The organism is Bacillus horti, from assembly GCF_030813115.1.
GTDB classification, from domain to species: Bacteria; Bacillota; Bacilli; order Caldalkalibacillales; family JCM-10596; genus Bacillus_CH; species Bacillus_CH horti.
The window spans coordinates 57,672-115,342 of sequence record NZ_JAUSTY010000014.1; the positions used below are offsets into that span (position 1 = coordinate 57,672).

Genomic DNA, 57,671 nt, shown 5'->3' on the forward strand with positions numbered 1-57,671 from the left:
GTGTATTTGAAAGCTAGGGGGAGAGCAGATGTCTCATTTAGATTTAAAGCTGAGTGATTTACATAAGCAGCTTAAGGATGAAGATTTAACCGTTACACAGCTAGTTGAAGAAGCGATAGCTCAAATAAGGCAAGTCGATGGACAGGTACAGGCTTTTCTTACTATAGATGAGCAAGGGGCTTTAGCGAAGGCAGCTGAGCTGGACAAGCAATTAAATGATACTGAAGCTACTCTTGATGAGCAGGGCATTTTGTTCGGTCTACCAGCAGGCATTAAAGATAATATTTCGACTAAAGGGCTCAAAACAACATGTGCTAGTAAGCTGTTAGAGAATTTTGTCCCTGTCTACAACGCAACCGTTGTGGATAAGCTTGACCAAGCTCAATCTGTTACAGTTGGTAAGCTGAATATGGATGAGTTTGCGATGGGTTCTTCCAACGAGAATTCAGGCTATGCGGTTACAAGGAATCCATGGAATCTAGATTATGTACCTGGAGGATCAAGTGGTGGAGCCGCAGCCGCTGTTGCTGCTCGTGAGGTCTATTTTGCGTTAGGCTCTGATACCGGAGGGTCTATTCGCCAGCCTGCTGCTTTTTGTGGTGTGGTAGGATTAAAGCCTACGTATGGCTTAGTTTCACGTTTTGGCTTAGTGGCGTTTGCTTCTTCATTAGATCAGATCGGACCAGTAACAAAGAACGTAGAGGATGCCGCGTATGTCCTACAAGCGATTGCAGGTCATGATAAACAGGATTCTACATCAGCTGAGGTGGAGATTCCAGACTACCTTTCTGCGCTAACGGGTGATGTGCAAGGGCTACGTATTGCTGTACCTAAAGAATATATCGGTGAAGGTGTCCAACCTGAAGTGAAAGAGAAGGTAATAGAAGCGTTAAAGGTTCTAGAAAAGCTTGGAGCAACATGGGAAGAGGTGTCACTCCCGCATTCTGAGTATGCTGTACCAACATATTATATACTTTCATCCTCTGAAGCGTCCTCCAACCTTGCTCGCTTTGATGGTGTGAGGTATGGTGTGAGAGCTGAGAACGCAGAGAATCTGATTGATCTATATAAAAAGACGAGAAGCCAAGGCTTTGGTGAGGAGGTCAAACGGAGAATCATGTTAGGCACGTATGCCTTAAGCTCAGGCTATTATGACGCGTACTATTTAAAGGCGCAAAAGGTTAGAACGTTAATTAAACAGGATTTTGAGCAGCTATTTGAAAGCTATGATGTCATTATTGGACCAACAGCGCCAACAACGGCGTTTAAAATAGGGGAAAAGATTGATGATCCACTGACGATGTATGTGGAGGATATTTTAACGATTCCTGTCAACCTAGCAGGCGTTCCGGCTATTAGCGTGCCATGTGGCTTGGCATCTAATGGACTACCAGTTGGCTTACAAATTATCGGTAAGGCGTTTGATGAAGAGACAGTTTTACGAGTAGCCCATGCTTTTGAACAGGAAACAGAGCACCATCAATTACGTCCAGAGCTAGTGGGAAAGGGGGAATGAGGAATGAGCTTTGAAACAGTTATTGGCTTAGAGGTTCACTCAGAGCTATCCACAAACTCAAAGATTTTCTGTAGCTGCTCTACCGAATTTGGTGCACCTCCTAACACACACACATGTCCCATTTGTCTAGGTCATCCTGGGGTACTACCTGTTCTAAATCAACAGGCTTTAGAGTTTGCTGTTAAAGCGGCTTTAGCATTGAATTGTGAGATTTCCATCGATACGAAGTTTGATCGTAAAAACTACTTTTACCCTGACCTGACAAAGGCGTATCAAATTTCACAGTATGACCAGCCAGTAGGGAAAAATGGTTGGATTGATATCGAAGTGAACGGTGAAAAGAAACGGATTGGGATTACTCGCTTGCATTTAGAGGAGGATGCTGGAAAGCTCACTCACGTAGATGGTCAGAACCATTCCTTAGTGGACTATAATCGTGTAGGTACCCCACTAGTAGAAATTGTTTCTGAGCCAGATATTCGCACCCCTGAAGAAGCGTATGCGTATCTAGAAAAGCTCAAAGCTATTCTACAATATACAGAGGTTTCGGATTGTAAAATGGAGGAGGGCTCCCTGCGCTGTGACGCCAACATTTCGATTCGCCCATTTGGACAAGAGAAGCTAGGAACACGCACAGAGCTTAAGAATATGAACACATTCAAAGGGGTTCAGCGGGGCTTAGAGCATGAAGAAAAGCGTCAGGCTGACGTCCTGCTAGCTGGTGGAGAGGTTATTCAAGAAACGCGCCGATGGGATGAAGGCAAGGGAGAAACAATTGTGATGCGTGGGAAGGAAGAGGCTCATGACTATCGCTACTTTCCAGATCCGGATTTAGTAAAGATACACATTGATCAAGCTATGCTAGAGCGGATTAAGGAGACGATCCCTGAGCTACCTGATGCCAAAAAAGCAAGATACATGGAGCAGTTTGGTTTATCCAGCTATGACGCAGGTGTACTAACAGCGTCTAAAAAGCTGGCTGACTTTTATGATCGAACGACAGAGTACTGTAAGGACGCTAAGCTTGTGGCTAACTGGGTGATGGGAGAGGTTTCAGCGTATCTTAACGCTAATGACAAGGAGCTTGATCAGGTTGCCTTAACTCCTGAGGCTCTAGGAAAGCTAGTTTCTCTCATTGAGCAAGGGACGATTAGTGGCAAAATTGCTAAAACGGTCTTTAAGGACCTTATGGAGCAAGGTGGCGATCCTGAACAGATTGTAAAGGATAAAGGGCTAGTTCAAATTAGTGATGAAGGAGAGCTGGCTAAAATCGTGAATGAGATTCTTGACTCGAATCAGGCGTCCATCGATGATTTTAAGGCGGGAAAAGAGAAGGCTATTGGGTTTCTAGTGGGCCAGGTGATGAAGGCTACGAAGGGGAAGGCGAACCCTCCACTTGTCAATAAGCTATTACTCTCAGAAATTCAAAAGCGTTAGAGTACTATTGGAAAGCTACTGAAAATAGAAGGCTTCTTTCTATAAATATGGTATACTTTACCTTATTTAGCGGAAAGGGCTTTTTTTTTTGACATACTGTTGGTGGCAGAACGCGTAACGAAGAGATAGTAACACTAGGTGATTGGGGGCTGTTAAGTTAATGAAACTGTATGAGTACGAAAATCAACTTAAAAGTGAAGTGGAGAACTATACTTTATCTGAAGAACAGCTGAAATATACGACAACACCGAGAGAGTGTATAAAATTATCAGAGGAAGATTTAGATAGACACTCTATACTAGCCATTGAAGATAATCAGCTTGTGACATTTTTTGTCCTTCATGAAAATGAAGGAGTAAAGCCATATTCAGAGAATGCAAAGGCGATTTTATTAAGAGCATTTTCAACTAATTATAATCATCAAGGTAAAGGCTATGCTACGAAGTCTTTATTGTTATTGCCGGAATTCGTACGCACAACATTTACTCAGAGCAATGAGATTATACTAGCCGTTAACGTAGAAAATATAGCAGCTCAATCACTTTATAAAAAGTGTGGATTCATTGACAACGGAGTTCGGCAAGAAGGAAAAAAAGGTCAGCTAATCATTATGAGCTTCTATTTACAAGATTAGAATTCACAAGCTCATAGGTAGAGCAAAAACATATAAGCTGAAAATCAATGGGAGAAATAATTTGTCCACTCTCATCATAGAATAAAGTGACAAGCTTTTCTTAAACATGTATGATAGGGGGGATAGTAACGAGAAAGGGACAACGGGTATTTCTGCAGCAGGAAGCCCTGTACATCTCATCAGGATACGTCAAAATCAAATAGGTGGTTATGGTGAAAAAGGCAAGAATCATATATAATCCCTCTGCAGGAAGAGAGGCTGTACGCAAAGCTCTTCCAGATCTGCTAGAACGACTTGAGCGGGCTGGCTATGAGACCTCCTCTCATGCGACAACAGGAGAAGGTGATGCCCAGCGAGCCGCTGAATACGCTGTCAAAAGGAAGTTCGATGTTGTTGTAGCAGCAGGAGGAGATGGTACTGTTTATGAGGTTATTAATGGTCTAGCTGAGCATCAGTACAGACCAGCTTTAGGTATCATTCCTGGTGGAACAACAAATGACTTTGCGCGGGCCCTTCAACTGCCGAAGGATATGGAGGAAGCGGCAAGTGTAATTGCCGGAGGATATAAGAAACCATTAGATATTGGAAAAGTAAATCAGAAGTATTTCATTAATATTGCTGGTGGAGGGACAATAACGGAGCTAACGTATGAGGTGCCGAGCAAATGGAAGACAATGCTTGGTCAGCTAGCCTATTATGCGAAAGGTCTTGAGAAGCTAGTATTTCTGAAACCCACAAGGATGAAAGTAGAGTCTAAGGAAATGACATTTGATGAAGAAATAATGCTTTTTCTTGTGGCCAATAGTCATTCCGTTGGTGGATTAAAGAAGATCGCACCAGACGCTGATCTGAGTGATGGTTACTTTGATGTCCTAGCTGTTAAGAAAACCTCTATTCCTGATTTTATTAAGATAGCCACACAAGCCCTGCGGGGGGAGCATCTTAAAGACCCGAGTGTCATTTATTTTCAAACAGCTGAGCTACAAGTGACGTCAGAGGAATCTGTACAGCTTAATTTAGACGGGGAATTAGGTGGAACATTGCCAGCTAGGTTTAGAGTTTTACATAAGCATCTTCAAATCTTTACCCCGCCAGATAAATGAATCCTGATCCACTTAGACAAAGCACCTAGACGAAGGTGCTTTTTTAAAAAGACAGAACGTATATGAACTCTACAAACGTATATGAACTCTACAGAACGTATTTAAACTCTGCACATCTAGCAAAGCAATAGAGGCATGGAGCTTATGTAACAGAGTCTCTATACTTTCTTTATGCAACTTTTTATCAATCTACTCGTTTAACATTATGGGGGTAAGGTTTAATTAAGAAAAAAGAGGCTATATTAGAGGAAGAGAGTGAAGCTATGTACAGCTATCACAGCCGTTATAGCACTCTATAGTCGTGTATGGCTATGTGTTTGTTAAAACAGGTTTAAACAATGAATCAGCTTTAAACTCTCATATGTACAGAAGCCAGAAATAAAAGAGTATTCTCGAATTCTTATAGAGGGTTATGAGAGTACAGAACCTATTACGTTTATGTAGGGTTATTATTTAGGAGGTTAAAAGTATGATATTTTTAAATAAAAGAGTAAAGAATACGATGATTTATTCCGCTCTCCTGAGTATGCTATTATTTGTTTTTCCTATCATGGTTTCGGCCGATGCGATTGAAGGGACAACGGTGGTTACGCTAGGGGAAAATCTAACACAGGAGCAGCAAAACCAGTTATTACGTGAGATGGGTGTCGCTGACGATGTTGAGATTATCTATGTATCCAATGCTGAGGAACACCAGTATCTTGGTAGCTATATTGACAGTGCAACCATAGGAACTAGAGCTATTTCCTCAGCAAAAATAACCCTTACCCCCGAAGGTGCAGGACTTAACGTCGACACGAATAATATTACTAGAATTACAGAAGCAATGTATCTAAATGCCTTGGTTACGGCAGGAGTTCAAGATGCAGATGTATATGTGACAGCTCCTTTTGGTGTGTCTGGTACAGCAGGTTTAACCGGTGTGATGAAGGCTTTTGAGGTAGCTACAGATACAACAATTAGCGAGGAGCAGAAGCAGGTTGCTAATGAAGAAATGGTTCGAACGTCTGAGCTAGGAGAGAAGTTTGGAACAGATAAAGCGACAGAGCTTATGACAAGACTTAAAGAAGAGCTTGGAGATACAAAGCTAGAGACGGATGAGGATTATCGAAATCTGATTCTACGTATTGCTGGCGAATTAAATATCAACCTTAACGATGATGATGTAAATGCTTTAGTTCACCTTTTAAAAAGATTAAAAGGCTTAAATATTGATTGGAATCAGGTTGGAAATCAGCTGAAAAATATCCGAGATAATATAGGTGAAATTTTAGATCGTGAGGAAACACGCAATTTCATTCGTCAATTTTTAGATTTCGTGATTCAAATAGTGGATTCCATTAAGTCTTGGTTTTCATCTTAAAACATATGGATAATAGTCGAGATAAAGCACGGAAGAACAAACCATCCTCTTACTACTAAGTTTGAGGATGGTTTTTATAGCATTATGAAGAAACAGACGGTTCAGTTGCTTGGGCTGGAGAGGTAAACAGCTTTTTACTATACCAAACTCCGACAAAAGCTAAGCATAAGATCATGCCTAAAATAGATAGAGAAATAGAGACTCCTGTATGTACAATCGTTTGTGTAAAAAAGCCAATCAAGCTAACCCGCATGCCCATACCAACCGCTTGAAAAAAGCTGTTTACTCTACCAATTAGCTCATTTGGAACGATTTCCATCATGATCGTATTTCTAGCAACTCTCGTGCCTGCGTTGCCCCAACCTAATGCGATTTTCATAGCTAGAAACAATGGTACAAGGGGAATCCAAGCGGTAATCAATAGACTAATGGTAAACAGTAGCATGGTGATTAATATCGTGACATAGTTTCCGAACTTCTTGATGATCAAAGGAATAGTCAATCCGGCTAAGACCGCACCTATCGCATAAATCATGTCTGACAGGCCCATGACGGAGGCGTTTGCCTGCAACGTTTTGGCGATGTACACAGGAAACAGATAGTTCCCAACCATAACAGCGATAAATGGTAGGAACGAGCATGTAAAAAAGAGGATAAGCAAAGGCTTGCTTTTAAAGTAACGAAAGCCTTCGATCATGTTTGACAAGATAGAAACCTTCTTCTTTGTGTGTTCGATTACAGTGGAATACGGAATCGTCAGGATCAAGAAAAAACCGATGATATAAGTAGATATATTAATACATAATAGAAGAAATAAATCGATTCTCTCGATCAGCAGGCTGGCTATCCCACCCGCGATCATAGAGGCAGCTTGCCCTTGGACCTCAATAATACTGTTAATCGACTTGAATTGTGATCTGTCAAAAAGCTCTTGGTTTAAGGCCATCTTTGTCGGGTAGTGCAAGGTATAGTAGAGTGATCCGCTAAAATAGAGGGCAATTAAATTCCATGTGGCAAATTCACCTGATACTAATCCCCAAAATGATAACACACTAACGAGGGTGAAGCCTAAAACCTCGCTCAGTAGCATCATTTTTTTCCTCGACATTCGATCGACGAGTACCCCAACATACGGAGAGACGATAAACAAAATCAGCGTCACTCCTAAGGCCACATATCCTAAAATTTGCTCCCCACCTTCCCGATTAACAAGCAGCCAGGGGATGGCAATCATCGTAATTCCGGATCCGATGGAAGATAGCATGTTAGCTGCCAATAAAGCGTGTAAGCGTCTGTCTTTATAGAGATGATTCATTTCTACTCTCTCCAATCATAAGTAAGTGTTAATTTAACTATAGCTATATTTCTACACATTGTAAACATTTTTATTTACAAAGTATAAAAATAGTATCATTGATACTGTTCTGCGGCAAAATATACTGAAGAGGAGGGACATGCAATCAAATGCTGTAATTGATATCTATTGAAAACTGCTTTTTTCTATAGATTGGACTTAGAAATGAATAAGATTTTTAAATTTCTTTAATATAAAGAGAAAACTTTTTACCGGATTAGCAGGTAGTTATAGAGAAGAAGGAAGGAGGATAGCAATGTGGAACAAAAGCTAATTGCCCAAATTCAGAAAGGAAATAGAGAAGCCTTTGAGCAGCTTTACCATAGATATGCAGAGTATGCACTCCGCGTGGCTACAGCGATTACCAAAAGCAGAACCTTTGCTGCTGATGCTGTGCAAGAAACGTTTATCCGCATCTATAAAAATATTCAGTCCTTTGATCGTAGTCGTCCTTTTAAGCCCTGGTTCTATCGTATTTTAATCAATGAATGTCACCGTTTTTTAGAGAAAAAAGGAAAGCTTATTCCCACTGATCATCATTGGGATAACGACCTGAATTTAGCTCAAGCGGATCAGCATGATTTTGAACAATACGAGGATTTATATCAGGCTATCGGCAGGCTTGGTGACTTATACCGAATCCCTATAATTCTTAAATATTTAAATGAATTCTCGGAAAAAGAGATTGCAGAGCTGTTGGAGCTGAATCAAAATACGGTGAAATCTAGATTGCTAAAGGGGCGGCAGATGCTTAGAGAAGAGATGGAGAGGCTTTCGGCAAAGGAGGGATTAAGCAATGGACGAGAAAAAATTTGATGATATGATCAGCAAGGGTCTTAAAAAGGGCACAGATTCTTTCTCAGGAATGAAGGATCAGGTATGGAGCAACATCGAACGCAAAATGATTGAGCATGACTATAAAGAACAGCAAGAGAAGGGAAGCGGAGTGAGCAGGATGAGTACGTATAAAAAGAAAAGAAAGAGCAAAGGAATGTTCGCTGTAGCTAGTGTGGCAGTCGTGCTAGTTGTTGCCCTTGTAACGTTTAATACAGAAACAGGGGAGGCTTTTATAAGTCAAATCAGGCAAATGTTTGAGCCGGAAAAACAGATCGTAGAAGAGATCGAAGGTATGGAAGAAGAGACAGATACACAGCTTCATGAAAATGAAACCCCGGAGGAGCGAGCTTCAGATTATGTGATTTATGTAGATGAGGAGCGCTATGCTGTAAGTAAAAATGGAGATATACAGCGTATAGAAGCGAAAATTGATGGAGATTATCCTGATGTATATATGGAGATATCACAAGAAGTAGATCGCAAGCCAGAGGATATTGTGGAGGAGCTACGTCAGAAGCTATCTCCTGATTATGATCGTGTAAGTGAGGTAACACCAGTAGAAGAGCCAGTTCATGGCTTTAGAATTTCTGCCCATGCAGGTCAAGAGTGGAATTCTGAGGTAATTGTGTACTATGTGTTCAGTAATGAGCTGGGGGGAAGCTTTGTAGCAAAGCAGGTTTACTTTTTTGAGGCTTCTGAGGGTCATGGTGTACGCATGGACAATATGCTTAAGCATTTTGAGATTGTTGGTGAATAGAAAGAAGAAATGAGAGCTGAATAAGTATATGAGGCTGAATGCGTTGCTAATAAGCAACGTATTTTTTTACAGTCTAAGAATTTATAAAATTTGATACAATGATTTCTTCAAGTTTTATAAATTCTGGCTGCATGTAAAAGCTTCCTCTAATGATGGACTAGACGACTTCTTCGAGAAGGCTTCGATAGAAGCTTTTCTTACTTTAGAGGAGACTTGTTGTATTTACATTTTTTTATAAAAGGTAAAATATTCAAAAAAGGTTGCTCCTAAAGATAGCAATATATTAGAATGAATAAAAGATAACTAGTGAAAAAGGGGAGTATTGTAAAAAGATAGATAATTTTAAAAAGAGAGATAATAATAAGTATCTAGAAGTGAAGCATTATTAAAAAGAGTGAAGGGCTGATAAAAATAGCTAACAGAAGGCTCTTCTAAAAGAGATTAAAAGGGGGTACAAATGAAACTTAAATGGCAATTGACCAGAATATTTTTGGTGAATTTATTTGCATTGGCCTTAATTATTATTGTAGTTCTTTATCCCAGGCATTTAAACATTACAGTGGATCAGTATATGAGACACACATATGATGCTACTTTAAATGTAGAATTGTACAAAAGTAATATTGTTGGTTTTTTTAATGGAATCGTAGAGAATAAAAGCTTAGGTACTACGAGATATGATCGAACGGTAGAAGAGGAGCTGCTTATTTATTTGCCCCGAAGCTTAGAGGTTATAGTTGCGGCACTTTTGCTAAGTACAATTCTCGGAATATTGAAAGGATTATTTGATTACAGGATGTCTAAGAAGAAAAAGGATTTTCTTGGAAACGGAACGACCTGGCTATTCCTATCCATACCTGATTTCCTGTTTATTCTGCTTGCTCTGTGGTTTATCGTTTTCCACTATCCATCTATTCCATTCTTTACTCGAGAGGGCTGGGATGCTTTTGTACTACCGACTCTCTTCGTTGCTATTTATCCAACGATGTATATTGCTAGGATTACTTCAGCTTCCTTGGCATCTCAGGACGGAAAGCTGTACATACAAGTAGCAAAAGCGAAGGGCTTAACAGATCAAGTAATTCTATACAAGCATATGTTTATGAATAGCATAAGTACAATTTTAACGCATTTACCTTCATTAATGCTGCTTATTATCTCAAACCTGCTATTAGTCGAGTTCTTTATGGATTATCAGGGTGTGGCTCAGCGACTATTTATGGCGATTAACTACAGTGTCAATTACGGTACTGGAAATGCATATGAACCAGAATTAATCATTGGTATTGCCTTCTGCTTCATTTTGATTATGTTTATCGTTCAGGTTATTAGTCAAATTGTTACAAGGGATAAAAGGGAGAAGACAATATGAAGATAAATTGGACGTTAAAAATTGGGTTGTATATGTTTGCATTCCTGTTGTTTATAGCTATCTTGGGACCATACCTTCCATTTATAGATGGAAAATTACAGCAGGATAAGTATCGTATTGATGAGGAGCGAAACATTACGCTTCCACCTTATGAGCGCTCATGGAAAAATCTATTAGGGTCTGACAGACAAGGTGTAGATCAATTAAGTAAAATTGTTGTAGGGGCAAAGGATACGATCTCGATTGTGTTTGCTATTGTCTTGGTTCGCTACGCGATTGCTGTACCGTTGGGATTGTTAGCCTATAAACGCAGAGGACCATTCCACTTACTTCTATCAGGTTGGAATCAGGTGTTTTCCAGCTTACCAACTATATTTGCGGCTGTTTTGCTAATGAATCTACCCTTTTTATTACTTAGAGACGATCGCCTAGCTTGGGTCATCTTCATCCTAGCTAGTATTGAGGTTGGCAGGGTAGCCTATATCGTACAGCAGCAAGCGGGGAAGCTATCGAACGAACCATTTGTAGAAGCTGGGACAGCATTAGGAAATAATCAATTTGGCCTTATCAAGCGCTACTATCTACCACATTTGTATCCAGAAATTGTAGTTAACTTTTGTATTGATTTGAGTAAAACCATGCTTTTGTTGGGGCAACTAGGTATCCTTAGCATATTCCTCACTCAGGAATGGGTTCAGCAGTTCGGTGGAGCCATGTTGTTAACAGATACGGGGAATAACTGGACAAACCTGTTAGCTCAGCATAGGGGGGATATTCTAAGAAACAATTTCTCCTTCATCTTTTACCCTGTCTATGCGATTATGTTTGTCATTCTTACGTTCAATATTTTAGGAGAGGGTTTAAAGAAGCATTACAATAAGAGGATAAATGCAAATTAGTGATTAGTAAAAGGGGATAAGCGTAGAAGCTATGAATGAATATTCTGAGGTCATAGCTCTCAGGCACCTCTCTTCTTTTTATGCTCTTACTTATGTAAAATCTCAAGGCATTAGCTATATGTTTGCCAGATATGATACAATGCGTTCAGAGCTAGTTGAATATGTAATTAGCGAACATGAAGCTTGAAAGTAGTGAGAATGAAATGGCAGAAGAACAAATTAGAATACTAGAAAAAAATGAATATGTAGACGTGTATATAGACGATTTAAGTCATGAAGGACTGGGTGTGGGCAAAGTAGATGGCTACACCCTTTTTATTAAAGATGCTTTGCCTGGAGAAAAAGTAAAAGCAAAGGTAACAAAAACAAAGAAGCGGTTTGGCTTTGCCCGGTTACTAGAAATCATAGAACATAGTCCCCATAGAGTAGAGCCTCCTTGTCCTATTTATGCTCAGTGTGGGGGCTGTCAGCTTCAGCATTTAGGCTATGAGGAGCAGCTTCGTCAGAAGGAGCAACAGGTACGTAGCCAGTTAACTAAAATAGGTGGCATAGATCTAGAACAGGTAAAGGTACATCCTACTTTAGGAATGTCTGAGCCTTGGCGATATCGGAATAAGGCACAGGTACCTATCGGTGAAAATGAAGGTGGGTTAATTGGTGGCTTCTATCGTCAGGGAACTCATGACATTATTGATATGCAAGAATGCTTGATTCAGCATGAAGCCAACGATGAGGTCATTCAAAAAACAAAGGATATTGCGCAGGAGTTAGGAATTAGAGCGTATGACGAGCAGAAGCATAGTGGCTTATTAAGGCATGTTGTCGTTAAGTACGGTTTTTATACGCAAGAGCTAATGATTGTTCTTATTACTAAGGAAGAGACAATTCCCCATAAGGAAATGTTTATTGAAAAGTTGAGAGAGAGCTTCCCTAACCTAAAAAGCATCATACGAAATGTAAACAAAGCTAAAACGAACGTTATATTTGGCGAGCAAACGAAGGTTCTTTGGGGTGAGGAGTATATCTATGATCAAATCGGAGATATTCGCTTTGCCATATCTGCACGCTCCTTTTACCAAGTGAATCCACAGCAGACAAAGGTATTGTATGATAAAGCGCTAGAGTATGCTCAGCTCCAAGGGCATGAAACGGTGATTGATGCGTATTGTGGAATAGGAACCATCTCACTTTTTTTAGCTCAGAAAGCAAAGAAAGTGCTTGGTGTGGAAGTCGTTCCTGAAGCGATTGCTGATGCGAAACGCAATGCTCGACTTAATCATATCGAGAACGCAGAATTTGCTGTTGGTGAAGCGGAGAAGGTGATTCCTTGGTGGAAGGCACAAGGGATTACAGCCGATGTGATTGTGGTAGATCCTCCCCGTAAGGGCTGTGATGAAGCACTTCTTGAAACGATTATCCAGATGAAGCCGGAGCGTGTGGTTTATGTATCCTGCAACCCGTCTACCCTAGCCCGTGATTTAAAGTTTCTAGAGGACGGTGGCTTCAAGACTGTTGAGGTTCAGCCTGTTGATATGTTTCCGCATACTAGTCATGTGGAGTGTGTAGTGTTGCTACAAAGACAATAAGTCTAGAAATTCTTCATTTCAAGCACTTTTATAAGCATGTTGTGTTTGTATCGAAAGGTGATAAACTCAGAAATAAGGAGTTAAGAAATCATATCAATGTTTCAGTAGTTACCGATCTAGAGTATAGGAACACAAGAGAATAATGAATTAAAAAACATACTAACATTGAAACCTAATGTTAGTATGTTTTTTATTAGAGAACTTTCAAGATAAATAAAGACAGATTATTCGTTCTATTTATTTGATTTCCTAAGTATTCTATAACGATGTTAAGAATAGGAAAATGGTAGCGTAAAATATCTTGTGTAAATGAATAGATAGAAAAAGGAAGACCTTTTCTAGTAGAATTAAGTCACCACAACAAATTCACAGAAAAGAGGTCTTCCCTATGAACCAGTTTACAACAGATATCATTCAAGCTCTAGTTTATTGCACCGATTCAAATAGAAGGTATGTTTGCGGACTTCTAAAGGGATACAACAACCTTTAGACGATTTACAAAGTTAGAAGTATATGCTGGGGCAGTTTTGCGAGCAAAGATTAAATACTTACAGGAACAAATAGCGATATTTATCCGGAAGCCGTAGAATATTTTATGTTTTACTTCAACAATATTATTAGGAATAAAGTAGCGCATGGTAGCTACAAGAACATCTTTAAAGATAAAATGCAGGCAGAGATATTTGCTACAGAAATAATTTTAGATATGAGCATGTTGGTTTATATGCTTCCTAGGAAAAGCGAAACAGAAAAAATGTATCGGTTTATAAACGGGTATCAAAAGTACTATACAAAGATGATTAAGTCTGAGCATCCCTGTTTTGGGCATTGTTAAATGATATGATAGGTGACAAAATTTATTCAAATTATGATTCTATTGAAAAGTATCGTCCTATCCAAGTTGCATATTGGCTCGTGAACATAATTCAAACAGGATATGATTATAGAAGAATTAATATGGAATTTATTTCTATAGTAAACGGCCTCTTTTGATGCAATGTTACAGATGAAGTTAAAGGGATTTTAGGACAAGTAAATGAAGCACTTCAACGAATTAAGGTTATGGATAAAAAGCATGTTGTAGGGTGATTCGAAAACAGTTGATATGTTCCTTAATACCTCGATTTCCGAAAAATCAGCCAAAAAACTATTGATATGTACCCGCGAACGTAAGGTCCAAAAAACAGCCAATGACATCAATGCTATCCTCTCAAGTCATGTGGAGTGTGTATCGCAGATCGTTTTAAAAGAAGAAGTAGGCTCCCGATAAGGGATCACCTGCTTCTATTCAGTTGTTTGGAGCGGAGAAGCGATAACGGATGATCGGTGTTCGATCTTCCTTCACTTCAATTCGATCGACTGTAAAGAGTACTTTATCATTACTTGGAAGAGTAAGACCACTGTCAATGAAGTGCAGACAAGGTCAAGTCAGCCAGACTGCCGGAGGCTTAAACGTTGATACCTGATGAAAGAAAAAGAACTATGGCTTCTCGCTCTCTCATGAGCTGAGTTTGCCTTCATTAGTTTGTGTTATAATCGACTTAAACTGATTTAGGACGGTGTGGCTTGTGGAACAAATCAAGGAATTACAGAAACTAATTAAGTTTACAGGCGATCGTGCAAGATTGGATGCAAAAGCGAACAACACTTACATTGTATATAAGACGGATGAAGGTCAGATCGTAAGAGAATATTCTGACGGACACATTGTTCCCGTTTCTGATTCCGAAGGTGAAAACACTCATTTCACTGATTTAAGTTGGCTTGGGTGACTATCACTTGAATATTGAAAGAGTAGCGAATCGCCTAGGTAAGTTTTTTGAGTCTCGGCCACCTCATCACCCTTCATCAGCGTAAGCTGGAGCACTTGCAAAAACAGAAGAAAGCACGCAACAAAAAGGTTTGTTTGACGGGAGGATTAAGTTATGGCTTTAGAAAACAAGTTAGGGATTACCGATTCTTCGGAGCTTGCTCGTGTTGAGGAAAAAATCAGCAAGAAAAAAGCTCTTGAAATGTTTGAATTGGGTTTGTTAGATACATTAGAGGTCGGAACATTTAAGGCATTATCCGAAATTCACAAGTGTCTGTTCGGAGAAATTTATGACTTCGCTGGAAAAATACGTGATGTAAATATTGCAAAGGGCGGTTTTCGTTTTATCCCCGTTATGTATCTTGAGGTTGCACTTGAAAATATCGCAAAAATGCCGCAATCAACGTTTGATGAAATCATAGAAAAATATGTTGAGATGAATGTGGCTCATCCCTTCAGAGAAGGCAACGGAAGAAGTGCAAGAATATGGCTTGACACCATATTAAAAAGGGAAGTGAGGCAAGTTGTTGATTGGAGCAAGGTTGATAAAGAAGATTACATTCTTGCAATGGAAAGAAGTCCCATTAAGGACGTCGAAATCAAGGTTCTTCTTAAAGCAGCTCTTACAGATAAGATCAATGACCGTGAAGTTTATATGAAAGGTATCGACGCAAGCTATCATTATGAGGGTTATTACGTATATAAGACGGAAAATCTTGGAAATGAGCAGTAAATTGGGCGGTTTTAAGTGGGTTCACACTCATTCTTCATCATAACAATAGAATAACGGTTTGCCAGCATCCAAGCAAGACATGGTATCAGCGCTAAAATGGGTTTACCCACATATCGGGAGGATTGATTAAGGGGGGATATTTATGGCTAGAATCGAGCTTTACAGACAGTATAGGCAAGTACAAGTAGGGTTGCATACAAAAATATTGAATGATTACGTTCATGAAAATGAATTCAAACAAGCTGCTGAGCTGCTTGGTATACTAGACAAACAAAATCGGGTTGTTATTGAATCAGATGCGGATAAAGATGCACTCTATGACTTTAATATTTATGGAAAAATCCGTGATGGGAAGAGTACTTTATCACTTTTCGCAGATAACTATTCCTCAATAAATCAGTTGGAAAATGAATTGCTAACGGCAATGCTACAATCAGAGGCATCCTTATATGAGGTCATAGATATCGATAAGAAGGAAGGGATGATCATACTGAATGATATTTTTAGCAATAAGAACCAACCTATTAAGCTTATCGATCTCAGTTTGAGTAATAGCACAAAGCAGAGTACCTTGATCTATACCCGATTACACCATTTGAAAGAGTTTAGTATTACATCTGGATTAGGTTTCATATTTTCTGAAAATCATAGAGACTATATTTTGAACAGGAGCCGAAAAATGCTTAAGAAAATGAAAACCGGTGATACCTCGAATGACAGATTCATTGTGTTCTTTCAATTAAATCGTTCAGATGGTCTACCGATATTGTTTGAAAAAGTCAAATAGAGCCCGTTTTCATAGCGATATGAGAGGATGATTGTATTGTTGACTCCTATTAAAATCAAACGCAAGCTAAGTGAATGCTCGAAAGATGAGCTTATTGAACTGTTGTATGAGGCAGTCAAAGCCAATAAAGATACTCAGGCATATGTTTCTGTCAAACTAGAAGGAGAACCGGTCTTACTCGAAATTGTTGATGCATCTAAAGAGCGAATTTACAAGGAGTTTTATCCAACTCGTGGATTCCCCAAGCTAAGGGTATCGAAGATTGAACAAGTTCTCTCTGAAATAAAAACGATTGGGAAGGGTACGATTTGGCCTTTTGAATTAAGGGTTTACTTCTGTGAAGTGGCCGTCCAGTATATCCATGAGCAGGCTGATATTTTCGAAGATATGGGAGATTGTTTCACTGAAACTTATGAAGAAGTAGTTCAGATACTGAATAAAGAGAAAAAGCCTGATCTATATGAGAAGTATAAAGACCGCCTGAAGGCTATTGTTCATACACCTGGTTGTGAATGCTGGGGAATTCATGACTCGTTAGAAGGGTCATATTCTGATCTCAAATGGGTAGATCACGATGAGGAAGAAGACGATCTTGACCATGCCTCGAGTGTCATTTCCTATGCAGCAATGAGCAAGTGGCTCAAAGTACCAGAGGACGCACGTCAAAAATACATCAGTAATGTCTGGTGTGGAAGATGCTTGGGCACAACAACCATCAGAGATTTCTCGATACAATTGGATACGTACGGCATTATTCTTCAAGGAAGTTGCTCCAACTGCGGGCATCAGGTAGCCAGAGTTATAGAATAATAAGCATTCATTTATATGGCACTAATTAAAAGAATCAGGGCTGATCAAGTTTATTACGTTTTTCCCGGTGGAGGTATTGAAGAGGGTGAAACACCGGCGGAGGCTGCGAAAAGAGAAGCATTTGAAGAGCTTGGTGTTAAAGTTAACATTTATAATTGCTTAGCCATAATAGATTTTAATGGTACCCAATATTATTTTCTAGCTGAAATTGTTGAAGGGGAGTTCGGTACAGGACAAGGTGAAGAGTACTCAGATCCTGGCAGAGAAAGAGGTACATATGTACCAATGTGGACATACATTAATAAACTATCAACTCTGGATGTTAGACCTAGAGAAATAGCTCTCAAAGTACAGTCTTTTTCAAGTAGTCCATATAATCTTCATTGAGTTATAGGGACAAAACTGAAAAACTGCAGTAAAGCACTGTTCTATCCATCCTATTTCCATAGACAAGATGATTTGTTTGCAATGTGATATGGTATAATAAATGTATTAAATGGAAAGGTGTGACGGACGTGAGTGTAGATCGTGAAAAATTAAAAAGAATGATAGACTACATTTCCGAACAAGAGGCTATCGAGGTTCTCGATTTTATTGGTTATTTGAATATGAAAAGGGAACGTGAATCTTTAAAAAATCTTGAACACGCCAGTATAACGAGTATGGACTTCTGGGATAATCCAGAGGATGATAAGGCATGGAATGATGTATAAACAAGGAGATATTTTGCTTATACCATTTCCTAATACTGATCTTTCAAGTACTAAGCAACGTCCTGTCTTAGTACTTTTTAACTCTAATTATAATGAATCTAATCAAGATATTGTTGTAGCAGCCATTACTTCAAATCTAACCAAAAAGAAATATTCAGTTTTGATTTCAAATAAGGATTTGATTGAGGGGCAATTGAAGGTGAATTCAATGATTAGGTCAGATAAGATATACACTTTTTCAAATCAGATTATCCTTAAAAAGTTTGGTCATTTAAAATCTGAAGTTTTAGAAAAAGTAACGGAACAAATAAAGAGGTTAATTTGTTAGGTACCTTCACACCAAGATAAGGTGGCGTTAGAGACAATGACGGATGTATCCTTACGGGAAATAAAAAAAGCTAGGTCCAAAATAGCATTGTATGAAGCTACTTTATCTTTGATGGGAGATAAGATGCTACATGAAGTAATGCTTGAAGATATATGTAAAAAAGCTGAGGTATCACGCGTCACTTTCTTTAAGTTTTTTCCACAAAAGGATGATGTACTGATTTACTTTATGAGGATTTGGTTAACGGAAAGAAAGATTGAGATTGAACAGCAGCAAATGCAGGGATTTAAGGCGATAAGACATATCCTGCATAAGGTGGCAGAGCAAGCTGAAAAAAGCCCAGGAGTTATGACTAGCCTCATATCTTTCTTAGCTCAAATGAAAATGCACCCTACTATGCCTGAGCTGAGTGAGGCAGAAATACAGCTGCTGTTTCCGGATCATGTAAACCTTAGCCGTAGAGCACCAAGCTTATATGATATATTTTACCTAAGCATGACTGAGGCTAATCAATCTGGAGCGCTAAAAGCAGAAGTTCCAATCGATCATGCTGTAAAGGCCTTATTTACTATTTTTTATGGGGCTTTTTTAACGGCGCAGCAGTTTGAATCAGAAGAAATAGCTATGTTTTACGATATTCATCTCCAGCTTTTAGAGAGTTAGCTATTTATGTAGTGTGCTATAATGTATATCGATTTAAAGCGTGAAAATGAATAAATGTGAAGATCTATGTTTCTATAACAGGCAGTCTAGCTACTGTCTGTTTTTTTGTTTGCTTTTCAAGAAATCTAGAGAATAAAATTAACTTAAGTAAATATATTTACTTAAGTTAATTTAAGGAGTATAATCTGCAGTATATACAATCTTTTGAATAAGGAGTTGGCTTTGATGAAAAGTGAGGAATTGCATGTGGTCATTGGAACAGGTCCTCTAGGAATGGCTGTCATGGAACAATTAGATGCGCAAGGTAAACATGTACGTATGGTTAACCGAAGCGGAACGGCTGATGCTCCCAATCATATAAAGGTTGTCAAAGGTGATGCAACAGACGAAGGAAGCTTTTCTCAAGCCTGTCATGGAGCAACGATAATCTATAACTGTACAAAAGCACCATACACTGAATGGCCAGAGAAGTTCCCGCCTATTATGGATGGAATAATTAAAGCTGCTACACAAGAGGGAGCCAAAGTTGTATACGCAGATAATCTTTACATGTATGGTTATTCCAAGGATAGCCTAGCAGAAGAAATGCCAAACGCAACAACAGGTCGGAAAGGAATAACACGGGCAAAAATGGCGGACCAACTCCTAGATGCCCATCATAAAGGGTTAATTAGGGCTACTATTGGTCGTGCTCCAGATTTTTATGGTCCGCGTGTACTAGATTCTGCTTTAGGTGAAAGGGTTTTTGGAGCTGCTTTGAGTGATAAACCGGCGGAGGTTCTAGGAGATATAGACACTCCCCACGCCTATATTTACATTCGAGATTTTGCTAAAGGCCTAGTGAGGCTAGGAGAGCATAAGGAGGCGCTAGGTCAAATATGGCATATTCCTTTTTCAGATGTGTTAACAACAAGGCAAATGATAAATAACATTTATCGACTAGTAGAACATGAGCCAAAATTCCGGATTGCCCCAAAATTATTCGTATCCGTATTGTCATTGTTTAATGCAAATATGAGAGAAATTAAAGAAATGTTATACCTATTTGAAGAACCTTTTCTTGTGGATACTAGTAAATATGAAAAAGTGTTTGGTAGAGATGTGACCCCACACGAGGTTGCTATTAAAGAGACAATGGAATGGTTCAAGCATCACCAACGCTGATACTTTTGAATATTAATGACCTAGTTATATGAAATATAATTTAATACCATTGTATGTAATAGATTCTATATAAGAGAATCTACTATGAATAGCCCTCTTATGCTATACTAATCTGGTAATATTTATATATTTTAATAGTTGAAGGGAGCTTGTGTAGTGCGAAAGTATCTAGTTTGTGCCTTTACCCTTATATTGTTCTTCTCTATTCCTTTTTCTGGACAGGCAGAGGCGAAAACAACATTTCATGATGTGAAAAGTACGTTTTGGGCCGCCGATGAAATTAATGCGATGGCACAATTAGGAGTGGTGAGCGGTTATGAGGATCACTCATTCAAGCCGAATAATCCTGTAACTCGCGAGGAATTTGCTTCTTTACTTTCAAAAGCATTTAACTTAACTCAAACGGGTTCTGCTCCAAAGTTTACCGATGTGCCAGTTGAACGCTGGTCATATACAGCTATTGAATCAGTAAAAGATTATTTTCCTGGCTATTCCCTTGAGTCAGGTGCTACAAATTTTGATCCAGTAGGGATGGCGACAAGAGAAGATGTGGCAGCTGCGCTTGTTCGTGCACTTGGTCACTCAGAGGAATTGCAGACTGAAGTTTTATTAAAGGGATTTCGTGATGCTGCGGATATTTCACCGAACGTGAGAGCTGAAGTGGCGATGGCCGTTAATAAAGGGCTTTTAAACGGATATGAGAATGGCACGTTTCGCCCTAAGTCAACGCTGACTCGAGCGGAAGCTGCCGCTATCTTGTACCGAGCTGTGCATGGAGCACTCGCAAATGATTCTTCAAATTCTGTGTCTAATGGCTCAACTTATGCTACCATTACAGATTTTTCGTTAGCTGTTGGTTGGTATGGAGCGGTTTCACAAACGACCGATCCGAATCGCGTACTAGAAGGTGAGTCATCGGTTTCTCTTACTACTACCACTGAAAACACCACAACAGGGGCTAGGCTTCAAGATCTCTCTCTTGATCTAAGTCAAGCTAGTAACCTCATGCTTCGCCTATATGTAGAGGATATTGAGAAACTATCAAAGTTCGAAGTTAGACTGTCGTCTGATCCGAGAATGAGCTCCTATCTTGGGTATGCCCATACAAGATGGCAGCTGGTCGAAGGCTGGAATGAAATTGTTATTCCTATGGAGAAATTTTCACTTGTAGGAAGCAGTGAATCGTTTAAAAATGTTATGACTACACTTCAGGTTTCGGTTACACAAAGAGGGGAGCTTCCCGTAACCGTTTTGTTTGATGCCCTTTATCGTGATTATGAAGGGAATGGAAAGGTCATTATTCAGTTTGATGATGGATGGGAGTCCGTATATACGAAGGCTTATCCGTTGATGAAGGAAAAAGGAATTGTCGGAAATATGGGTATCATTAGTAATTTAGTCGGTAATAGCAATTATGCGAGTGTTGATCAATTGAAGGAGATGTATGCGGGTGGATGGGACATATTTAATCACACGGCTAGTCATCCTCGTCTAACCACGCTGACTGATCAACAGATAGAAGCTGAAATCAGTTCAGCAAAAGCCTTTCTAATTGGTAATCAAATGACAAGAGCAGCAGATTTTCTGGCTTATCCATATGGTGATTTTAACGAAAGAGTGATGAGTATTGCCAGCAAATACAGCCAATTTGCCCGGACTGTCATGCCTGATTTCGAGGTTGGCACGCCAATTAATCCGTATCGCTTAAAAACGATTGATTTAGTCAACGATATTGAGCCAGCCGTTTATCAAGAGGCCATTCGTACAGCTGCAGAACACGGAACCACTGTTATCTTCCTCCTTCATCGCATTGAGGATACAGGTACCAGTTCTATTATCTACCGAACTAAAGACTTTCAAGCATTCCTAGACTATCTGTATTCATACAGGCAGGAGGTTGATGTTCTTTCAATCAGTGAATGGTACAAAACTTTCTTGGATTAAACTTAAAAAGTATGAGATGATCACTTTTGCCTAAGTATAGGAAAAGTGAGGTATAATAATGAGATAGCATTTGTAAGGAGGGAAGCTTGTGGATAAGTATAAGCAGGCCGTTACATTATGGCAATCATATGGTATCAATTCTATTGCCAGTTTGGACAAATACCTAGACAGCTTCCGTATCCTATTTGCCTATCATTCAGGCAGAATTGAGAACGAGGAAATTACCTACCACGATACAAGAGAGATTTTTGAAAATGGACAAGTATCTAACTATACGGGAAACCCACGTGCTCTATTTGAACAACATAATCAGAAACTTTGTTACGAGTTGCTAAAGGAAAGTATTATTCATCAAGTCCCGTTAAGCATAGAGCTCATTAAAGAAATCCATAAAGTTCTCACTAATGGCACCTACGATGAGAGAAGATACATCACGAATAAGGAGAGACCCGGAGAATTTAAGAAGCATGATTATGTAACTGGACTACATGAGGTCGGCTCTCCTGTTGAGCATGTAGAAGCTGATTTGGCTGAGTTGATTACTGAAGTAAATCATTACAAGGGCAAGGATCCTTTGAAAGTAGCGGCTTATCTTCACGCAAAGTTTGAGTATATCCATCCCTTTGCAGATGGTAACGGTCGTGTTGGTAGAACTGTTATGAACTACTATCTCATGATTAAGAACCATCCACCACTTATCATTTATGACGAAGATAAACGATTGTACTACGAATGCTTACAGAAGTATGATGAAGCAGAGGATTTAAAGCCTCTTTATGAATTTCTCAAATATGAAACAGAAAAAACTTGGGAAAAAGCAATGAAGCTAGCTGACAGCGCCAATCATGAACGAAAGGGCTTGTCCGATTTTTTGGAGCAATAACCTCTCTTTATAGAATACATCTATGGAAAAATAAAGACAAAATATCCAGCTTAATAGGAAATCCCTAGTCTCCTTCCACTTTATGTGTAGTGTTGAGACTAGGGATTTTTTACAGATTCACTTCCAGCAAGGTTGAAGATAATATCTCGATAAAAGAAAATGTAGCTTATTCTACTTCCTACTTAAAGCTTTTTTATCTGCTCTGTTAGCTCTCTAAATTTAAGGTCAAGCTCCTTATATTCAGGACTGCCAGGGGACATAAAGCTAAGCTTTCCTAATACCTCTTGCCTTTGGGTTTCAAGCTGTAATCTTCTCTCTCCCTTATCTGCAATGTTCGCATCAATATTATTCTTATTATGGTCATTGTTAAGGGCTTTGCTTTTGCCCCTATTCTTTTCCTTGTTATACTTCATAAATCCAATCTTCGAAGCTTCCTGATTCAATTGTTTACGAATTATTTGATTGAAGAGGAGCAGCTTTGTATCAGTGGTTTTTTCAACAAAATAACGATCATGAGATACAACCAATAATGTCCCTTTATAATGAGCCAACGTTTCCTCCAACTGTTCCCTTGAAGGCAAATCAAGATGATTGGTAGGTTCATCAAGGATTAGCACATCTTTCTCCTCTAAAATAAACTTCATTAGCTTGCACTTTACACGCTCGCCCATACTCATGTATTTCATTTGCTCTGTCCATTGTGCTGAAGTAAACCCTAAATGCTTCATCGCATTCTGCACATGCCCTCTTTGCCTGAAGTTCTCTGTATAAAAAAACTCCTCAGGTGTCTGCTCAAGAGGCAAATCAAAGACATCCTGCTTTAGATAGCCAATATTAGCTGACGGTGAAACCCAAACCTCTCCAGTAGCTGATTCTCCTCCAAGGATAATTTTTAATAATGTTGTTTTACCACTACCATTTGGACCGACAAGGGCTACTTTTTCTCCATGCTGGATGGTAAAGTGAGCTTCTTTAAAGAGGAGGGTTGAACCAAAGGATTTAGTTAAATTTTTCACCTCTAAAAAACGTCTTCCCACTTTGTTGTTCGTTTGCATTGTAAATTGTACAGTGTATTCAGGCTCCAGAGCTTTGGCTTCTAAGCTCTCAAGCTCTTTTTCTAGCCGTTTTTGCTTAGACTTAACCTGAGAATCCAAACGTTTGGCTTTCTTCCGATGATACTCTTTAATTCCCTCTTGCTTTGTGGATTGAGCATGGCCTTTTTTTGACCATGACTTCAGCTCGCTGATTTGACCTTCTACTTGACTAATCCGTTTTTGCTGCTGTTCATAGTCGTGTTGCTGTGCCTTCCTTTTTTGTTGGCGAAATTCCATGTAGTTTGAATAATTGCCTTTATAGGTAACCACCTTTTTATTTTCAATGGACCATATTTTGGTGACCACCTCATCAAGGAAGTATCGATCATGAGAAACAAGAATAACTGTTCCTTTATAGTTTTTTAATAGCTGGATGAGAAATTCTGTGCTTTGTTCGTCCAAGTGGTTCGTTGGCTCATCTAGTAACAATAGGTCAGATCCCTGAGCAATGCCGATCGCCAGCCGTGCTTTTAATTTTTCTCCACCACTTAAGCTAGAGAAATCATGAGTAGGAACGTTCCACTTTTCCAGTAGTGTTACTTCTTGGGACGTCATTTCCTCAAATGAATAGGACGTTGTTTCCTGCTCAACTGTCGTCATTTTTAGCTGTGGCTGGACTTTTTTGATTTTCCCTGAGGTAGGCGATAACTCCTCATTGAGTAGCTTCAGTAGTGTGGATTTCCCTGCCCCATTTTTACCGATAATCCCAATGATATCTCCACGCTGAATCGTTGTCTGTATATTTTCAAGGATTGATATTCCTTCTATTTCATAGTGCATGTTTTCTATTCTTAATAGTTCCTGCATATCCTTTTCCTCCTGACATAAAGGGAGGCTAGACGTGTGACTTCTAGAAGACTGCTACAAAACAGAGTGCTCTAAAAGCTCAATACGTACAGAAAAATCCTCCCAAATGAATTTGGAAGGATTAGTCGCATTTTACATGTGCCTAAAATAGCCATAGGAATGTACAGAAAAAAAGCTACTTCGTTCCCGGATTTTGTACAAACAATGACTACTAGTAATCGAGCAATGAGGTGAAAATGGCAGACTAATCCTAAGTTTATAATCTGAAATATTTACTATTTCAAACGTTAACATAGATTAGTTATCCATCGTCCACCCATCACCCTCTCCGTTTTTGTTATTAAGATTGTAGCATCTTTGTATTTTGTAAGCAAGGAGTCACTAAATATTACTAGAAGCAGCGATTTAGCATTCTCTAAGAAAATTCTATAAAACAGATGCAGAGTAGTTGATCCGATGAGCCACTTGGCTGATCTGTAGAAAAACATAACTAAGTAACTTTAGTTAGTATCTTTGTTAAATCAAATTTTATATACTTTTTCTTTATAAAAGAGTTATTAATTGTAATGAGGTGATTTATGGATTCTTTGTTTAAAAGAAAATGGTGGGTTGTAGGATTTTTAGTGTGTATGCTTGTGCTTGCAGGAGCTGTATTTGGAGTTCTGCTTCAGGAGGGGCATGCTAGTGCTATTCCAGATGGTGATCCGTTGGTGATAGATGTACATGTTGATATGGCTCCAAGCGTTAAACCGAATGGGGCTAGGATAGATTGTTATCCTGAATGTCCAACCATTCAATGGGGTGACTATACGTATTGGATTTATGGAGAGGTAAATAGCAATCAATATTTTTTTGTTACGGCCTATAATTCTGCTAATGAACTACTTGGTTATAAGATGTACCATGGTGATAGATATATCATAAGTGCATCAGTTGATACGGAACAAAGAACCATTTCATTACATGGGCAACGTACTTTAGATGGTATTAATCCTATTACCTTCCCGTGGGATGAGCTTATTCCTGTGATATCGTTCGATTTAGAAGTAGATTCCAACCCAATTTTTGACGAGGAGGCAGCATTAGTAACGGCAAAATTTAATGGAACAGGAGATTCTTCCATTAATGCCGTAGATTTTTATGTGGGGAATGCAAAGCAGAATGCTACTCCCATTCCTTTATCAGGAGGAGATGCTTCTTTTTCAATAACCGGACTTGGTAGGGACACTCATATAATAACAGCTCATCTATTAAGGAATAATAGTGAATTAGTGAGTGTCTCTAATCCGATCTTCCTAGAGGTTAGAGCAAGAACCGTAACGGTGAGCTTTGAATCTAATGGCGGTACGGCTGTACCCGATAGAGAAGTAGAGATAAATTCAAGAATTCAACCGGCACCTATTCCACCGTCTAGAAATGGTTATACGTTTCGTGGGTGGTTTAAGGAAGAAGCGCTTCAAGATGAATGGATATTTTTCACAGACACGGTACAATCAACAAACATGACCCTCTATGCTAAGTGGGAAGCAAATAATTATATGATTAGATTTAATGTAGATGGTCTGATAGATACGTGGATGTATGGTCAATATGGTACGCTTATATCCGCACCAGCTTCACCGACGAAGGTAGGCTATACATTTGGTGGCTGGTACAGGGATCCGCAGTATACAAACCAATGGGATTTTGCAATAGATACTGTACCAGCAACGGACATTACACTTTATGCCAAATGGGTAGTGAATGAGTATACGATTCGCTTCAATGTGGATGACGAAGAATATGAAACGAGTACAGGTGGGTATGGCACGCTAATATCTGAGCCAAATTCACCAGCAAAGACTGGCTATACGTTTAGAGGGTGGTACAAGGACGACCAGTTTGGAGATATTTGGGATTTTACAAGTGATACAGTTCCAGCCAGAGATATCATACTCTATGCAGGGTGGGAAGTAAACGAGTATACCATTACCTTTGAAGTAGATGGAAGTGAGTATACAACCATTACCGCAGATTATGGTACTCTTATTTCTCCACCAGCCTCTCCAACGAAGCAGGGGTATCTATTTAGAGGTTGGTACAAGGACGATCAGCTTACAGAGGAATGGGACATTGCCACAGACACTGTTCCAGCAATAGGCTTTACGCTGTACGGGAAATGGGAGGTTCGCCCTCCATCTGGTGGGAATGATGATCACTATGACAATCCTCAAGTGCCTATTCAATCAAGTAATGCAGAACTAAGTAAATTAACCTTTTCTCTTGGAGTATTGAAGCCTATTTTTTCAAGTAATATCTTTAACTACACCCTTGAAGTAGGCGATGATGTAGAGAGTATAATGATCAATCCATCACTTGCTCACCATAAAGCAAGTATGACTGTCAATGGAAAAGCTATTCCTAAGGAAGGCCTAGTTATAGATTTAAAGGCAGGAAAAAATACGATCAAAATTGTAATAAGATCTGAAAACAGTACTCAACAGACATACACCATCGAGGTTGTTAGAGAATCTAATCAAAAATGTGGCTCAGAGTCTCCTGCTTTTAGTGACTTAACTGATGGAACGGCTGCTATTATTCAGGATCTGGTTTGTGAGGGAATCCTTAAAGGCTACACAGATGGAACGTTTAAACCGAATCATCCAGTTACTCGGGCAGAGTTTACCGTTATGTTAGCCAATGCATTTCAATGGGAAAAAAGCACAAGAGAGCTTACGTTTACAGATTATCAATCTATTGGAGAATGGGCAAAGCTAGCTATTACGAGTGCTATGCAAAAAGGTATATTTTTTGGATATGAGGATGGAAGCTTTCGTCCTCATAATCAGGTAACTCGTGCTGAAATGGCTGTTATTATTATGAGAGCTCTTGATTTAACCTTAGAGGATAGTCGTGCAAGTTCATTTGAAGACGATGCTGATATACAAAATTGGGCTAAAGCAGCTGTAGAAGCCATTCGTAAGTATGAAATATGGAGTGAGGATAACGCTTATTTTAGACCAAAAGCACCATTAACACGAATGGAAGCAGCAATTGTTATTTCTAGGATACTAGAATTAGAATAAGGTGAACTTATCTATTAAAAGGAACAGGCATAACATGCAAGTGTTACTTGTATGAATGTGCCTGTTTCTGGTTTTGAAGGAAAAGCTGCTAAAAGCAATTTGCTGGACATAAAGGAAATAGCGCCATTTATGTGCCATGTCTTGTGCTATAATGAAAAAAATATTGCTCTAGCCTAGTTTTTGAATGGGTGAGAAGGATGTGAGTGTATTGTCCAACGCTAAACAACATGAAAATCTAGTTTTGAAAAGTAAGCTTTTTCGACCTCAACAGCCTGAACAAGCTATCCAGCGTCTAAGTCTAATCGCTCATTTAAATGAGGGACTTAAGCGAAAAGCAACCTTTGTGATCGCTCCTGCAGGCTACGGCAAGACAACGCTAATAAGCAATTGGACCAAGCAGCTTGATAGGTCGAACGGATGGCTGTCACTTGATTCAAGAGATAATGACATTGCTCGATTTTGGTTATATGTGTGTGCTGCTATACATCACGCTGAGCCTGACTTTTTAGAGGATACCCTAAGCAGTGATATGGTCTCTAGTTCACTTGTATCAGGTCATGTGGAGCCGTTTCTTGTCAGACTGCTTAATCAATTGGAGGAGATGTCAAGGCATATAGTCCTTGTGCTTGATGATTGGCATGTTATTGATGATCAAAGGATCGTTGACTCCATGTCTTTTTTTATTGAGTATCTACCATCAAACGTACATATTTGCTTCATTAGTCGAAAATCACCAGAAGGCTTAAAAGCCCGTTGGTTGAGCAGAGGGTGGGTGAACAAGCTAGAAGCAGATAGTTTGCGCTTTAATCTTCAGGAAGCTACAGCCTTTTTTCACAAGCATAATCTGGTAGAGCTTTCTCATGATCAAATTCAATCCTTGCTATACAAGACGGAAGGTTGGGTTACTGGATTAAAGCTTGCTGTAATCGCCATTAATGGAAAAGTGAAAGATCAACTCTTTCATGCATTAGAAGCTCCGCAAGTACATGCAGAGAACTTTTTAGCAGAAGAGGTTTTTGAATCTTTGTCCGAGTCGGAGCGTAAAATGCTAATGAAGCTGTCCCTATTGCAACGCTTTAATCATGAACTATGTGCATGGATGTCACAAAATGATTTAGAGGCTCCAAGCTTACAAAAATTAATAGATTCCAATCTGTTTCTTGTTTCATTGGATGATCACAATCAATGGTATCGACTTCATCACTGGTTCAAAGCTTTCCTACGACGTCAATTAATTGATTACGATCCGAGAGCAGAGACAAGTTTGTACGGGCTGGCTGGTGCCTGGTGTGAGCAGCAGGGATTAAAAGAGGACGCCGTTGAGTATTATTTAGCGGGAAAGCATTACGAGGAAGCGATCCGTTTACTTGAGGAAATGAAGTCCTTTATGATACGCAGACAATTTTCCACGCTTCGCAAATGGCTGTCCATGCTTCCTGAAGCCATTCTCCAATCTCATCATTATCTATACTTCTCTTTTGTTTTTTCCTTGCTTTGGGATAATAGACCAGATGTAGCGGAGGAGTATTTATTACGCGCGGAGAGAATTTTGGAGGAGGAGGCACATTCTTGGTCCTCTGCTGAAAGAAATCGCTATGCTGGAGATTTGTACTTTGTTCGCAATTTTAAATCTACTCAATTTGATATGGATATGGTAAAAGGTCTAGAGTATATTCGTCTCTCTTTAATGCATAGTCCTACTGGTACAGATTTAATTTTTGCTTCACCTTATCTCCCTCTAGCGCCATCTATATACCGGTCTTACAACGGTAAGAGAGGCAGACACCTACCTAGAGAAATCGCAGATACGTTTTTTCAAAGCATGATTGCCTTCATGAAACAGATGGGCATAGAGGAGGCTATTGAGGTTTGCTATGGGGAGTTATTGTATGAACGAAATGAATTGAAGAAAGCGGAGGAGTATTTGAAAAAAGGCTTAACGAAAAGCATACGAACTAGACATGAGCCAGAAAAGGTATTCGTGCCTGCACTTCTTTTTCTTTCACGAATTAGTGTGGCCAACCACAACGTAATAGCAGCTGTAAGATGGCTTGAAATGGCAAAAGAAAAAGTCCTTGAGAATTCAAGTGCAATGAAGGAGGCCCTTATTTTCATTGAAGCAGAGCTCGCCTTGCTTAAGCTTGATGAAGGTGATACTCTTCTTGCTCTGCAGTGGAAGAGCAAGTACCGTTTATCACACCAAGATGCAGTGTCTGTTGATCAGCTTTATAATTATCAAGCTCTAGCACGAATCCTGGTAGCATCCAATGAGCTTCGAGCGGCCTGGAATTTATTGAAAAGGTTATGGGAAATAGCCCTCAAGGATCATCGTCCAATGGATGCTTTAGCAATCCAAATCCTTCAAGCTGTGCTACAAAAAAGAATGGGTAATCACGAGGAGGCTATTCTCTTGATAGAAGGCGCTTTAATACATGCAGAGCCTGATGATTATATTCGTGTCTTTGTTGATCAAGGGCTATCTGTAGCGGAGCTCTTAGGGGAGTATATTCAAATGCGTCAAAAGGGCTTGTTAAGAGACCGGAGCATACCATCGCTTAGGTATGTAAGAAGAGTGCTATCTAGCTTTGCAGATCAGGGGATAACTCTTTCAGCTTCTGAAGATTCTTTGGACACTTTGGAGGTCCTGCTCACAAATCGAGAATTAAGCGTATACAGATGTATGGAGGAAGGCCTTGATAATCAAGCGATTACAGAGCGACTTGGAATTGGTATGGGGACATTAAAGTCTCATATCAATCATATTTACAGCAAACTTCAGGTATCTAGTCGAGTGGAAGCGATCCGGCGTGGTAGAGAGCTACGGGGTGTATAGGCATTATTACTATTACTCATAGCTAAGAATTTATAACTCTATAACTCTATCTATAACCCAGGTTAGATTTCAAACTCTCCTTGTCATAGTATAATGATTTGCTAAGAGGAAAAGACTTATATTGGCATGAAAGTGGAGGGTTTATAAGCGTGCGATTAGACAAATTAGCAAAAGTAGCATACAAAAATAAATTGGTAAATCGCTTCATTATTGGGCTTCTGATTAGTACCCTGATTTCTGGAATCATACCGATTGGCTCGACAGCGTATGCATCCGAACGTATGGTTTCGAGGGAAGGGCTGATGGATAACATCGGGGAAATTATGGATTTTATTATTTCGGATAACGGAACGATGACAATAGCAGAGACTAACCGCATTGTTCAATTTGATAAGGACTTCAGAATAATATGGGAGTCGGTAATTGAAGGGGGCATGATCAGAACTCTATATGAGACAGAGGATGGCAGCTTTTTATTTACGGGAGCTAATCAGCAATATAATGCTATTTACGGTAGCATAAGCCCAGATGGCAGCACATTGTGGACTAGGGATATAGAAGCTTACGAAAGTAGTTACGTGGCTGCTTTGCTTCCACATGACTCTAGTAGTTATATCGTTATAGGCCATGTCAGAGAGACTCTAGGCAATTCTGCAAGACCGATCATACAGCTTGTTACTCAGCATGGAGATATGATTGCTGAGAAGCTAATCCCTGTCGGCGATAGTTCTGAGAGCCAGATGATTTATGATGCGCTCCCAGAGGGTAACGGAGATTTTGTGCTCTTCGGGAATTCCCAGAACAACGCTCTGGTAGTAAAAGTGTCTGGATTGGAGGAGTCGCTTGGGGATATTATGTGGTCCCAGACGTATTCTGTAGGTAATTCCTCCAGTTTTCAGAGAGCATCAAAGGTCAGTTTTAGTGGAACATCCGGATTTGTCATTGGTGGAAATACACTCAATCCTTCCCAAAGGGCTACCTTAACATTGATTGATGAAGAGGGTAATATGCAGTGGTCCAAGGTGTACGAGCAGGCAGGCTCTGGTGGAATTGGCTTGGATGTAACGGAGACTCGCGACGGTGGTTATGTGTTGGTTGGAGGAGACAATGGATCGAATGGCTTTTTTCTAAAAGTTGATGAGCAAGGCAATGAGCAATGGAGAAAGGTTTGGCCGGGAACTGGAAATATACGCGGTATTGTGCAAAATAGCGATGGAAGCTATATGATGGCTGGGGGAGTTCACTCAGGAGAAGGGGTTGTCCGACAGATGTCTGTGGGTGAACCTACTGGGCTTTCTGTAGATTCATTATCAAAACGCATTTTGGGACTAAATGAAAAGATGGAGTATTCCATCGATGGAGGGCTTCATTATGAAGCATACAATTCTGCACAGGAGCCTGTCTTTAATGGGGCTGTTGATGTATATGTGAGGTATGCAAAGGATCTAGCAAATGGTTTTGAGGAAGGTCCACCGACCGTTTTAAGCTTCACGAAACAGCCAATTGATTTGGAAGAGGGACAGATATTTAACCAAAGTGGAAGAAGCTATAGTGGTGTTATTTCCTCTAGTCCATTAGGTAAAGATTTTGAAATGACGGCTTATGGGGATTGGCCAGTCGATTTTACTAAAGATGTTCAAGCTTTTTCAGGTGCTGTATTTGATGGGGAATACATCTGGATGATTCCATACAGAGCTGGTCAAGTCGTACGCTTCCATCCTGAAACAGGTCAAATGATTGCCTATGGAGGTTGGCCAGCAGGCTATGCTCCAGGACCGGATCACTTTGCTAATGGAGCATTTCACAGTGGTGTTTTTGATGGTGAGTCGATTTGGCTTATCCCTTATGATGCCAATATGGTTGTTCAACTCGATCCATTGACGGGTGAAATGCAGGGCTATGATGCTTGGCCAGATGATGTTGGAGAAAGTTATAAGTTTTCAGGAGGATATTTTGATGGTGAGTCGATCATTCTTGTCCCACATAATTCGAAGGTGCTTGTTGAACTAAATCCAGCTACTGGTGAAATGGAGGGTTATGATAGTTGGCCAGATGATTTTCAGTGGGGGCTAAACGGAGCAGCCTTTGCAGCAAGTGTATTTGACGGAGAAAACGTCTGGATGCTTCCTTATGAGGCAAATCAAATTGTGAAGTTTAGTACCCTGACAAAAGAAATGACAGGATATGCTGAAGGACCAATAGGTGTAAACTTGAGTGCTGATCGATTTATTGGTGGAGCTTATGATGGCGAACGTATTTGGATGGCACCAATAACAACGGAATATGCTCTAGCTATTCATACCTTAACAGGGGAACTGGAGAAATATGAGATCTGGCCTGAAGGAGAGCAGCCTACTGGTTCTTCTTATAATTCAATGTTCTATGATGGAGAGGCCGTTTGGCTTATTCCATACAATCAGAATGCCTTTATGCGTATTGATCCCCATACAGGTGAAACAACATTACACAGGAATTGGCCACTAGACTTCAACAAAGGTATTGCATCCTTTTATTCTAGTGTTTCTGATGGAGAAAATCTTTGGGCAATTCCTTATTATGCGGATCAAGTGATCAAGCTGAGCCCCACCACTCCTCCGGTAGTACCGACATATGTCGTAGCTTATGATGGAAATGGGGCGATTGAGGGTGATGTTCCAGTCGATACTGAACGATACGAGGAAGGCGAAGAGGTTACCGTTTTGGGTAATCTAGGTCAGCTTTCTCTACCAGATCATCGTTTTGCTGGATGGTCATTCTCTCAAAGCGTAACAGACAATGTGTATACGGCAGGAGATCGATTCACAATGGGTGGCGAGGATGTTACTTTGTATGCCGTATGGGAGGAAAGTACACCTGAGCAGCCAGCAACGTATCTAGTAAGGTATGATGGGAATGGAGCCACCTCTGGACACGTTCCTGTAGGTGAACGTGTCTATGAGACTGGTGAACAGATTACAATTGAGTTTAATTCGGGCGGATTGATCAGAAACGGGTATAGCTTTTCAGGCTGGAATACCAGGTCAGATGGTAGTGGTACAGGGTATGAGCCTGGGGATCAGCTAATGATTGAAGATGCGGATATTACGCTTTATGCAAGCTGGGCTCGGTTGCCTTCTATTCCTAATAATCCTCCTGCACCAGAGGAATCTGAGCTGATTCAGCAGCCTGAGACTAACTCTCGGGCGATTACGATCAAGTTAGATTCAGTAGAGCTGCCTCTTGAAGCTCTCATGTACCGAGTGCAAGGGAAAAACGGTCAGAAAATAGATGAGCTTAGATTGAATCATCAGCTTGTGCAACAGTTGAAATTGGCATTAAGTTCAAAGCAAGCTAACTCTATTAGATTTGTAATTAAAGAGGGTCACTCTAAAGTGGATGCAGATGAATTCTTGATCAGCCTTTCGCCCTCTGCCTTGCAGGAGTTAAGCCGCTTAGATGTGCAGCTAGAATTTGATTTTTATGATATTGCTCAGACACTTACGCATCAGCAGTTAACGAGCTTAAAGCAGTCCGCTCAAGCTGTTCAATTTCGTTTTGTTCTACCCGATCAAGCTCTAAGAACGGAACAGGCTCAGAGCTTTATTGATGCTGTTGAGTCGGGTTCCATAGTTGAAAAGGGAGAAGCCGAACGGATCAGTATGCCAATCATTGTGGAAGCTACAGATGCTCAAGGTAAGAGTTTAGCAAATGTCGAAACATTACTGACATTTCCGCTGAATCATTCTTCTCTGCCGAAAGATGTAAGTCTTCAACAAGCTTACCTAGATAGCTTGTTCGTTTATGTGGTCCGTGATGAAGGAACGTCTGAACTGGTAAAAGGAGATATTATTCAGGATAATCGGCACAACGTAACGGGCATTCAAATCAAAGTGAATCAATTCAGCACCTTTGCTGTTGTCCGTGTAATAGCTGATGGCGTGGAAGAGCTTTATGAGCCTTATATCAGCGGATACGCGGATGGAAGCTTTCAGCCCTCGCGTTCTTTAACAAGGGCGGAGCTTGCTGTCATACTTGAACGCCTTCTCGCTTACGATGAGTTTGATGATGAGGGCAGAGAGAATTCCTTCCACGACGTGAAACAGGGGCATTGGGCGGCAGAGGCTATTCAAACAATCAGCCAGGCCGGCATCATGGAAGGAATAGGGAAGGATAGCTTTATTCCTAGTAAGGAGGTCACTCGTGCAGAGTTTGCTACCGTCCTAGCTAGATGGAGGAAGCTTGACGCAGAGGCAGTGAGCACCTTCGATGATGTACGGGGTCATTGGGCAGCTCGTGCTATTTCACAGGTTCAACAGCAAGGATGGGTGCAGGGCTATGAGGATGGCACATTTCGTCCTCATCGAGCATTGACACGTGCTGAAGCGGTAAAAGTCCTGAATGCGGTACTTGGACGTACACCTATGAGCGCTATAGATCAACCAACTTGGTCAGATGTTTCTGTCTCTCATTGGGCTTGGAGTGATATCGAATCTGCTTCACAAAACTATGAAGTATCAAGAAATTAGGAGAAAAAATAAGAGTAATAGTATTAACAAAGTCTAGTAAAATCGTAAATAGTTAAGCTTGGCAGAAAAAAGAAGTGGCCTATGAAAGAGGGTCACTTCTTTTTCACGTAAGAATTTAGGTTTAAAAGCCAATTGCTGCAGCGCATCATGTTTCCTGGAGGCTGCTCGAAATTGTACGTACATAAGAAAGGTGTGGAAGAATTGTGATTATTGAAATGAAAAACATTAAGTGATTTTCGTTGTATATCTTATACCTAACAAGCATATGAATGATTATAAAACCTTGTTATAACAAGGAAAAGGGTAATGTTCCCCTTTATTTTTCCAAAAACCAGTTCAAAAAATAAATTCATGCAAACACTTGATTAACTTATACGTACATGTTTATAATATGTGTAATGAAAGCGCTTTAATTAAAATAGAACCATTTATCGCACGACATGGATATGTAGATCGTAGCATTCCCTAACTTGTCATTCCTTTTCAGTTTTCAAACTTTTCTTAACGTTATTGAAGCCCCTTTCATATATGGTGGCTTTAATATAAACTAACTCGTTTTTACCATACTTTACTCAGGGGGGAACTTTGATGAAAAGATTTTTGCTTGTATTATCTGTTGTGATACTAGCTCTAGCTTTAGGCGCTTGTAACAATAGTGGAGGAGCAGGTGGGTCTAACGGAGATCAGCTAGTATTTGGCTATACGTCAATGACTCAGAACAATCCATTTTTCCAAGTACTTGAAGAAGCTATTCGAGAAGAGGTTGAGGCTAATGGGGATCGCCTTATAACGACGAATCCAGCGATGGATGTCTCCCTACAAATTAATCAGATTGAAGACATGATTGCACAAGGAATTGATGCTATTTTCTTAAATCCAGTGGATTGGGAAGGGATTAGACCAGCTTTAGTCATGCTTGAAGAAGCTAATATTCCAATCATTAACTACGATACTGAGGTTAAGGATTTCGATTATGTTACCGCTTACGTTGGGTCAGACAACATGAATGCTGGAAGAGTTGCTGGTCAGGATTTAGTTGAGAGATTTCCTGATGGAGGTAAGATCGCTGTCTTAGATAGCCCAACGATGAACTCGATCAATGATAGAATTGCTGGATTTATGGAAGCAATTGATGGTCACGGGTTTGAGGTAGTAGCTCAGCAGGATGGTCGTGGAGACTTAGAAACATCTCTAGGTATTACAGAGGATATTCTTCAGGCGCAGCCGGACATCATTGCGATTATGGGTGGAAATGACCCAACGGGCTTAGGCGCATTAGCTGCTGTACGTGCGGCTAATCGAACAGACATTGTTATTTATGGGGTAGATGGCTCTCCGGACGCTAAGCATGCTATTTCTGAAGGAAGTTCTTTCGTTGGAACAGGGGCTCAATCACCAATTTCGATTGGAAAGACGTCGGTCGAGGTCGCCTATAAAATTATGAATGATGAGGACTTTGAGAAAAATACACCTGTAGAGACATTTTTAATTAATGCTGACAATGTAGATGAGTATGGTACTGATGGCTGGCAATAACAAAGTGTGTAAGAGTGTCTATTAAAAAGTGGGTGCCTTTATAGGAAAGCAATAATGCTTGTCTTATAAGGCACCTCCTTTATCAGTAAACGAGGTGGAGATTGTGAGCAGTAAGCTGTTAGAAATGACAGGAGTAACTAAGCGTTTCCCTGGAGTTTACGCTTTAAAGGGGGCAAACCTTGAAGTAGAGGCTGGTGAAGTCCACGCCCTTCTTGGAGAGAATGGGGCAGGGAAATCAACTCTGATCAAGATTCTTGGTGGAATCTACAGCATTGATGAAGGAAAGATCTCTATTAACGGTCAAGAGGTCGACATTCAAGACGTAAAAGCAGCTCAGCACTATGGGATTAGTATTATCCACCAGGAAATTGTCCTAGTTCCCTATCTATCCATTGCTGAGAATATTCATTTAGGTCGTGAGCTACTGACAAAGGCAGGATTTGTTGATAAGCAAACAATGTATGAGCACGCTCAGCAGCTGCTAGATGATTATGATTTAGGTCTATCCGCCAAAACGCCAATCCGCAATTTAACCGTCGCCCAGCAGCAAATGATTGAAATCATTAAAGCTGTTTCTTTCCAATCTAGGATTATTATCATGGATGAGCCGACATCTTCTTTAAGTGACAAAGAGGTAGAATTTCTATTTAAGACAATTAGAAGCTTAAAAAAGCAGGGCGTTGGCATCATCTATATCTCTCATCGGATGAATGAATTGTTTGAGATTACCGACCGAATTACGGTTATGCGTGATGGATCCTATATTGGAACGGTGGTCACAAAAGAGACAACAAATGAAAAGCTTATCTCAATGATGGTAGGTCGAGATTTAACCAACTATTATGTTAGAGACTTTTCAGAGCCGGGAGAGAGTGTTCTTAAGGTGGATAATCTAACGAAGAAAGGTGTCCTAGAGAATATTAGCTTCGAGCTGAAAAAGGGAGAAATACTTGGTTTTTCGGGATTAGTAGGGGCAGGTAGATCTGAGCTTATGAAATGTATTTTTGGTCTAGATTCATTCGAAGAAGGACAGATTATCGTTAATGGAAAGCCCGTTAAAATGAACAGCCCCAATGATGCTATTAAGCATAGGATCGCATATGTAACCGAAAACAGGAAGGAAGAGGGATTGTTTCTCATCCGCTCTGTGAAATACAACACGAGTATAAAAATTTTAGACCAGTTTATCCGTTTTTTCCGAGTAAACAACAAATATGAGGATCAACAGGCGGATAAGTACATTAAAGAGCTATCCATTAAAACACCAAACGCTGAACAAGAGGTGCGGAATCTTAGTGGAGGAAATCAGCAGAAGGTCCTCATTTCGAGATGGCTAGCTACGAATCCTAAGGTGCTCATCCTTGATGAACCTACACGTGGTGTAGACGTTGGAGCAAAGGCCGAGATTTATTCCATCATGAATCAGCTAGTAAAAGAAGGAGTTTCTATCATTATGGTTTCATCTGAGCTCCCAGAAGTGATTAACATGAGTGATCGAATTGCCGTCATGTGTAAAGGGAAGATCCAAACCATATTAGATAAAGATAGCTTTAATCAGGAAACCATCATGCATTACGCCATTGGAGGTCATTAATATGTTTCAAATGTCTTCTCTATCAAAGAAAGAAAGTCCACTTTTAAACGCAGGCTATAGTGTGAAGTCCTTTATTCGGGACAATATGGGGATTCTAATAGGGCTTGTTGTTTTATGTATTGTGATTACAATAATTAATCCTAACTTTCTTACATCAAATAATCTATTAAATGTGTTAAGACAAACCTCAACTAACCTTTACCTAGCCTTAGCAATGACTATGATTATTATCCTAGGTGGTATTGATCTTTCAGTTGGCTCCATTATGGCTGTCACAGGTGTTGCAACTACATCTCTAATTGCTTTTTTTGACGCGCCGGTTGTAGTGGCTGTAGCTGTAGGGTTACTTGTAGGGATGCTGTTTGGTGCCGTAAATGGTTATGTAGCTGCCACAACGGTTATTCCACCCTTTATCATAACGCTGGCAACGATGAACATAGCCAGGGGAACCGCCTACGTCATAACGGATGGAAAGCCTGTCCGAGTGATGTCCGATTCTTTTAATTTTATAGGCTCAGGTTACTTGTTTGGTATTGTCCCCATGCCTGTTGTCTATCTCGTCATTCTATTAATCTTATGTTATTTAATTATGAATAAAACAAAGCTCGGTCGATATATGTACGCGGTCGGTGGAAATGCAGAGGCTGCTAAATTCTCTGGAATTAATATTAAGAAGATCAAATTCTTTGCTTATACATTTAGTGGATTAATGGCTGCTGTTGCAGGTATTGTTCTTGCCTCTCGGATGTTCTCTGGTCAGCCTACTGCGGGAAATGCAGCTGAGTTAGATGCGATTGCGGCTGTTGTTCTAGGTGGAACAAGTATGACAGGTGGCTACGGCCGAATCGGGGGAACGGTAATTGGAGCCCTAATTATTGGAGTTCTTAGTAACGGCTTAAATCTAATGGGTGTCAGCTCATTTTGGCAGTATATTGTTAAAGGATTTGTTATTCTAGTGGCTGTCTATGCTGACGTTATTAAAAGAAGGAAAGCTATTGAGGCATAATTCTAAACCTATATCGAGCAGGTGGTGATGGATGTGAGAGAAGGAATTGCCATTGCCGGAACGGTGGCAGTAGACGAAATTAAAAAAGTGAGGAAGTATCCAAACTCGTCAGAGCTAGCCACGATTCAACGTGTATCTAGATCCATTGGAGGTGCTGTTTCTAACTGTGCTGTTGGATTAGCTAAGATGGATCATGAGCTTCCTATAGAAGTCATTGCCCTTGTGGGTAAGGACGAAAAAGGCTTATTTATACAGGATCAGCTAGCTACATTTAGCAACATTAACACTAAACAGGTACATGCAACGGGTGTAACCCCTTTTACAGATGTGATTCAGGATTTAACAGATCATAGTAGAACGTTTTTTACGTACAGAGGGAATTCTCATTTGTTCAATGAAAACACGATCGATTTTAAGAGTTTACAGGCCAATCTATTACACATCGCTTACATCTTACTACTAGATTCGCTAGATCAAGTGGATGATGAGTACGGAACAAAGATGGCTAAGGTGTTAAAGCAAGCACAGGAGGCTGGAATCAAAACTTCTATTGATATTGTTAGTGAAAGTGGAAATCGATATAGTCAAATCGTTCCTCCAAGCTTAGCCTATACCAATTATTGTGTCGTTAATGAGCTTGAGGCGGGCAAAACAGTGGGGATAGAGCTTAGAGATCAACAGGGAAATTTAAAGATAAATGAACTTAGAAAGGTATTGGTGAGACTTAAGGAGCTTGGTGTGCAGGATTGGGTGGTCATTCATACACCTGAAGGTAGCTTTGGTTTTGATGGATTACATGTGCACAGTATTCCTTCCTTAGCCATTGAGCAGGCTCATATTCAAGGAACGGTTGGAGCAGGTGATGCTTATGTTTCAGGTGTTTTGTATGGTGCTCTCAAAGGGATGGAGCTTCCGCAAGCTATGGAACTAGGAACCGCTGCCGCTGCTTCTTCTTTACTCGCTGAGGATAGCACCTCAGGGATCAAACCAATTGAACAATTAATGAATATGTATCAGCAATACGCGAAAAGAGAAACGATAGAAATTTAAGGAGGCTCACCATGCTAGTCACATTACGAGAAATTTTAGAGCAAGCGGAGCAAGGCAACTTTGCCGTAGGCTCATTTAATTCCCCAACTTTAGAGTCTGTCAGAGCAGTAACTGAAGCGGCTGAAGAGCTGCAATCTCCAATTATACTTTCTCACGCTGAGGTCCATAATGACATCATTCCAATAGAGATTATAGGACCAATATTTATTCAATTTGCCAAACAAGCTAGTGTTCCTGTGGTGGTTCATCTGGATCACGGGTCAAATCTAAATATCATTAAGAAAGCGATTGATATAGGCTTTACCTCCGTGATGATAGATGCCTCCCATATGGAATATGAAGATAATATTAGAATTGTACAGGAGGTAGTCGATTACGCCCATAAGCATAACGTTTCAGTTGAAGCTGAGCTAGGTATGATGACTTCTTCTGGCATAGGTGGAGAAGAGACACAAGGAGGAGAGCATCACGCTACTCAGGAAGCTGAGGACTATTATACAGACCCTCTTATCGCCAAGGATTTTGTGCAAAAAACGGAGATTGATGCGTTAGCGGCTTCATTTGGAACGGTACACGGAATATATGTACAAGAGCCTAATTTGGATATTAAGCGTCTGAAGGCTATTTATGAGAACATCGGTCGACCTGTTGTTATGCATGGAGGATCGGGCTTAGAGATAGAGGATTATGTGAACGTCATCCAGTCAGGAGTTAGGAAAATCAATTATTACAGCTACGCTGCCAAAGCAGGAGCACAGGCTGTAAAGGAGTACATCCAGCAGAATCAGAATCTGTTTTACCACGATTACACAGTGGTTGCTAAGCAGGCTATAAAGGAAGATGTTAAACGGGCCATGAAAATATTTATGAACAATGGATATTAATGTGGATTTAATAGGATGTGTAGCTTGATGATCTTGTAATCCGGAAGGGAGCTGAAGAAAATGCTTACACCTCCCCATGAGCGTGTAAAGAAGCATGCATTAGAGCTGTTTGAAAGGGCTAGTATTGTTCTTTCAGAAGCGGAAAAGAACAATCTTGAAATAGCAGACTTTGGCTTAGCTAACGTAGAGGTTAGTGGTCTTCAATTAGTCACATATGTCAATACAGAAAAGGTGTGTGCAAAGGAATTGGTGTTGCTTCCACACCAGACATGTCCAGAGCATAAGCATCCGAAAAGAAGCTTTGATGAAGGGAAAGAAGAGACCTTTAGGTGTAGATACGGACTTGTTTACCTGTACGTTGAAGGAGAGGAGACCAAGTCGCGTACTGTAAATCCACCTATTGGAGATGAACAGTATTATACAGTGTTTCACGAGATTATTTTACAGCCCGGAGAACAATATACGATTTATCCGAATACCCTTCATTGGTTTAAAGCAGGAGAAGAGGGAGCGGTCATTTCTGAATTCTCAACTCGAAGTACGGATGAAACGGATGTTTTTACAGACCCTAGAATTAAAAGAGTTAATGAATGATAGATGAGGAGTTGTAGGTACAAAGAAACTTGTCCGTATAAGTTAGTTAGGAATAGGATCGGAGTTGAAAAGTGATGCTTGAAAAACTGAAAGAAGAAGTGCTTGAAGCAAATTTAGCTCTCCCCAAACATGGCTTAGTCACTTTTACCTGGGGCAATGTGAGCGGAATAGATCGAGAATTAGGGAGGGTTGTTATTAAGCCTAGTGGAGTGGCCTATGAGGAGTTACAGCTAGACGATTTGGTTGTCCTTGATCTAGAAGGAAATATTGTTGAAGGGAAGCTTAAGCCTTCGTCAGATACAGCTACCCATCTTGTTTTATATAAAAGCTTTCCTGATATTGGTGGGATCGTTCATACTCACTCCCCTTGGGCAACAGCTTGGGCACAAGCAGGTAGAGAGCTACCTGCTTTAGGAACGACTCATGCTGATTATTTTAATGGAGCGGTTCCATGTACTAGAGCTTTAACTGATACAGAGATTGCAGGAGAGTATGAAAAAGAAACGGGACAGGTCATTGTAGAGACCTTCCAAGACCGTAATCCAAATGAGACCCCGAGTATATTGATTCACCAGCATGCCCCTTTTAATTGGGGGAAGAATCCAAGCCAAGCTGTTATGCATGCTGTGGTTCTAGAGGAATGTGCTAAGATGGCTTACCACACTCTGCATCTTTCCCCTTCCACACAGTCGATGGACACAGCGCTTCTACACAAGCACTTTTATCGAAAACATGGCTCGGGAGCGTATTACGGTCAAAACTGAGGAGGGATTACGATGGACAAATACACCATAGGTATCGATTATGGAACACAGTCAGGGCGTGCTGTTTTAGTATCACTGAAGGATGGTGAGGAGATCGCTGATCATGTTACCCCATATAAGCATGGTGTGATTGATAGGGAGCTTCCAGAGAGTGGCATAAGGCTTGGACATGAGTGGGCCTTACAACATCCACAGGATTATGTGGATGTCATTCAATTCTCCATTCCTGCCGTTCTTAAGCAATCAGGCATTGACCCAAAGCAGGTGGTTGGTCTAGCTATAGATTTTACGGCATGCACCATGCTTCCTATTGATTCAGAGCTAAATCCTCTTTGTTTTAGAGCTGATCTTAAAAACAATCCTCATAGCTGGGTGAAGCTTTGGAAGCATCATGCGGCACAGGATGAAGCAAATAAAATTAATGAGATTGCCGCAAAAAGAGGAGATCGTTTCTTACCAAGGTATGGGGGGAAAATCTCCTCAGAATGGATGATGGCAAAAATTTGGCAGATTCTTGATGAAGCTCCGGAAATCTATACAGAAACCGACCGGTTTGTTGAAGCAACCGATTGGGTTGTCTCTCAATTAACAGGTAATCTCGTTCGAAATAGCTGTACAGCAGGCTATAAAGCACTCTGGCATAAACAAGAAGGATATCCGAGCAAGGACTTCTTTAAGGAACTGGATACCCGTCTTGAGCATTTAACGGATACCAAGCTCAGAGGTGAGGTGGTTGCTCTGGGGACAAAGGCAGGAGGATTAACCAAAGAGATGGCACAGCTAACAGGGCTTTCAGAGGGAATAGCTGTAGCTGTTGGGAATGTTGATGCTCATGCTGCTGTTCCAGCTATGGGTGTCGTAGAGACAGGTAAGATGGTTATGGCGATGGGAACGTCGATTTGTCATATGCTCTTAGGTTCAAAAGAAGTAGAGGTAGAAGGTATGTGTGGGGTTGTAGAGGATGGTATTATTCCAGGCTTATATGGCTATGAAGCCGGTCAGTCGGCAGTTGGGGATATATTTGAGTGGTACATCAATGAAGGAGTTCCTTCTTATGTGCTAGATGAAGCGTCAGAGCTAGGCATAGATGTGCATCAGTATCTGGAGGGTAAAGCAGCCAAGTATAGGCCTGGTGAAACAGGATTATTGGCCTTAGATTGGTGGAATGGGAATCGTTCTGTGCTCGTTGACACAGAATTAGGAGGACTTCTGTTAGGAATGACTTTACAAACAAAGCCGCATGAAATCTATCGGGCTTTGCTAGAAGCAACGGCGTTTGGAACGAAAATGATTGTGGATTCTTTTACAAACAGAGGAATTGATGTCAAGGAATTGTATGCGTGTGGGGGACTTCCTCAAAAAAATAGGCTACTCATGCAAATCTACGCCGATGTGACTAATCTACCGATCAAGCTATCTGCTTCAAAGCAAACACCAGCCCTTGGAGCTGCTATGTTTGCAGCAGTTGCAGCAGGAAGTGAAGGAGGAGGCTACGATAGTATACTTGAAGCAGCACAAAATATGGCAAGGGTTCAGGAGGATGTAATTCTACCAATACCCGAAAACGTAATGATTTATGATAAAATATATCAAGAGTACAAGCGGTTACATGACTATTTTGGACGTGGGGAAAACCACGTAATGAAGGAACTGAGAGCACTTAGACAAGGTTCAAATCATTGATAGATAAATACCTAATAGGAGGCCGATTATGCTACAAAATCCATATACATTCTGGTTTGTTGCAGGAAGTCAGCATCTCTACGGAGAACAAGCTCTATTAGAAGTAGAACATCATGCAAGAAGCATGGTGAATGAGTTGAATAAGGAAGCTAATCTTCCATTTGAGGTTAAATTTAAATCTGTTTTAACTCTAGATAGCGAGATTCATAAGCTTATGATTGAAGCAAACTCTAGTGAGCGTTGTGCCGGCTTGATTGCCTGGATGCATACTTTTTCCCCAGGAAAAATGTGGATTAACGGTTTGGCTGCCCTGCAGAAGCCTTTCCTCCATTTGCATACACAGTTTCATAGAGATATTCCTTGGTCTTCCATTGATATGGACTTCATGAATGTTAACCAGTCCGCACACGGTGATCGTGAATTCGGGTATACCGTTACAAGAGTTGGCCTATCAAGAAAGGTGATTGCCGGATACTGGAGACATTCAGAGGTTCAGAGAAGAGTAGGGCAGTGGATGCAAACTGCTACAGCCATTCAGGAAAGCCGAAAGCTTAAAGTAGCTAGATTTGGAGATAATATGAGGAGTGTGGCTGTTACAGAGGGCGATAAGGTAGGGGCACACATCCAATTTGGTTGGACGGTCGATTATTATGGTATTGGAGATCTTGTTGAACGAATTAATGAGGTGCAAGAGGAGCAAGTCAATCTCCTATTTAAGGAGTATAGAGAGCTGTACGAAATAGATTCTCAAACATTAAATAGCTCTTCCCATTTAGAGGCTATAAGAGAACAGGCACGAATAGAGCTAGGATTAAAAGCTTTTTTAGAGGAAGGAAGCTATACGGCTTTCACCACTAACTTTGAAGATTTACATGGTATGAAACAGTTGCCTGGCCTTGCTGCTCAACGGTTGATGGCTGATGGGTATGGGTTTGCTGGAGAAGGGGACTGGAAAACGGCTGCCTTAACTAGATTAATAAAGGGCATGAGTCATAACCAAAGTACTTCCTTTATGGAGGATTATACGTATCATCTAGAGCCTGGCAATGAAATGATTTTGGGCTCTCATATGCTTGAGGTATGTCCTACTATTTCTTCCTCAAAGCCAAAGGTGGTTGTTCACCCGCTTGGTATTGGTGGGAAGGAGGATCCAGCAAGGCTCCTGTTTGATGGCAAGACAGGAAAAGGTATTGTCGTATCCCTCATCGATTTGGGCGGACGCTTTCGAATGGTGATGAATGAGATAGAGGCCGTAGCTTCGAGTGAGAAAACCCCTAATCTACCAGTGGCAAAAATGCTTTGGAAGCCGTTACCTTCTTTTTCAGTCGCTACAGAGGGCTGGATTTACGCCGGGGGAGCTCATCATACCGTTCTTTCTTTAAGTGTAACGAAGGAGCAGGTTATGGATCTAGCTGAGTTATTTAAAATAGAATGTGTCACCATTGACCAAGAAACGAGACTTGATCGGTTACAGCAGGAGCTTAGAATAAATGAGGTTGTTTGGAGAATGTCTAGATAAGCCAGTAGAATAAGGGCTTTAGAATAAGAGATGAGATGAAGAGTAACGGGGTGTAAATTAGTGGCTGAAACAAAATATAACAAAGTAAAAGAATGGATTAGGACTAGGATTATAGAGAACACATATAGACCTAATCAGAAAATAAACTCTGAAAGTGAATTAATGAAACAATTCGGTGTAAGCCGCCATACGGTTAGAATAGCAATCGGTGAACTTGTGAATGAGGGGTGGCTATACACGGAGCAAGGAGCAGGAACCTTTTGTGCTGATCGCTCCTCCCGCAGTGCTTCCCATCAACATGAGCAAAAGAAAATTGCTATTATCACCACATACATCTCTGATTACATCTTTCCTTCTATTATTCGTGGAGCAGAGGCTGAGCTAAGTAAGGAAGGCTATCATGTAACATTGTTTAGCACAAACAATAGCTATGATAAAGAGAAGAAAATCCTTGAGACCATTATCAGTCAAAAGTTTGATGGAGCGATTATTGAGCCAACGCAGAGTGCGTCAGCTAATCCAAACATTAATTACTATTTAAATCTGGATGTGCTAGGCATTCCTTACCTCATGATTAATGCTTTTTACGAAGAGCTTGAGCCTGTTCATGTGGTCATGGATGATGAAAAAGGCGGTTATTTGCAAACAAAGCACCTATTAGAGCTTGGGCATAGTCATATCGCTGGATTTTTTAAAACGGATGATAGACAAGGTGTAAAGCGTATGAAGGGCTTCATTAAAGCGTTTCGTGAAAAAAATATGGTTGTAGAACCTAAAAACATAGTGACATACAGTACTACAGGCAAGGATTCTAAGCCAGCAGACTATTTTAGAAATGTATGGGAAGCATCGTCGGAAAAGCCAACAGCTGTCGTTTGCTACAATGATGAATTAGCCATAAGACTGTTACATGTGATAAGAGAAAAAAAGCTAAGCATTCCTGATCATATTTCCATTGTGGGCTATGATAACTCGTTTCTAGCAGAAGTATCTGAAGTAAAACTGACAACCATAGAGCACCCTAAAAGCGAGCTAGGCAAAATGGCCGCTCAAATGATCGTCAAGATGGTAACAAAGGGGAGAAGTTGGAACATCAAGCCCTATGTATTTGAGCCAAAGCTCATTTTGAGGGAATCAACGATGCCTCCTCTTATGACAACGAAGGGGTAGCTAAGGATAACAAAGGATCTCAAATTGAATGAGGTCTTTTTGTTTTGTCTAATTTTAACCAAATTAAAGAAAAAGCATGAGAAAATTGTAAGAAAAAGTCGAAGGTTTCCCATGAATTGGAGGCTTGTTGCTCCTTCTGTTTTGGGATATATTGGAGGAGAATAGGAGAAAGGTCGGGGCAAGGATTGATCCGTATTTCTTACAGTCTAAGAATTTATAAAATTTGATACAATGATTTCTTCAAATTTTATAAATTATGGCTGCATGCAAAAGCTTCCTCTAATGATGGACTAGACAACCTCTTCGAGAGGGCTTCGATAGAAGCTTTTCTTATGCTAGTTTCTACCACTAAAGTTCAGATATTGTTCAGAATGATTTAGTAAAATAGTCCTGTTCTCAAATAAAATGAATTAAAGTACGATATGACGAAGTAGATGAAACTTGTTGAATTAAAAGGGGAATTTTACAATGTTTAGGATCAAATATGATATAAATACGTATTTACGAATGTCCATATTGCTCATATGTTTTATCCTCCTGTCTGGATGTTTGGGCAATGATCAGCCCATCCTATCGGAGATAGATCAAGAAAAGGAAATCATTCGTTATGAAGGTGAAATGAGCAGAGCGGTTTCATACGTTTATACGGGTGATAAGAAGCTAAGCTTAACCTTTAATGGCCTAGCTGATGATGAAACAATGGCCAAATTGCTTGATGAATTGGATAAATATCAGCTTAAAGCTACCTTTTTTCTCCCAGGTATGCGTGTAGCTGAAGAGCCTGACTTGGCTAGAGAGATTCTAAATCGTGGACATCACATTGAGAACAATACGTTAAATCAGCTTGATATGAGCGAGTTAACGTATGAACAGATCTATCGGGAAATACAATTGAGCAATGAAGTGATTGAGAAGGAAACGGGTGTCTTACCAAGATATATTAGGACACGTTCTGGGGACTTTACGGAGAATATTCGGTTGGCTGCTGCCCATCTTGGAATGGACGCCGTGATTGGTTACACGATCAATCCGAGAGATAGCGATATGCAAAGTGCAGAGGAGATCGGAGCATACGTAGAGCGATTTATATCAAGAGGTGGGATTATTACCCTACACACAAATTTAAATCCAGAAATCGTAGGCTCCATTCAGTACATAGCTAAGGCGGCAAGTGATATTGGCTATACCATCGTTCCATTGCACGATCTTATTGAAAGCGGAGGAGAGAGAAAGCCTTTGGAACAAATTGAGGGCTATGATGCTGCAAAGATAGACCTAGAGAATACAACAGCAGAATATGAGCTTATTTACACGTTTAATACAGATGAAAAGAAAATTGCTTTAACCCTCGATGATTGGGCTAGTGATCAAACCATTACAGAGGTTTTAGATATTCTAGCGCAATATGATGTCAAAGCTACCTTCTTTTTACGAGCTAGAGGAGTCGAGGATAATCCCAATTTAGCTAGAGCGATTGTGGAAGAAGGGCATGAAGTAGCGAATCATTCTTACAATCATGAGGTGGTCACAACCTTAACACCGCAAGAGCTGCAGGAGGATATTGTTAAGGCCCATCAGGTGCTAACAGAAGCCACACAGGAACAGCCAATCATGCTCTATAGACCACCAACAGGAGTAATTGATGATCAATCAGCCAAAGTGATAGCTGCTACTGGATATTCGCTTATTGCTATGTATGACGTTACGACCTTGGATTGGGATATTCGTAATAGCGCAGAGGATATTGTACAGACTATCATGGATAGAACTCAGCAGGGAAGCATTATCCTGCTGCATATTCTAGACAATACAAACACCGTTGAAGCGTTGCCGCAAGCAATCAGTCAGCTACAAAATGAGGGCTTTAGCTTTGTTAAGCTATCTGAAGTCATAGGGAAATAGAAGGGAAGGTAAGATATGCTGAACAAGGCAGACATGGATGTGTTTGAAAAAATAGTGGCACGCCAAAGTAAGTTGGCTATTATCGGTTTGGGTTATGTAGGTTTACCTATTGCCTTAGCTTTTTCTAAGCACTTAGATGTTATTGGATTTGATAGTAATGAAAAGAAGATAGAAGGATATCTAGAAGGAATTGATCCTACTGGTGATGTAGGAATAGATGCCATTAAGGAAAGCAAAGTTGAATTTTCCTCTGATATGGAGATCCTAAAAGAAGCTTCTATTTTTATCATTACTGTGCCTACTCCTATTAAAAGTGGGAATGTACCTGACCTGAAATATGTCAAACAAGCTAGTAGAATGATAGGACAGTATATGAAAAAGGGAGATCTTGTTATCTATGAATCTACCGTCTATCCTGGTGTGACAGAGGAGATTTGTCTTCCTATTTTGGAGGAGGAATCTGGTTTAACCGGAGGTACTGATTTCAAAATAGGGTACTCACCTGAGCGAATCAATCCTGGAGACAAGGAACACACTCTAGAGAATATAGTTAAAATTGTTTCGGGTATGGATGAACAAACTCTTGAGCTAGTTGCAAAGCTGTATGAGCTCATCATAAAAGCAGGCGTTTTTAAAGCGGAAAGCATTAAGGTAGCTGAAGCAGCTAAAGTGATAGAAAACGCCCAACGTGATATTAACATAGCCTTCATGAATGAACTATCCATGCTGTTTCAGCAGATGAAAATTAATACATCCTCCGTGTTAGAGGCAGCTCGAACAAAATGGAACTTTTTGCCTTTTAAGCCGGGCCTTGTTGGTGGTCATTGTATTGGAATTGACCCTTACTATTTAACGTATAAGGCAGAGGATGTGGGCTACCACTCCAAAATCATTCTAGCAAGTCGGCATATTAATGATGGTATGGGCAAGTATGTAGCTGAAAATATTATAAAAACATTAGTCCGCATGAAACAGGACATTAAAAATACTAGAATCGCTATTTTTGGCTTAACGTATAAAGAGAATTGTACAGACATTAGAAATACGAAGGTTACAGATATTCTAAAAGAACTCAAAGAATACGATATGACTCCACTGGTCGTTGACCCTTTTGCAAATCCTCTGCAAGCGTATGAGGAGTATGGAATAGAGCTTTCAGAACTGCCAGCTATAGGGGAGCTTAACGTTGCAGTTGTAGCTATCCCACATCAGCCTTTTGTTCAGATGGGTGTAGCAGATTTCAATAAGCTGTTCAGTACGCAGCAGAGCAAGATTATGATGGACGTGAAGGGAATTTACTCAAGAGCGGAGTTTGAACGCAATGGATTCTATTACTGGAGCCTGTAATAAAACGATGGGGGATCATCATTGTGATGAAATGGAGCTTTAAAAAAAAGGAAAAACAACAAATAGAAGAGAAGCTCATTTCTCCTAAATTAGATAGGAGAATATTAAACCATGTTCCAGATCCAGAGTCTATACGTACGACAGTAGATCGTAGAGGAATTCGAAATGAAAGACTAGCAGCGCAGAATCCGGATGGTGTGGAAGCCCAAGCATTAGACAAACTACGAATGTTAAGTCTTAGATACACAGCTGATTTTGATGTATATATCTTAGGGCCAAGGAAAAGGAAGAAAGACACGGTGAAGGCTAGGGCTGTTGATATATCTTCTACTGGATTGCTAGTGAATATGGAGGATTGGGCACAAGGTGATTCTATGGATTTTGCCATAGGTACTCATGCTTCACTAAGCTTTAATCTACCGCCTGGAACGATGCCTGAAGGATTTGAATCTAGAGTCAAAATAGACGCCAAAGTCGTTCGCAGCTTTATCCATCAGAAAGGGGATCAGGAGGTAAAAGGAGTTGCCTTTGAATTTGATCGTCCCTTAGCCGAGTATTTTCAAAAGAAACGTTGGGGCTATTCTATCTATTCAGCAAGCTTTTCATTATTGCTTGCCGTCGGTATTATCATGCTGATGCGCATTGAGAGTATTATTTATTTTCAATATCATTACTTGCTTTACCTGTATAGTCTTATTGCTGCAGCTTTTCTTTTAACAAGATACCTTTTTGGGGCGATGTACAGGGATGTGCCTATTAACCCACATTACACTCCAGGGGTAACGATTATTATCCCTTGCTTTAACGAAGAAGATTGGATCCAGAGAACGGTTTTGAGTTGTGTCAATCAGGAATATCCAATTGATAGGCTGGAGGTCATCGTTGTAGATGATCAATCCACTGACCAATCCGTTAAGAAAATAAAACAAGTCATTGAAAGCATTCACAATGAAGCGGAACGCTTTGCCACGAAGGAAAGAGTAAAATTACATGTGCTACCTGAAAATGGGGGGAAGCGTGTAGCTTTAGCGGAAGGTGTAAAGATGGCTAAGCATGACTTAGTTGTGTTTGTTGATTCGGATAGTTTTTTGGAGCCTAATGCCATTAAGCATTTAGTCCAGCCTTTCCAAGATCCTAAAATGGGCGGGGTAGCAGGACGTACAGACGTAGAAAATAAGTATACGAATTACGTGACTAAATTACAGACGGTAAGGTATTACATTTCCTTTCGTATTATGAAGGCGGCTGAGTCATGGTTTGATAGTGTGACATGTCTGTCTGGTCCACTAGCTTGCTATCGTAAGGAATTAATTCAAAAGCATACAGACGCATGGCTTAATCAGACATTTTTAGGTCATCCAGCAACCTTTGGTGACGATCGTAGTATGACTAATTTTATTCTACAAACCCATCGTACGGGGTATCAGGATGCAGCCATTTGCTCCACTATTGTACCTTCTGACGTGAAGGTGTTTATGAAGCAACAAATGCGCTGGAAGCGCTCCTGGCTTAGGGAATCTCTTAGAGCAGGTGGTTTTATCTGGCGTAAGGAGCCGTTTATGGCCCTGTTCTTCTATATAGGTTTAATTGTACCTATTGCTGCACCAGCGGTTGTCCTTTACAATCTCATCTATATTCCATTGGTACATGGTATATTTCCTAGTACATTTTTAATGGGATTAGTTCTAATGGCGCTTCTAATGAGTTTGGCTCACCTGCTATTTAGAAAAAGTAAGCTGTGGATCTATGGACTTGTTTTTGTGGCTTTCTACTCCATTGTACTTTTATGGCAAATGCCTGTGGCGATTGCGACCTTCTGGAAATCTTCATGGGGAACAAGGGAAACGCCAGAGGATATTAAAGAAAGAGAAAAGAAGGAAGCCAGGAAGAATAAAAAAGCTAGGAAAAATAAAAATGGAATGGGGTTACCCTTTTAGGACCCCAGTCGGGAGTGAATGGCAGAAATGAGACGGAAGAAGCATAGTTCTGCCCTTAATTATCGTCGCAAAGATCGGTGGAAGGTCTGGAAGACGTTGATCCAAATACTGATTTTGATTGTGCTTGTATGGCTAATCGTACAGGCGTTATTTCATTTTAAAAGCTATGAGGAGCCGGATCGTTCCATGTGGACGAATGATCAAGGCTTTGTCGCTTTGACTTATTTCGGTGTTGGACGTACGGGTACACCTAAGCATGTAGCGAGGGCTGAACTGGATCAACAGCTACAAGCTTTGTACGATCAGGGCTATCAGAGCATTTCACAGGAGGATATCCTACAATTTTATGCGGATGGAAGCCCTTTGCCTGAGAAGGCGTTGTTTTTAGCGTTTGAGGATGGACGTAATGATTCTGTGCTGTATTCTCAAAGACTCTTAGAAAAATACAACTACAAAGCAACGGTTCTCACTTATGCAGATAAGATGGGGGATAATCGCCATCGTAAATTTATTCAGCCGAGAGATATTAAAAGAATAGTAAAAACAGGCTATTGGGAGACGGGAAGTAATGGATATCGTCTTGCCTATATTAACATCTTTGACGATGAAGGGAATCACGTAAGCAACTATTTAGATGAAAATGAAGCAGATAAAACATCAATGGCCTACTATAATCATTATTTGATGGACTTTATTCGAGATGAACAAATGATTCCGATAGAAAATAGGACAGAAATGGAAGAACGTATTACGGCTGACTATCTAGCTATGGAAAACGTATATAATCGAACCTTAGGCTATGTTCCTGATCTATATATGATCATGCATGCAAACGCTATGTATAGAGGAATGAATCGCCTAGTTTCAAACATAAATTCGGAGCATACAGAAAGAATCTTTAAGCTGCATTTTAATCGCGAGGGATCAGCGTATAATACAAATGAAGAAAATATCTACGACTTAACTAGGGCACAAGTCGCTCCTTATTGGCATACGAATCATTTACTGATGAAGCTACAAAAGGATACAGGTCAAAGCATGGATTTTGTGCTCGGTGATGAAGAACAGGCCGGGAAATGGGAGCAGCTTCAAGGGACCACTGAGTTTAAAGACGATACGATTATCCTTACTTCTCCACCTGCCGAAGCGGGTCAGCTTTATTTGAAAAGTAGCGCTGAGCTTACCGATAGTAGAATTTCAGTTAAGCTTCTAGGGAACGTGGTTGGACAGCAGACCATCTACCTTAGATATGATCGCGAGCAGGATTCATTTATTCGTATTTTGCTGGAGAACAATGAAATTCGAATTGAAGAAAAAGGTGCAGGGCAAGAAGAAGCTAAAGAGCTATTCACTACCACATTAGATGAGGTGCTTTGGAAAGAGGAGGACTTAGCCTTTGATAAAGCGTCCGTTTATACTCTAGATCAAGCGACATCAGGTACAGCCTCAGAAGAGGAAGAGTACCCAAGCAATATTCAAAACACGAGAGAGTTAGAGGTAGTTGTTCTAGGAAATAGCCTTTCCTTAAGTGTTGATGAACAAAAACTTGTAGATCAATTAGAAATAGACCAGGCCGTTGCTTCAGGTGGGGTTATGCTTGAGGCAATGTATCATCCACAGAATGAAAAAGATGATATTTATGACGGTGTATTTCTAGATCTGATTATCAAGTCTCTAGAAGCTGGAGAGGAACAAGAAGTGACTATTTTTACAAACAAGCCTACAAGCCTTCAAGAGGTTATTCGAACAATTAAAAATTTCGTTAATAGGACGATCGATTGGGTAATAGATGTATTTTAATTCTGGTCGGTTGAAGAGGAGGAAGAGGAGAATTGCCAAGGCAAAAAAAGCAAGGCTATAGACGTGTTTGGTACTTAACAGGTTTCCTGCTCCTCTTGATCCTGTCGTTATTGGTATATTTTTTAAACCAATCAAGCTCTAAGGTGGACATAGAAAGCGAAACGGTAGAGGAACCCGTAAGAGAACTATCCGCTTGGGTTGTTGACTGGCATAGTGAAGCAGGATTAAGTGATTTGCAGGAGCTTTCATCGAGCCTAAGCAGTGTACAAGCGTTTGGAGTTTATTTTAATCATGAGGATCAGCTTCATGTAATAGATGGATTTCTTGAATCAATCTCTGCCGTAATGGATGTCTCGGAGGAAAGAGGTATACCTTCTACTTATTTGACAATTGTGAACGATCGATTTAATGAGGACGGCACGATCACACAGAAGGATTCAGCTCTTCTCACTCGGCTGATGGCCACGGAACAAAGTAGAAACCAGCATATAGCTAACATCATGCAACTGGTCGAGAGGCATGGTGTAGCAGGCATTGAGATCGATTATGAAAGAGTTCTTCAAGAGGATTGGACTAACCTTATTCTCTTTTTGCAGCAGCTTTATGAGCAGTTACAAGAGCTAGATCTTTCCTTAAGAGTTGTTCTTGAACCTAGAGCTCCTATAGAGGAGCTTAAGCTTCCAGAGGGCCCTGATTATGTTATGATGGCCTACAATTTATTTGGATACCACAGTGGTCCAGGACCTAAAGCTGATCTTTCCTTCATTGAGTCATTAACGAAGCGGATGGAAAGCTTGCCCGGGAATCCATATGTAGCTCTAGCTACCGGAGGGTTTTCATGGGATGGTGGAGAAAAGGCAACTGCATTGACGGAACAAAAGGCGTATGAATTAGAACAAGAGAGTATACAACCTCCTTCCAGAGATGAAGAAAGTGGTAGTATCTATTTTGATTACGTAGATGAGAATGGTGAAAAGCATACGGTTTGGTATGCTGATGGAGAAACCTTAAGGGTATGGATAGAGGCAGCTTACTCGGGAGGAATCACAAACATTGCGTTGTGGCGGCTGGGGGAGGTAAGTGAAGAAACATTGCAAAAGCTAAATCGAATGATGGAAGTCAATGACTGACTAAGTCTCGTGATAAAAGGCCTATGTTCATGAAGGAGTAAACCCTGTTCATAATAATAACCCTTGATCAATATAAAAGACCCAATTCTCCAGTAAAAGAAAAGGGTCTTTTCATGCTATTTTGTTCCGATTCGAACAGAAACACTAAAAGGTGATGTAACAATATGGATTTGTCGACCATCTAATTCCATGGGTTTATTAACATAAGTAGAAATGTCCTCTTTATTAAAATGATTGTCTATGATTGTGTAAAGATTCCCGTGCTCATAGGGAAGATAAAATTTAAACAGTTCTTTGGCTATATACGGAATTTTATTCAGTTGATGGGCTCCAGTATGACTTCCGTACCAGTTATAAAAGGTGATTTGGGCAATGTAACTATCTCCACCAGCCTCAACGACAACTTCAGCGCGTTCTATCTGGCTACCTCCATAAGGATTAAAGTAAATACCTCTAAGAAGATGAAGTTCTTTTTCTAAAACTTCTTTATTACGATTATAATCTTCTGTTGCTGTTGCTTGAATGACAGGGGCTGTCCAGTTATTTGGAGCTTGGTAGCTTATCGTAAGCTGTTCCTCATTTCCTATAGGTATGTTAGGGAGGAGGTTGGGATCTGAGGCGACTGCTGGTCTTGCAGCTAGCTCGTCCTTTCCTTCCAATACAAGGTTTTCTATAAAAGTGACAGCTTCTGCTCTTGTTAAGGATTTCGAGCCTTGATAGCTTAGCACCGTCTTGTGGTTTGGATTCGTTCCTTTGGCCAGGTTATAGCCTAAAACATATTTAATCGCATCATTTTGGTGATAGTTTACACCCTGTGTAGCGGCAATAAGCTCAGCTACCTGAACGCGTAGAAGATATTCATTTCTTTTTTCCGAATCGGTGGTGCCTGAAACAGGATAATTTAACTCCCCGCCCAGCTGATAAAATGGATCAGTCCAGTGAGAAGCTCCTTGGACAACAACATCAGAACGATAAGCACGAATCACCATAGCTAAAAATTGAGCCTCAGTGACCCTTTGGTTGGGTTTGAATGTACCGTCCGTAAACCCGTTTACAATACCTTGCTCTGTAGCCCAAAGTATGGTGCCCTCAGCCCAGTGTCCGCGGATATCTGTGAAGGTAGTAGCAGCGGCAGCCTGACCCTTTTCAAATGGAGAAGTAAAAGGAAGAATGCCGAAGCAAAAGAGAAATACGGCTAGGGATATAAAACTTGTAATTTTTATACGTTTCAAATGTCCTCCTCCTATCTCCTTGCTAACTTATACTTCATACTATAGAAAGTTGAAAGAGAGATCAAGGAAAGGATTTCATTATACAATTCGATCTGGGACCACTCCAAACCAAAATAGATTCACAATTTCTTGAGACATGCTTCTATGATCTGAAAAACTCTCACGTAGCTGCTCACGATTTCCAGTCATCATTACAGCAGCAAAAGCATGGGCCGCTAACAAAGAATTAGATACGTAAAGCTCTCCTTCTTCAGTAGCTTTAGAAAAGGCTTTTGCCATTTCGACATGGACAGCATGCTCTGCCCGGTTCATATCCTCTAGCTGCTCTTCAGATAAAGCTGGTTTCGCTTCCTTCATCAGGCCAGCAAAATCTATATGCGGTCGCTGTAGATAAGCCTCCACAATATCCTGAAGTCTCTCCTTTAAAGGAGCGTCACGATCTAGTAATAGTAATGTATAACGGCGAATATTGACCATCATTTGAGTGACTGCAACGGTAAATAAAGTGGCCTTGTTAGGGAAGTAATAATAAATGGATGCTTTGGTTACACCAGAAATTCTAGCGATTTGTTCTAATGAAACCTGCTCATATCCATATTCCATAAATAATCCTTGAGCAGTATGCAGGATAATTTCCCTTACCGAACCTTCTTCCCCTTCTTGTTTAGGTCTTCCTGGAGCTCTCTTGCTTTGCTGTTTCATCTAGCTTTCACCCCTTTAGCAGTAATTAACCTACCAGTATATATAATTAATAATAAGTGATGAATACTTCACTGTCTAGATTTTACAAGGAAAAAAGGGAATCGACAGTACGTAAAGACTTATGTATAATCGTTGTATATTATTTGTATAAGGTTCGGAGTCCTATAAAGAAAAGAGTGAAGGAACGTGTACACGATTAAACAAGCCTCTGACCTATTAGGTATACCGGCAGTTACAATTAGAGCTTGGGAGACTAGATATGGGGTGGTATCCCCAGTGCGAACAGAATCAGGATATCGCATGTTCACAGAGGAAAATATCGAGGATTTAAGGTGGCTTAAGTCCCAGATAGAAGACCAAAGCTTGAATATTAGTCAGGCAGCTAGACTTCTTGAACAAAGAAGAAAGAAGCAAAATGACACCACAGATGTTAGCGAGAGTATAGACGATGAAGGTGAAGGGGATGGCTTTCAAGTACGTGAAAGAATGGTGGAGCGCTTGTATGAAGCGTTATCCAATTACCGTACGGATCAAGCAAAGACCATTGTAGAGCTAGGCTTCTCAATGTTTGGTTATGATGCCATGCTTAAAGATGTGATGTTCCCTATTTTAATAAGAGTAGGTGATGATTGGGAAAATGGAAAGGCCACAGTTTTTCAAGAGCATTATACAACACAATTTTTGGTGCAAAAATGCTTAAGCTTTTTTCACATCTTTCCCACAGACCCTGAATTACCACAGGTTTTAGCCCTCTGTCCTCCAGGAGAACAGCATCAGGCTGGTTTACTAATGTTTTCACTCTTTCTACGGAAAAAGGGAGTGGA

The 57,671-nt window shown here is 40.3% G+C and carries 45 protein-coding genes (2 of these 45 cut by a window edge); 41 read left to right on the forward strand and 4 right to left on the reverse strand.

Annotation, left to right across the window (positions count from 1 at the left end; translation table 11 throughout):
• The 6 genes from gatC to J2S11_RS15570 form a co-directional block, all read left to right on the forward strand.
• On the forward strand, positions 1-17 hold the 3' portion of the coding sequence (gene gatC, locus J2S11_RS15545) for an Asp-tRNA(Asn)/Glu-tRNA(Gln) amidotransferase subunit GatC (RefSeq protein ID WP_307396064.1). The gene continues 277 nt to the left of window position 1, outside the view; 17 of the gene's 294 nt are visible here — the last part of the coding sequence; its start codon lies beyond the left edge, outside the window; the stop codon is at positions 15-17.
• Positions 18-28: 11 nt separating this feature from the next.
• Positions 29-1,516: an Asp-tRNA(Asn)/Glu-tRNA(Gln) amidotransferase subunit GatA gene (gatA, locus tag J2S11_RS15550; RefSeq protein ID WP_307396066.1), complete on the forward strand. Its 1,488-nt coding sequence runs from the start codon at positions 29-31 to the stop codon at positions 1,514-1,516.
• Between the two features lie 3 nt (positions 1,517-1,519).
• Entirely contained in the window at positions 1,520-2,953 is a 1,434-nt protein-coding gene (gatB, locus tag J2S11_RS15555; RefSeq protein ID WP_307396068.1) for an Asp-tRNA(Asn)/Glu-tRNA(Gln) amidotransferase subunit GatB, read from the forward strand.
• 160 nt (positions 2,954-3,113) lie between these two features.
• Positions 3,114-3,587 (forward strand): GNAT family N-acetyltransferase, encoded by a 474-nt coding sequence (locus J2S11_RS15560; protein WP_307396070.1) that lies wholly within the window; start codon positions 3,114-3,116, stop codon positions 3,585-3,587.
• 209 nt (positions 3,588-3,796) lie between these two features.
• Positions 3,797-4,690: a diacylglycerol kinase gene (locus J2S11_RS15565; RefSeq protein WP_307396072.1), complete on the forward strand. Its 894-nt coding sequence runs from the start codon at positions 3,797-3,799 to the stop codon at positions 4,688-4,690.
• A gap of 469 nt (positions 4,691-5,159) precedes the next feature.
• Positions 5,160-6,053, forward strand: a complete 894-nt coding sequence (locus J2S11_RS15570) for a DUF1002 domain-containing protein (RefSeq protein WP_307396074.1) — start codon at positions 5,160-5,162, stop codon at positions 6,051-6,053.
• An 82-nt stretch (positions 6,054-6,135) separates the two neighbouring features.
• Here J2S11_RS15570 and J2S11_RS15575 read toward each other — a convergent pair whose 3' ends face one another.
• Positions 6,136-7,368, reverse strand: a complete 1,233-nt coding sequence (locus J2S11_RS15575; protein WP_307396075.1) for an MFS transporter — start codon at positions 7,366-7,368, stop codon at positions 6,136-6,138.
• A 297-nt stretch (positions 7,369-7,665) separates the two neighbouring features.
• On the opposite strand from J2S11_RS15575, the gene J2S11_RS15580 reads away from it, so the two are divergent.
• The 16 genes from J2S11_RS15580 (at position 7,666) to J2S11_RS15655 (ending at position 22,693) form a co-directional block, all read left to right on the forward strand.
• A complete protein-coding gene (locus J2S11_RS15580) occupies positions 7,666-8,223 on the forward strand; it encodes an RNA polymerase sigma factor (RefSeq protein ID WP_307396077.1) in 558 nt (185 codons plus the stop codon).
• Positions 8,204-9,001, forward strand: a complete 798-nt coding sequence (locus J2S11_RS15585; protein ID WP_307396078.1) for a hypothetical protein — start codon at positions 8,204-8,206, stop codon at positions 8,999-9,001. Before J2S11_RS15580 ends, J2S11_RS15585 begins: the two co-directional genes overlap by 20 nt.
• 457 nt (positions 9,002-9,458) lie before the next feature.
• Positions 9,459-10,373, forward strand: a complete 915-nt coding sequence (locus J2S11_RS15590; RefSeq protein ID WP_307396079.1) for an ABC transporter permease subunit — start codon at positions 9,459-9,461, stop codon at positions 10,371-10,373.
• Positions 10,370-11,272: an ABC transporter permease gene (locus J2S11_RS15595; RefSeq protein ID WP_307396081.1), complete on the forward strand. Its 903-nt coding sequence runs from the start codon at positions 10,370-10,372 to the stop codon at positions 11,270-11,272. The genes J2S11_RS15590 and J2S11_RS15595 overlap by 4 nt, the downstream gene beginning before the upstream one ends.
• A 203-nt stretch (positions 11,273-11,475) precedes the next feature.
• Complete coding sequence (gene rlmD / locus J2S11_RS15600; protein ID WP_307396082.1) at positions 11,476-12,858, forward strand: 23S rRNA (uracil(1939)-C(5))-methyltransferase RlmD; 1,383 nt, start codon at positions 11,476-11,478, stop codon at positions 12,856-12,858.
• 1,568 nt (positions 12,859-14,426) lie between these two features.
• Positions 14,427-14,630 carry a hypothetical protein gene (locus J2S11_RS15605; RefSeq protein ID WP_307396083.1) on the forward strand — a complete coding sequence of 68 codons (204 nt, stop codon included), beginning with the start codon at positions 14,427-14,429 and terminating at the stop codon, positions 14,628-14,630.
• A 153-nt stretch (positions 14,631-14,783) separates the two neighbouring features.
• Complete coding sequence (fic, locus tag J2S11_RS15610) at positions 14,784-15,401, forward strand: protein adenylyltransferase Fic (RefSeq protein ID WP_307396084.1); 618 nt, start codon at positions 14,784-14,786, stop codon at positions 15,399-15,401.
• A gap of 142 nt (positions 15,402-15,543) precedes the next feature.
• Entirely contained in the window at positions 15,544-16,188 is a 645-nt protein-coding gene (locus J2S11_RS15615) for a DUF7986 domain-containing protein (RefSeq protein ID WP_307396085.1), read from the forward strand.
• Between the two features lie 39 nt (positions 16,189-16,227).
• Positions 16,228-16,998 (forward strand): DUF6155 family protein, encoded by a 771-nt coding sequence (locus J2S11_RS15620; RefSeq protein ID WP_307396087.1) that lies wholly within the window; start codon positions 16,228-16,230, stop codon positions 16,996-16,998.
• A 15-nt stretch (positions 16,999-17,013) separates the two neighbouring features.
• Positions 17,014-17,385: an NUDIX hydrolase gene (locus tag J2S11_RS15625; protein ID WP_307396089.1), complete on the forward strand. Its 372-nt coding sequence runs from the start codon at positions 17,014-17,016 to the stop codon at positions 17,383-17,385.
• Positions 17,386-17,513: 128 nt separating this feature from the next.
• Positions 17,514-17,711, forward strand: coding sequence for a DUF2281 domain-containing protein (locus J2S11_RS15630; RefSeq protein WP_307396090.1), 198 nt, complete (start codon positions 17,514-17,516; stop codon positions 17,709-17,711).
• A complete protein-coding gene (locus J2S11_RS15635) occupies positions 17,701-18,039 on the forward strand; it encodes a type II toxin-antitoxin system PemK/MazF family toxin (RefSeq protein ID WP_307396092.1) in 339 nt (112 codons plus the stop codon). The genes J2S11_RS15630 and J2S11_RS15635 overlap by 11 nt, the downstream gene beginning before the upstream one ends.
• A gap of 36 nt (positions 18,040-18,075) precedes the next feature.
• The gene (locus J2S11_RS15640; RefSeq protein WP_307396094.1) at positions 18,076-18,702 is read left to right on the forward strand and encodes a TetR/AcrR family transcriptional regulator; all 627 of its coding nucleotides are present in this window, start codon (positions 18,076-18,078) and stop codon (positions 18,700-18,702) included.
• Between the two features lie 225 nt (positions 18,703-18,927).
• On the forward strand, positions 18,928-19,866 hold the full coding sequence (locus J2S11_RS15645) for an NAD-dependent epimerase/dehydratase family protein (RefSeq protein WP_307396095.1): 939 nt from the start codon (positions 18,928-18,930) through the stop codon (positions 19,864-19,866).
• Positions 19,867-20,022: 156 nt separating this feature from the next.
• Complete coding sequence (locus J2S11_RS15650; RefSeq protein ID WP_307396097.1) at positions 20,023-21,810, forward strand: S-layer homology domain-containing protein; 1,788 nt, start codon at positions 20,023-20,025, stop codon at positions 21,808-21,810.
• A gap of 88 nt (positions 21,811-21,898) precedes the next feature.
• Complete coding sequence (locus J2S11_RS15655; RefSeq protein ID WP_307396099.1) at positions 21,899-22,693, forward strand: Fic family protein; 795 nt, start codon at positions 21,899-21,901, stop codon at positions 22,691-22,693.
• A 182-nt stretch (positions 22,694-22,875) separates the two neighbouring features.
• On the opposite strand, the gene abc-f is transcribed toward J2S11_RS15655, so the two are convergent.
• Complete coding sequence (abc-f, locus tag J2S11_RS15660) at positions 22,876-24,594, reverse strand: ribosomal protection-like ABC-F family protein (RefSeq protein WP_307396101.1); 1,719 nt, start codon at positions 24,592-24,594, stop codon at positions 22,876-22,878.
• A 578-nt stretch (positions 24,595-25,172) separates the two neighbouring features.
• Between abc-f and J2S11_RS15665 the strand changes: the two genes are divergently transcribed.
• The 18 genes from J2S11_RS15665 (at position 25,173) to J2S11_RS15750 (ending at position 54,913) form a co-directional block, all read left to right on the forward strand.
• Positions 25,173-27,659, forward strand: coding sequence for an InlB B-repeat-containing protein (locus tag J2S11_RS15665; RefSeq protein ID WP_307396104.1), 2,487 nt, complete (start codon positions 25,173-25,175; stop codon positions 27,657-27,659).
• A gap of 208 nt (positions 27,660-27,867) precedes the next feature.
• Complete coding sequence (locus J2S11_RS15670; protein ID WP_307396106.1) at positions 27,868-30,492, forward strand: winged helix-turn-helix domain-containing protein; 2,625 nt, start codon at positions 27,868-27,870, stop codon at positions 30,490-30,492.
• Positions 30,493-30,641: 149 nt separating this feature from the next.
• Positions 30,642-34,997, forward strand: coding sequence for an S-layer homology domain-containing protein (locus J2S11_RS15675; protein ID WP_307396107.1), 4,356 nt, complete (start codon positions 30,642-30,644; stop codon positions 34,995-34,997).
• Positions 34,998-35,585: 588 nt separating this feature from the next.
• Positions 35,586-36,533 carry a sugar ABC transporter substrate-binding protein gene (locus J2S11_RS15680; RefSeq protein WP_307396108.1) on the forward strand — a complete coding sequence of 316 codons (948 nt, stop codon included), beginning with the start codon at positions 35,586-35,588 and terminating at the stop codon, positions 36,531-36,533.
• A 103-nt stretch (positions 36,534-36,636) separates the two neighbouring features.
• Positions 36,637-38,127 carry a sugar ABC transporter ATP-binding protein gene (locus tag J2S11_RS15685; protein ID WP_307396109.1) on the forward strand — a complete coding sequence of 497 codons (1,491 nt, stop codon included), beginning with the start codon at positions 36,637-36,639 and terminating at the stop codon, positions 38,125-38,127.
• 10 nt (positions 38,128-38,137) lie between these two features.
• On the forward strand, positions 38,138-39,133 hold the full coding sequence (locus J2S11_RS15690; RefSeq protein ID WP_370875545.1) for an ABC transporter permease: 996 nt from the start codon (positions 38,138-38,140) through the stop codon (positions 39,131-39,133).
• A gap of 33 nt (positions 39,134-39,166) precedes the next feature.
• Positions 39,167-40,183 carry a carbohydrate kinase family protein gene (locus J2S11_RS15695; RefSeq protein WP_307396111.1) on the forward strand — a complete coding sequence of 339 codons (1,017 nt, stop codon included), beginning with the start codon at positions 39,167-39,169 and terminating at the stop codon, positions 40,181-40,183.
• An 11-nt stretch (positions 40,184-40,194) separates the two neighbouring features.
• Complete coding sequence (locus J2S11_RS15700; protein WP_307396112.1) at positions 40,195-41,067, forward strand: class II fructose-bisphosphate aldolase; 873 nt, start codon at positions 40,195-40,197, stop codon at positions 41,065-41,067.
• A gap of 60 nt (positions 41,068-41,127) precedes the next feature.
• The gene (locus J2S11_RS15705; RefSeq protein ID WP_307396114.1) at positions 41,128-41,661 is read left to right on the forward strand and encodes a D-lyxose/D-mannose family sugar isomerase; all 534 of its coding nucleotides are present in this window, start codon (positions 41,128-41,130) and stop codon (positions 41,659-41,661) included.
• Between the two features lie 74 nt (positions 41,662-41,735).
• Positions 41,736-42,425 carry an L-ribulose-5-phosphate 4-epimerase gene (gene araD, locus J2S11_RS15710; RefSeq protein ID WP_307396115.1) on the forward strand — a complete coding sequence of 230 codons (690 nt, stop codon included), beginning with the start codon at positions 41,736-41,738 and terminating at the stop codon, positions 42,423-42,425.
• A gap of 12 nt (positions 42,426-42,437) precedes the next feature.
• Complete coding sequence (locus J2S11_RS15715) at positions 42,438-44,108, forward strand: ribulokinase (protein WP_307396117.1); 1,671 nt, start codon at positions 42,438-42,440, stop codon at positions 44,106-44,108.
• A 28-nt stretch (positions 44,109-44,136) separates the two neighbouring features.
• Positions 44,137-45,627, forward strand: coding sequence for an L-arabinose isomerase (araA, locus tag J2S11_RS15720; protein ID WP_370875540.1), 1,491 nt, complete (start codon positions 44,137-44,139; stop codon positions 45,625-45,627).
• Positions 45,628-45,687: 60 nt separating this feature from the next.
• Positions 45,688-46,797 (forward strand): GntR family transcriptional regulator, encoded by a 1,110-nt coding sequence (locus J2S11_RS15725; RefSeq protein ID WP_307396118.1) that lies wholly within the window; start codon positions 45,688-45,690, stop codon positions 46,795-46,797.
• Between the two features lie 468 nt (positions 46,798-47,265).
• Positions 47,266-48,699 (forward strand): polysaccharide deacetylase family protein, encoded by a 1,434-nt coding sequence (locus J2S11_RS15730; protein WP_307396120.1) that lies wholly within the window; start codon positions 47,266-47,268, stop codon positions 48,697-48,699.
• Between the two features lie 33 nt (positions 48,700-48,732).
• Positions 48,733-50,046, forward strand: coding sequence for a nucleotide sugar dehydrogenase (locus J2S11_RS15735; RefSeq protein ID WP_307396149.1), 1,314 nt, complete (start codon positions 48,733-48,735; stop codon positions 50,044-50,046).
• A gap of 26 nt (positions 50,047-50,072) precedes the next feature.
• Positions 50,073-51,983 (forward strand): glycosyltransferase, encoded by a 1,911-nt coding sequence (locus J2S11_RS15740; RefSeq protein WP_307396150.1) that lies wholly within the window; start codon positions 50,073-50,075, stop codon positions 51,981-51,983.
• An 18-nt stretch (positions 51,984-52,001) separates the two neighbouring features.
• On the forward strand, positions 52,002-53,783 hold the full coding sequence (locus tag J2S11_RS15745) for a polysaccharide deacetylase family protein (RefSeq protein WP_307396122.1): 1,782 nt from the start codon (positions 52,002-52,004) through the stop codon (positions 53,781-53,783).
• A gap of 32 nt (positions 53,784-53,815) precedes the next feature.
• Positions 53,816-54,913 (forward strand): glycosyl hydrolase family 18 protein, encoded by a 1,098-nt coding sequence (locus J2S11_RS15750; protein ID WP_307396123.1) that lies wholly within the window; start codon positions 53,816-53,818, stop codon positions 54,911-54,913.
• A 116-nt stretch (positions 54,914-55,029) separates the two neighbouring features.
• Here the strand turns inward: J2S11_RS15750 and J2S11_RS15755 are convergent, their stop codons facing one another.
• Positions 55,030-56,145, reverse strand: coding sequence for an S-layer homology domain-containing protein (locus J2S11_RS15755; RefSeq protein WP_307396125.1), 1,116 nt, complete (start codon positions 56,143-56,145; stop codon positions 55,030-55,032).
• Positions 56,146-56,223: 78 nt separating this feature from the next.
• A complete protein-coding gene (locus J2S11_RS15760; RefSeq protein ID WP_307396127.1) occupies positions 56,224-56,847 on the reverse strand; it encodes a TetR/AcrR family transcriptional regulator in 624 nt (207 codons plus the stop codon).
• A 186-nt stretch (positions 56,848-57,033) separates the two neighbouring features.
• Between J2S11_RS15760 and J2S11_RS15765 the strand changes: the two genes are divergently transcribed.
• A protein-coding gene (locus J2S11_RS15765; RefSeq protein WP_307396128.1) for a MerR family transcriptional regulator crosses the window boundary here: on the forward strand, positions 57,034-57,671 show its 5' portion. It continues 280 nt past the right edge of the window; only the first 638 of its 918 coding nucleotides appear in the window; its start codon is at positions 57,034-57,036; its stop codon lies beyond the right edge, outside the window.

Coding starts and splice junctions, on each gene's coding strand:
- gatA (WP_307396066.1), top strand. CDS start 29: ATGTCTCATTTAGATTTAAAGCTGAGTGATTTACATAAGCAGCTTAAG.
- gatB (WP_307396068.1), top strand. CDS start 1,520: ATGAGCTTTGAAACAGTTATTGGCTTAGAGGTTCACTCAGAGCTATCC.
- J2S11_RS15560 (WP_307396070.1), top strand. CDS start 3,114: ATGAAACTGTATGAGTACGAAAATCAACTTAAAAGTGAAGTGGAGAAC.
- J2S11_RS15565 (WP_307396072.1), top strand. CDS start 3,797: ATGGTGAAAAAGGCAAGAATCATATATAATCCCTCTGCAGGAAGAGAG.
- J2S11_RS15570 (WP_307396074.1), top strand. CDS start 5,160: ATGATATTTTTAAATAAAAGAGTAAAGAATACGATGATTTATTCCGCT.
- J2S11_RS15575 (WP_307396075.1), bottom strand. CDS start 7,368: ATGAATCATCTCTATAAAGACAGACGCTTACACGCTTTATTGGCAGCT.
- J2S11_RS15585 (WP_307396078.1), top strand. CDS start 8,204: ATGGACGAGAAAAAATTTGATGATATGATCAGCAAGGGTCTTAAAAAG.
- J2S11_RS15590 (WP_307396079.1), top strand. CDS start 9,459: ATGAAACTTAAATGGCAATTGACCAGAATATTTTTGGTGAATTTATTT.
- J2S11_RS15595 (WP_307396081.1), top strand. CDS start 10,370: ATGAAGATAAATTGGACGTTAAAAATTGGGTTGTATATGTTTGCATTC.
- rlmD (WP_307396082.1), top strand. CDS start 11,476: ATGGCAGAAGAACAAATTAGAATACTAGAAAAAAATGAATATGTAGAC.
- fic (WP_307396084.1), top strand. CDS start 14,784: ATGGCTTTAGAAAACAAGTTAGGGATTACCGATTCTTCGGAGCTTGCT.
- J2S11_RS15615 (WP_307396085.1), top strand. CDS start 15,544: ATGGCTAGAATCGAGCTTTACAGACAGTATAGGCAAGTACAAGTAGGG.
- J2S11_RS15625 (WP_307396089.1), top strand. CDS start 17,014: ATGGCACTAATTAAAAGAATCAGGGCTGATCAAGTTTATTACGTTTTT.
- J2S11_RS15635 (WP_307396092.1), top strand. CDS start 17,701: ATGATGTATAAACAAGGAGATATTTTGCTTATACCATTTCCTAATACT.
- J2S11_RS15640 (WP_307396094.1), top strand. CDS start 18,076: ATGACGGATGTATCCTTACGGGAAATAAAAAAAGCTAGGTCCAAAATA.
- J2S11_RS15645 (WP_307396095.1), top strand. CDS start 18,928: ATGAAAAGTGAGGAATTGCATGTGGTCATTGGAACAGGTCCTCTAGGA.
- abc-f (WP_307396101.1), bottom strand. CDS start 24,594: ATGCAGGAACTATTAAGAATAGAAAACATGCACTATGAAATAGAAGGA.
- J2S11_RS15665 (WP_307396104.1), top strand. CDS start 25,173: ATGGATTCTTTGTTTAAAAGAAAATGGTGGGTTGTAGGATTTTTAGTG.
- J2S11_RS15680 (WP_307396108.1), top strand. CDS start 35,586: ATGAAAAGATTTTTGCTTGTATTATCTGTTGTGATACTAGCTCTAGCT.
- J2S11_RS15690 (WP_370875545.1), top strand. CDS start 38,138: ATGTCTTCTCTATCAAAGAAAGAAAGTCCACTTTTAAACGCAGGCTAT.
- J2S11_RS15700 (WP_307396112.1), top strand. CDS start 40,195: ATGCTAGTCACATTACGAGAAATTTTAGAGCAAGCGGAGCAAGGCAAC.
- J2S11_RS15705 (WP_307396114.1), top strand. CDS start 41,128: ATGCTTACACCTCCCCATGAGCGTGTAAAGAAGCATGCATTAGAGCTG.
- araD (WP_307396115.1), top strand. CDS start 41,736: ATGCTTGAAAAACTGAAAGAAGAAGTGCTTGAAGCAAATTTAGCTCTC.
- J2S11_RS15715 (WP_307396117.1), top strand. CDS start 42,438: ATGGACAAATACACCATAGGTATCGATTATGGAACACAGTCAGGGCGT.
- araA (WP_370875540.1), top strand. CDS start 44,137: ATGCTACAAAATCCATATACATTCTGGTTTGTTGCAGGAAGTCAGCAT.
- J2S11_RS15730 (WP_307396120.1), top strand. CDS start 47,266: ATGTTTAGGATCAAATATGATATAAATACGTATTTACGAATGTCCATA.
- J2S11_RS15735 (WP_307396149.1), top strand. CDS start 48,733: ATGGATGTGTTTGAAAAAATAGTGGCACGCCAAAGTAAGTTGGCTATT.
- J2S11_RS15740 (WP_307396150.1), top strand. CDS start 50,073: ATGAAATGGAGCTTTAAAAAAAAGGAAAAACAACAAATAGAAGAGAAG.
- J2S11_RS15745 (WP_307396122.1), top strand. CDS start 52,002: ATGGCAGAAATGAGACGGAAGAAGCATAGTTCTGCCCTTAATTATCGT.
- J2S11_RS15760 (WP_307396127.1), bottom strand. CDS start 56,847: ATGAAACAGCAAAGCAAGAGAGCTCCAGGAAGACCTAAACAAGAAGGG.